The organism is uncultured Pseudoteredinibacter sp. (genome assembly GCF_947500695.1).
Taxonomy (GTDB): domain Bacteria; phylum Pseudomonadota; class Gammaproteobacteria; order Pseudomonadales; family Cellvibrionaceae; genus Pseudoteredinibacter.
Genome location: NZ_CANMSS010000001.1, coordinates 403,700 through 461,370 on the forward strand (window position 1 = coordinate 403,700; position 57,671 = coordinate 461,370).

The 57,671-nt window shown below is 46.0% G+C and carries 44 protein-coding genes (2 of these 44 running past the window's edge); 25 read left to right on the top strand and 19 right to left on the bottom strand.

Annotation, left to right across the window (positions count from 1 at the left end; translation table 11 throughout):
• Together Q1A08_RS01465 and Q1A08_RS01470 are read left to right on the top strand one after the other, a co-directional pair.
• Positions 1-13 carry the final stretch of a hypothetical protein gene (locus tag Q1A08_RS01465; protein ID WP_299768670.1) on the top strand. It extends 458 nt beyond the left edge of the window, so the window shows 13 of its 471 coding nt (coding positions 459-471); the start codon falls outside the window, past its left edge; its stop codon occupies positions 11-13.
• A gap of 99 nt (positions 14-112) precedes the next feature.
• On the top strand, positions 113-373 hold the full coding sequence (locus tag Q1A08_RS01470) for a hypothetical protein (RefSeq protein ID WP_299768673.1): 261 nt from the start codon (positions 113-115) through the stop codon (positions 371-373).
• Positions 374-502: 129 nt separating this feature from the next.
• Here the strand turns inward: Q1A08_RS01470 and Q1A08_RS01475 are convergent, their stop codons facing one another.
• The 3 genes from Q1A08_RS01475 to Q1A08_RS01485 all read right to left on the bottom strand — a co-directional run bounded on the left by Q1A08_RS01475 (position 503) and on the right by Q1A08_RS01485 (position 3,137).
• Complete coding sequence (locus tag Q1A08_RS01475; RefSeq protein WP_299768676.1) at positions 503-904, bottom strand: SulA-like leucine-rich domain-containing protein; 402 nt, start codon at positions 902-904, stop codon at positions 503-505.
• 50 nt (positions 905-954) lie between these two features.
• Positions 955-1,554, bottom strand: coding sequence for a transcriptional repressor LexA (gene lexA, locus Q1A08_RS01480; protein WP_299768678.1), 600 nt, complete (start codon positions 1,552-1,554; stop codon positions 955-957).
• 296 nt (positions 1,555-1,850) lie between these two features.
• On the bottom strand, positions 1,851-3,137 hold the full coding sequence (locus Q1A08_RS01485) for a TolC family outer membrane protein (RefSeq protein WP_299768681.1): 1,287 nt from the start codon (positions 3,135-3,137) through the stop codon (positions 1,851-1,853).
• Between the two features lie 251 nt (positions 3,138-3,388).
• Here Q1A08_RS01485 and Q1A08_RS01490 point away from each other — a divergent pair, with 251 nt between their 5' ends.
• On the top strand, positions 3,389-3,997 hold the full coding sequence (locus tag Q1A08_RS01490; protein ID WP_299768684.1) for a hypothetical protein: 609 nt from the start codon (positions 3,389-3,391) through the stop codon (positions 3,995-3,997).
• A 25-nt stretch (positions 3,998-4,022) separates the two neighbouring features.
• On the opposite strand, the gene Q1A08_RS01495 is transcribed toward Q1A08_RS01490, so the two are convergent.
• Positions 4,023-5,633 carry a LysM peptidoglycan-binding domain-containing protein gene (locus tag Q1A08_RS01495; protein ID WP_299768687.1) on the bottom strand — a complete coding sequence of 537 codons (1,611 nt, stop codon included), beginning with the start codon at positions 5,631-5,633 and terminating at the stop codon, positions 4,023-4,025.
• 247 nt (positions 5,634-5,880) lie between these two features.
• On the bottom strand, positions 5,881-6,654 hold the full coding sequence (gene gloB, locus Q1A08_RS01500; RefSeq protein WP_299768690.1) for a hydroxyacylglutathione hydrolase: 774 nt from the start codon (positions 6,652-6,654) through the stop codon (positions 5,881-5,883).
• A 193-nt stretch (positions 6,655-6,847) separates the two neighbouring features.
• Between gloB and Q1A08_RS01505 the strand changes: the two genes are divergently transcribed.
• From Q1A08_RS01505 to Q1A08_RS21470, 5 genes are all read left to right on the top strand, one after another.
• Positions 6,848-7,750, top strand: coding sequence for a methyltransferase domain-containing protein (locus Q1A08_RS01505; RefSeq protein ID WP_299768693.1), 903 nt, complete (start codon positions 6,848-6,850; stop codon positions 7,748-7,750).
• Positions 7,751-7,823: 73 nt separating this feature from the next.
• Positions 7,824-8,264 (top strand): ribonuclease HI, encoded by a 441-nt coding sequence (rnhA, locus tag Q1A08_RS01510; RefSeq protein WP_299768696.1) that lies wholly within the window; start codon positions 7,824-7,826, stop codon positions 8,262-8,264.
• 66 nt (positions 8,265-8,330) lie between these two features.
• Entirely contained in the window at positions 8,331-9,029 is a 699-nt protein-coding gene (gene dnaQ, locus Q1A08_RS01515; protein WP_299768699.1) for a DNA polymerase III subunit epsilon, read from the top strand.
• Between the two features lie 128 nt (positions 9,030-9,157).
• Positions 9,158-9,388: a hypothetical protein gene (locus tag Q1A08_RS01520; protein ID WP_299768702.1), complete on the top strand. Its 231-nt coding sequence runs from the start codon at positions 9,158-9,160 to the stop codon at positions 9,386-9,388.
• Entirely contained in the window at positions 9,389-9,559 is a 171-nt protein-coding gene (locus tag Q1A08_RS21470; protein WP_363323474.1) for a leucine-rich repeat protein, read from the top strand. It abuts the gene before it with no gap.
• 187 nt (positions 9,560-9,746) lie between these two features.
• Here Q1A08_RS21470 and Q1A08_RS01525 read toward each other — a convergent pair whose 3' ends face one another.
• Positions 9,747-10,862, bottom strand: a complete 1,116-nt coding sequence (locus Q1A08_RS01525; protein ID WP_299768705.1) for an endonuclease/exonuclease/phosphatase family protein — start codon at positions 10,860-10,862, stop codon at positions 9,747-9,749.
• Between the two features lie 70 nt (positions 10,863-10,932).
• On the opposite strand from Q1A08_RS01525, the gene Q1A08_RS01530 reads away from it, so the two are divergent.
• Together Q1A08_RS01530 and Q1A08_RS01535 are read left to right on the top strand one after the other, a co-directional pair.
• The gene (locus Q1A08_RS01530) at positions 10,933-11,073 is read left to right on the top strand and encodes a hypothetical protein (RefSeq protein WP_299768707.1); all 141 of its coding nucleotides are present in this window, start codon (positions 10,933-10,935) and stop codon (positions 11,071-11,073) included.
• A 143-nt stretch (positions 11,074-11,216) separates the two neighbouring features.
• On the top strand, positions 11,217-12,245 hold the full coding sequence (locus tag Q1A08_RS01535; RefSeq protein WP_299768709.1) for a nitronate monooxygenase: 1,029 nt from the start codon (positions 11,217-11,219) through the stop codon (positions 12,243-12,245).
• 103 nt (positions 12,246-12,348) lie between these two features.
• On the opposite strand, the gene Q1A08_RS01540 is transcribed toward Q1A08_RS01535, so the two are convergent.
• The 3 genes from Q1A08_RS01540 to Q1A08_RS01550 all read right to left on the bottom strand — a co-directional run bounded on the left by Q1A08_RS01540 (position 12,349) and on the right by Q1A08_RS01550 (position 13,930).
• Positions 12,349-12,696: a hypothetical protein gene (locus Q1A08_RS01540; RefSeq protein ID WP_299768710.1), complete on the bottom strand. Its 348-nt coding sequence runs from the start codon at positions 12,694-12,696 to the stop codon at positions 12,349-12,351.
• A 196-nt stretch (positions 12,697-12,892) separates the two neighbouring features.
• Positions 12,893-13,279 carry a DUF6768 family protein gene (locus Q1A08_RS01545; RefSeq protein ID WP_299768713.1) on the bottom strand — a complete coding sequence of 129 codons (387 nt, stop codon included), beginning with the start codon at positions 13,277-13,279 and terminating at the stop codon, positions 12,893-12,895.
• A 33-nt stretch (positions 13,280-13,312) separates the two neighbouring features.
• Positions 13,313-13,930 carry a sigma-70 family RNA polymerase sigma factor gene (locus Q1A08_RS01550; RefSeq protein ID WP_299768715.1) on the bottom strand — a complete coding sequence of 206 codons (618 nt, stop codon included), beginning with the start codon at positions 13,928-13,930 and terminating at the stop codon, positions 13,313-13,315.
• A gap of 366 nt (positions 13,931-14,296) precedes the next feature.
• Here Q1A08_RS01550 and Q1A08_RS01555 point away from each other — a divergent pair, with 366 nt between their 5' ends.
• From Q1A08_RS01555 to Q1A08_RS01575, 5 genes are all read left to right on the top strand, one after another.
• The gene (locus Q1A08_RS01555) at positions 14,297-15,892 is read left to right on the top strand and encodes an isocitrate lyase (RefSeq protein WP_299768717.1); all 1,596 of its coding nucleotides are present in this window, start codon (positions 14,297-14,299) and stop codon (positions 15,890-15,892) included.
• Positions 15,893-16,072: 180 nt separating this feature from the next.
• On the top strand, positions 16,073-16,636 hold the full coding sequence (locus Q1A08_RS01560) for a hypothetical protein (RefSeq protein ID WP_299768720.1): 564 nt from the start codon (positions 16,073-16,075) through the stop codon (positions 16,634-16,636).
• 264 nt (positions 16,637-16,900) lie between these two features.
• Positions 16,901-17,956: a GGDEF domain-containing protein gene (locus Q1A08_RS01565; RefSeq protein WP_299768723.1), complete on the top strand. Its 1,056-nt coding sequence runs from the start codon at positions 16,901-16,903 to the stop codon at positions 17,954-17,956.
• A gap of 97 nt (positions 17,957-18,053) precedes the next feature.
• Positions 18,054-18,992 (top strand): LysR family transcriptional regulator, encoded by a 939-nt coding sequence (locus Q1A08_RS01570; protein ID WP_299768725.1) that lies wholly within the window; start codon positions 18,054-18,056, stop codon positions 18,990-18,992.
• A gap of 26 nt (positions 18,993-19,018) precedes the next feature.
• Entirely contained in the window at positions 19,019-20,062 is a 1,044-nt protein-coding gene (locus tag Q1A08_RS01575) for a lipid A deacylase LpxR family protein (protein WP_299768728.1), read from the top strand.
• Positions 20,063-20,083: 21 nt separating this feature from the next.
• Here Q1A08_RS01575 and Q1A08_RS01580 read toward each other — a convergent pair whose 3' ends face one another.
• The 10 genes from Q1A08_RS01580 to gdhA all read right to left on the bottom strand — a co-directional run bounded on the left by Q1A08_RS01580 (position 20,084) and on the right by gdhA (position 30,677).
• Positions 20,084-20,977: a hypothetical protein gene (locus tag Q1A08_RS01580; RefSeq protein WP_299768731.1), complete on the bottom strand. Its 894-nt coding sequence runs from the start codon at positions 20,975-20,977 to the stop codon at positions 20,084-20,086.
• A gap of 3 nt (positions 20,978-20,980) precedes the next feature.
• Positions 20,981-21,943, bottom strand: a complete 963-nt coding sequence (locus Q1A08_RS01585) for a type II secretion system protein GspK (protein ID WP_299768734.1) — start codon at positions 21,941-21,943, stop codon at positions 20,981-20,983.
• 8 nt (positions 21,944-21,951) lie between these two features.
• Positions 21,952-22,560, bottom strand: a complete 609-nt coding sequence (locus Q1A08_RS01590) for a prepilin-type N-terminal cleavage/methylation domain-containing protein (protein WP_299768737.1) — start codon at positions 22,558-22,560, stop codon at positions 21,952-21,954.
• Positions 22,557-23,000, bottom strand: coding sequence for a prepilin-type N-terminal cleavage/methylation domain-containing protein (locus tag Q1A08_RS01595; protein WP_299768740.1), 444 nt, complete (start codon positions 22,998-23,000; stop codon positions 22,557-22,559). Before Q1A08_RS01595 ends, Q1A08_RS01590 begins: the two co-directional genes overlap by 4 nt.
• Positions 22,997-23,521: a prepilin-type N-terminal cleavage/methylation domain-containing protein gene (locus Q1A08_RS01600; protein WP_299768743.1), complete on the bottom strand. Its 525-nt coding sequence runs from the start codon at positions 23,519-23,521 to the stop codon at positions 22,997-22,999. Before Q1A08_RS01600 ends, Q1A08_RS01595 begins: the two co-directional genes overlap by 4 nt.
• 1 nt (position 23,522) lies before the next feature.
• Positions 23,523-24,719 (bottom strand): type II secretion system F family protein, encoded by a 1,197-nt coding sequence (locus tag Q1A08_RS01605; protein ID WP_299768745.1) that lies wholly within the window; start codon positions 24,717-24,719, stop codon positions 23,523-23,525.
• A 2-nt stretch (positions 24,720-24,721) separates the two neighbouring features.
• Complete coding sequence (locus tag Q1A08_RS01610; protein WP_299768748.1) at positions 24,722-26,185, bottom strand: ATPase, T2SS/T4P/T4SS family; 1,464 nt, start codon at positions 26,183-26,185, stop codon at positions 24,722-24,724.
• 11 nt (positions 26,186-26,196) lie between these two features.
• Positions 26,197-28,149 carry a type II secretion system secretin GspD gene (gene gspD / locus Q1A08_RS01615; protein ID WP_299768751.1) on the bottom strand — a complete coding sequence of 651 codons (1,953 nt, stop codon included), beginning with the start codon at positions 28,147-28,149 and terminating at the stop codon, positions 26,197-26,199.
• Positions 28,150-28,198: 49 nt separating this feature from the next.
• Positions 28,199-29,005 carry a type II secretion system protein N gene (locus tag Q1A08_RS01620; protein ID WP_299768754.1) on the bottom strand — a complete coding sequence of 269 codons (807 nt, stop codon included), beginning with the start codon at positions 29,003-29,005 and terminating at the stop codon, positions 28,199-28,201.
• 304 nt (positions 29,006-29,309) lie between these two features.
• Positions 29,310-30,677 carry an NADP-specific glutamate dehydrogenase gene (gdhA, locus tag Q1A08_RS01625; protein ID WP_299768757.1) on the bottom strand — a complete coding sequence of 456 codons (1,368 nt, stop codon included), beginning with the start codon at positions 30,675-30,677 and terminating at the stop codon, positions 29,310-29,312.
• A 431-nt stretch (positions 30,678-31,108) separates the two neighbouring features.
• Between gdhA and tagH the strand changes: the two genes are divergently transcribed.
• The 10 genes from tagH to Q1A08_RS01675 form a co-directional block, all read left to right on the top strand.
• On the top strand, positions 31,109-32,158 hold the full coding sequence (gene tagH, locus Q1A08_RS01630; protein ID WP_299768760.1) for a type VI secretion system-associated FHA domain protein TagH: 1,050 nt from the start codon (positions 31,109-31,111) through the stop codon (positions 32,156-32,158).
• 71 nt (positions 32,159-32,229) lie between these two features.
• On the top strand, positions 32,230-35,139 hold the full coding sequence (locus Q1A08_RS01635) for a bifunctional serine/threonine-protein kinase/formylglycine-generating enzyme family protein (RefSeq protein WP_299768763.1): 2,910 nt from the start codon (positions 32,230-32,232) through the stop codon (positions 35,137-35,139).
• Entirely contained in the window at positions 35,136-37,493 is a 2,358-nt protein-coding gene (locus tag Q1A08_RS01640; RefSeq protein WP_299768766.1) for a ShlB/FhaC/HecB family hemolysin secretion/activation protein, read from the top strand. The genes Q1A08_RS01635 and Q1A08_RS01640 overlap by 4 nt, the downstream gene beginning before the upstream one ends.
• 17 nt (positions 37,494-37,510) lie before the next feature.
• On the top strand, positions 37,511-46,930 hold the full coding sequence (locus Q1A08_RS01645) for a filamentous hemagglutinin N-terminal domain-containing protein (RefSeq protein ID WP_299768769.1): 9,420 nt from the start codon (positions 37,511-37,513) through the stop codon (positions 46,928-46,930).
• Positions 46,931-47,427: 497 nt separating this feature from the next.
• Entirely contained in the window at positions 47,428-50,052 is a 2,625-nt protein-coding gene (locus tag Q1A08_RS01650; RefSeq protein WP_299768771.1) for a cyclic nucleotide-binding domain-containing protein, read from the top strand.
• Positions 50,053-50,070: 18 nt separating this feature from the next.
• Entirely contained in the window at positions 50,071-50,961 is an 891-nt protein-coding gene (locus tag Q1A08_RS01655; RefSeq protein WP_299768774.1) for a hypothetical protein, read from the top strand.
• A 3-nt stretch (positions 50,962-50,964) separates the two neighbouring features.
• Positions 50,965-52,704: a cytochrome c3 family protein gene (locus Q1A08_RS01660; RefSeq protein WP_299768776.1), complete on the top strand. Its 1,740-nt coding sequence runs from the start codon at positions 50,965-50,967 to the stop codon at positions 52,702-52,704.
• The gene (locus Q1A08_RS01665) at positions 52,701-54,716 is read left to right on the top strand and encodes a heme-binding protein (RefSeq protein WP_299768779.1); all 2,016 of its coding nucleotides are present in this window, start codon (positions 52,701-52,703) and stop codon (positions 54,714-54,716) included. The genes Q1A08_RS01660 and Q1A08_RS01665 overlap by 4 nt, the downstream gene beginning before the upstream one ends.
• Positions 54,717-54,728: 12 nt before the next feature.
• Complete coding sequence (locus tag Q1A08_RS01670) at positions 54,729-56,678, top strand: hypothetical protein (protein ID WP_299768782.1); 1,950 nt, start codon at positions 54,729-54,731, stop codon at positions 56,676-56,678.
• A 64-nt stretch (positions 56,679-56,742) separates the two neighbouring features.
• Positions 56,743-57,671: the beginning of a hypothetical protein gene (locus Q1A08_RS01675; protein ID WP_299768785.1), read on the top strand. 2,851 nt of this gene lie beyond the right edge of the window; the window shows 929 of its 3,780 coding nt (coding positions 1-929); the start codon lies at positions 56,743-56,745; its stop codon lies beyond the right edge, outside the window.

Here is a 57,671-nt window from a genome sequence, read left to right on the forward strand (position 1 = left end):
CGAAGAGTATTAATGACAGCCACCTATTAGCTGTTATTCTTAGAAGAACGCTATTCGAATCCTACTGCGAAAGCTGTTAGAATTGCCGGCATATTCAATCTCTGGAGTATTAATGGACACCGTCTTATTTGAAATTGTCGAGTTAGCTAACGGCGATGTAGCCTTGCAAAGGGCTGAGGACAAAGGTGAGCCTTTGTTGACCATTCATTTTTCAGAAGAATCTAATTTTTATCTGCAAGACGCCAAAATTGAAGTTGCTAGGGCAATGGTGCAAGCTGGCTTGGAAGCGGCCAGTGAAATTGCCGAAGCCAAGAAGGCAGAAGATTCTAATGAAGAAATGGAGATGGACTCAGGGCCTGTGCAAATTCACTAAGGCTGCTTGGTGCGGGTTAGTATGTGCAATGTTCGACCTAAACCGCTAATTTAATTCAAAGTTTCCCTGCGATTCTTTTTGTCTTTACCTTTACAGCAACCTTATACAGCCTTTTTTAATATACCCTAATTAACGCATTCTTAGCATTAGTCCTTGGCAGGCTCCTGTTTTGGCAGCTTGCTTTAGTTGCTGATATTCTTGGCGGCTCAGTACACCTGGGCTGCTGATCACCATATGGCTATTGCCAGCCGCTAAGGCTTCCCACGTTGCCCATAGGGTGTCACTTTTATCTCTTAGTCTTATTATTCTCAGGCGGCTAATGTCGATGCCGTAATGAAGAAGCATCTCCTTGCTAATGTTTTCAGCGCCAACCCAGCTTAACCAGCGACCACTATCCTGTTGACTGAAGTGAGCGACCATAGGTAAAAGCCATTGCAGATAATTATCTTGCTCATGGGTCACCACCAGTTCGGTCAAACCGTGCTCAGATACGGCTTCCTGCTGGGTGCTTTGGATGGCTGCTTGGTTCATGGTCTTACTCCCTGGGTTGGCTAGTGTGCTGTATTTACGCTTCGGTACGATTAGCGTCGAATAACTCCAACGCTAAGGCCTTCAATGGCAAACTCTTGCTCGCGTAAATCGACTTCAATCGTAGAAAACTCTTCGTTTTCAGGGTGTAGGTAAATCAAGGGTTGATTAGTAATCTTTTCGTAGCGCTTAACGGTTACTTCGTCGTCAATACGGGCAACTACGATCTGACCATTATGCACTCGCTCGGTCTTGTGAACGGCAATTAGGTCGCCGTCTAAAATGCCAATATTGCGCATACTTTCACCTTGTACCTTGAGTAGGAAGTCAGCGGTAGGGTGAAAAAAGGAACTTGGAATATCGCAGTAATCTTCAATATTCTCTGCAGCCAAGATGGGATTACCTGCAGCAACACGGCCAACTAGAGGAATACCTTGCTGCTCGATAGGTAATCGAATACCTCGTGAGGCGCCTGCAATCATTTCAATAACACCTTTTCGAGCTAGGGCTTTGAGGTGCTCTTCTGCAGCGTTGGCAGAGCGAAAGCCGAGCTCTTTAGCTATCTCGGCGCGTGTTGGCGGGTAACCGGTATCATCAATGTAAGACTTGATGAGATCGAGAACTTGTTGTTGGCGTGCTGTAAGTTTGATCATGGCTTTCGCTCTTGGTCTGTTTATTTATACAGTACATGTGATTTTATACAGTGTTTTTTAAAAAGCAAGCACTAAAACTCATTCACGACAAAATCATGGTTTGGTAACGATAGTTTGGAGTGGGCCTAAATGGCGGTGTTTGGCCGTCGACACGAACCGAGGGTGTCTATGACTCGAAAGTGCCGTGGAAGCTTATCAGGGCTTTGAATGAGAGGGTTCTTGAGCTGTTATGGTAAACACAAAAAAGCCGGCAAATGCCGGCTTTAGTAGCTTGAGTCCAATATGCTGGCGATGAACTAGATTGCTAGTTTTTGAAGCAGTAGACCCATAGAGTTATAGATGCGGTATTCGGTCAGCTTCTGGTTGTAGCTCGCACGAATCAAGTTGCGCTTAGCATCAACAACTTCATTTTCTGTGTTTAGCAGATCAAGTAGGGTACGACGACCGATATTGAACTGGTTAATATAAGCTTGTTTGGTTGCCTGGGCAGCATCAACGTGGGCTTGCAAATACTGCAGCTGGGAAGAAACAGACTCAAACGCTGTCCATGAAAGGCGTAAGCCTTCAACCACTTGGCGGCTGGTGTTATTGCGTACATCTTTAGATTCTTCTAACAGGTAGTGAGTCTGTTTACGGCGTGCCTTGTCTGCGCCACCGCGGTACAGGTTGTATCGCATGCGTAACGCAATAACTTGACGCTCGTCTTCGCCGACTACGCCGCCTGTGTCTTCATTCCAGCTGGCATCAGCTTCTAAGCGTACATCTGGCCAAAATGGGGCTTTAGCGGCTTCAGCTTGGGCTATAGTCGCATCGATGTCGGCGTTGGCGGTTTTTAGGGTGGGGTGGCTTTGCAGGGCAAGCTCCACCGCGTCTTCCAGGTTGGCAGGTAGGTCGATATTGTTGCTAGGCATTGAAAGTGCCTCAACCTCTGGCATAACACCGGTCACGCGGTAGTAGTTGGTCACAGCATCCATCAAGTTTGCTTGGGCGACAACAACGTTGCTTTCGGCAAGTGCTAAACGAGCGGCAATTTGGTCCAAGTCAGCGCGGCTACCTACGCCAGATTGATTGCGTAGAGTCATCTGATCGTAGATACTTTTGTGCTCTTGCAAAGAGGCTTCAGCCAATTTGAGAAGGTCTGCTTGAGTTAATAGGGATAAGTAAACTTCAGCAGTGCGCAAAGCGATATTTTCAGAGGTGCTTTCTACCTCGTGTCTTGCGCTCTGGGTGCGAGCTTCTTGGCGTTTAACTTCTGAGCGGGTCGCAAAGCCATCAAATACCAGTTGGCGAGCCGAGATGGAGGTTTCTGTGCGGTCTAGGCTGACGTCTTGTTGGCCGGTAGTAGGAGACTTAGTGTCTTCTTTACCGAACCCGGCGGCGACATCAACAGTGGGCAGGTAACCAGCCTTGGCACCCTTGATTTCCTGTTCCCTGGCGAGTACTTCGTGCTTAGCGGCACTCACTTCCGGATGAGAGTTAATAGCAGTTCTAATGGCTTCCTGTATTGTCTGTGCTTGAGCGGTAGTGCCCACTGACGTTACAAGCCCCAAGCCAATCACCCCAATAAGATGCTTAACTTTCATGATCCGTTACCCTTTTCCTTTGGTATTGTTAATTATGTCACAAGTATTCTAACACTATATCTGTGAATTATGTCACACCTTTAAATGAAAACAGTCAAATAGTATGAAGATTTCAAGCTAGTGCTAAAAAACGTCAAAAATCTTACAGATCAATCCTTTACCGACGCTTAATACAATGGATTTACTGTATAAATTCTTGGTGAATACTGGCTATAATCCTTTCATGCGCTGTTAAAAAGGATAGGAAAGCGATGAACCACTTGCCAGCAGAGCCGAAACCATTAGACGAAATGCCTTTGGATCAACAGCATTTTAAAATGCTTTGTTTGGCCATCGAAAAAGCACATGCTTTGCATATGGGTAAATCTGGTCGTCTGTTAATGAATTTTGAGTTGCGTGAAGGCAGTGACGTAGGTCATTTACCGCGCATACGTCCGTTGGGCAATCTTACCTTTATTATCGATGAGGCTTATCTGAAGGCCAGTAACTACCACCTCTATTACGACCCGGATAAGTCACAAGACCTGCCTTTACTGGCTGAGCGTGATGAAGAAAGCAATCGCTTTATCGCTACGGCTAAGAATCTGCTGGGCTTACAAGATCAAATGCATGGCTCCATTGCTGTGCCAGTTGCACGCCTATCGGCTTTACGCGGCCTTCACTACGTTAAAGACTGTGTTTGTCTGCAGATGTATGAAATCGACTTTGATAAGTTGTTTGAAGCGGATGCTGAGCTGGCAGGGCGTCTGCGTCAGTCCTTACTCGAGAAGTATCGGCGCTTTTACGACTTTGATGCTATTGCCGAGCGATCTTCACAATATGAAGAAGCGGCTCGGCGTTTTCTAGACGGGCAAGACTAAGAGCTGTCTAGACTGGGCTGGTAAATTAACCGCGTCGAGGGTCGACCAAGAGTGTAAGTGCTTGTCCAGGCTGTAAATAGTCTTTTGGGTTTAAACCATTGCTTCTTACAATCGACTTTATACTGGTGCCAAATTTCTTAGCGATTCTGGCAATTGAGTCACCTTTTCTAACCTTGTAAGAGATTCGCTGCTTACCCTGAGCATAGTTAGCTTGCTTTGGATAAATCAGCAGCTTTTGGCCAAGCTTTAAAGTGCCGTTAACGCTGAGCTTGTTCCAGCGAGCGATATCCTCATAATTGACACCGAATTTACGACTAATACTCCACAGGCTATCGCCGCTACGCACTTTATAACGCTGCACTCGGCCTTTACCTTGGTTGCGAGCGACACGCTCATTCAGGCTAAAGCTATAGTGTTTGCCTGGTTTAGAGGCGGTAGGTATAAACAGTGCTTGCCCTAAGCGAATAGTGTTGCTGCTTAATCGATTGATGCGCTTGAGCTCGCCTAGAGTTAGATTGTTCTGGCGGGCTATCTTGCCTAGCGTATCGCCAGATTTAACTTGATATCGCTTCCAGCCCACGCGCTCAGATTCATCCAAACTTTCCAAGCCGCTGGAGAAGGCATCAGCTTGCGCAATGGGGATTAGGATATGCTGAGGGCCATCAGGCGTTGTGGCCCAGCGGTTATAGGCTGGATTAAGTAGATAAAACTCATCCATGGGAAGCTCGGCCAGTTCGGCGGCTTGAGCCAAGTCCAATTGATAATCAAGATCGAAGCGGCGATAGAAGGGCTCATCGGGTATATTGATCATTTGAATGCCGTACTTTTCAGGTTCGGCAACCAGTTTGGCTAAACCAAGCAATCTAGGGACATAAATTTGAGTTTCTTTAGGTAGACGTAAGGACCAAAAGTCGGTATTTTTACCTTGTCGGCGATTGCGTTTTATCGCTTTGTTAACAGTTCCGCCGCCAGCATTATAGGCCGCCAAGGCCAGCAGCCAATCACCGTCAAAGCGCTTGTGCAGCTTCTCTAGGTAATCCAGTGCGGCTTGGGTCGAAGCTTCAATATCACGTCGACCGTCATACCACCAGTTGTTATGTAAGCCAAAGTCTTTTGCGGTAGGCGGGGTAAACTGCCAAAGGCCGGATGCGCGGCCGTGCGAGTAGGCGAATGGATCATAGGCGCTTTCCACGATAGGGAGAAGTGCCAGCTCCATGGGTAAATCACGGGCTTTAAGCTCATTAACGATAAAGTAGAGGTATGGACGCGCCCGTTTACTGATTCGACTCATGTAATTGGGGTGCTTGCCGTACCAATCTTCCTGTTTGTTGATGCGTTTATGCTCGATAGCGGATAAACGGTAGCCATCGCGAATGTGCTGCCATAGATCGATATCAATGCTGGCTGGATCTGTGTTTGCGGCTATAAAAGCTTTGTCATTGTTGGCTTCAATAGCAGAGTTTTGCTTGGCTAGCTCTGAGCTATCAGCCTTCGGCAATTCAGCTCGCTTGGTATGTTTAGCGGCTTCCAATTGCGCATCGTGGCGAGAAATCTCGGTTTTATCTGACTGTTGGCCAAGTTGGGTACAGCCGCCCAAAGTCAGTATAAGACCGACAGGAATAAGCAATCGAAGCATAATTCGTTAACTACTAATGGTCGTTTTAGGGTGTTTTTATTGTAGAAATAGGCGCCGATTCTAGAGTGGCAGACCGTCTGGGTCAATCAGCCCAAGGTAAAATTATAGCGGCGTAGATGGGTAAACACTGTTAAACAGTACGCTTAAATATACGGTGCCAATTCGCGACTTTAGGATAGTTTAACAAGCCCCTAAGGGTATAGGGGCTGTTGTTCAGCGCTAGTTGCTAATATCGAATAGCTAGCGCCTAAAAATTGTCTTTCCATTTGCGTATTACGGCAAAGGTTTCTGCAGGGTTAGATACAATATTTTTAGCCCTTTGACTGGCTGATTTTTGAACTTCGCTCTCGCGGCAGCGAAGGAATGGATTGGTGGCTCGTTCTAAGCTCATGAGAGAGGGCACGGTTGCTTGCTGGGCTTCACGCAGCGCCTTGGCATCTTCCATACGCTCGGCCAAGGCACTATTTCCAGGTTCAACCGCAAGGGCGAAGTTTAAGTTGCCTAGAGTGTATTCATGGGCGCAATACACCAAGGTTTGGCCAGATAGGGAGGCCAGCTTTTCCAGTGACTGCTGCATTTGCTCGGGGTTACCTTCAAACATGCGGCCGCAGCCACCGGCAAATAAGGTGTCACCACAAAACAGCACTGGTGTGGCCATATCACTGCTGTGAAAGGCGATATGGTCCAAGGTGTGGCCCGGTACCTCTAGAATCTTGAAGTTTAAGCCAGGTAATACTTCAACACTGTCTCCATCGCGGCAAGCAACTTGGCTTAGCTCTTGGCTTTCAGGGCCAAAGACCACGCAATCTTGGTATTTTTCACAAAGCTCACTGATGCCACCGGTATGGTCAAAGTGATGATGGGTATTGATGATGGCGACCAGTTTTAAGCTATCGGTTTCAAGGCGATCTAATACCACCTTGGGGTCGCCTGGGTCGACGACAGCGGCGATCTCACCGTTATCGATTAACCAGATGTAATTGTCATCAAAAGCAGCGATTGGGCTAATAGTATAGTCCATGGATGGCAGGCTCCGTTGTTCTTTTTCAGTGCGGCGGTTGTTATCGAGTACTTCGCCGTTTTAGGTCAAAGTAGGGCCGCCTGCTAAAGCTATTTCTGTTATAGTTTATAAAATTACATAGCCGCACGCTTTAGCATCAGCAGAGCGGGTAGCCATGTCAAATCAGGTTTGTCTAACTGCAAAGGGCTTTATTGTGAGTCTTGTAGAACAATGTCGTCAATGGTTACATCAGCGCGCCAATGTGCCGCAATCGCCAAAAGCCTTTGCTGAAGATATCGGCCGCTGGTCCAATACACCATTGGGCCAGGCCATTTTATCGGAAGAGCACGCTTCTATAGATGAACTCTTGAGATATCGCTTTGGCTACCATTTATGTGCTTTCAGTCATATCCAGGGTTGCGAGCTCATGCAGGAAAGCCGTATCAATCATAAGATTCAGATGGTTCAGCTTGATGGTCTGAAAGAATCTCTTGATTGCCAATCATTGAGTGAAAAGGGGCTTTGTGAAGAGGCTTCGGCTTTGCCTTTTGATGGCAGCCGAATTCCGCTGGCGACCGATTCGGTGGATGTATTATTACTGCATCACTGTTTGGAGTTTTCTTCAAACCCTCATGAATTGCTGCGAGAAGCCCAGCGGGTGTTAATTGATCATGGCCATTTGATCATTACCAGCTTTAACCCTTTGAGTATGTACGGCTTATTTGCTAATCTCGCGCGTTTTTTCAAGCGCAATCAAGTTTGGCGTCGTCGTTTTTTAACGGCCGGCTCAAGTCGAGATTGGTTGCAATTGTTGGGTTTGCAACCTCTTGAGCTTATCCCGCACTTTTACCGACTCCCAATATCTAATAGCGCGCTGTTAGAGCGCAGTCGTGTGCTAGAAGGCCTGGGCAAGAAGCTGGGTGCTTTGAATTGGGGAGCGTCTTACACCTTGGTAGCGCGTAATGATGTCTTCGCCGCAAATGCCCTTAAGCCGCGTTGGCAAAAGCCAGCCAATGCTGAGCAGTTTGGTAGTGCCGCGATTGGCCGGCAGGCTAAGAAAGAAAAGCTCAAACTTGTTATTAACAAGGGCAAGCCTAGCGCACCCACTACCGAATAGTATGCATGCGTTATTGGGTAAAGGCGCAATCCGTTTACATTTGTTTTAGCACTAATAAGAACGAGAAGTATTTTTGAATCAAGAATTAAAAACCGTAGAAATATTTACTGATGGCGCCTGTAAAGGTAACCCCGGCCCAGGAGGGTGGGGAGCATTGCTGCGTTATGGTGATACTGAAAAGCCGCTATGCGGAGGCGAAAAAAACACCACCAATAATCGAATGGAATTAATGGCAGCAATTGAAGGCCTAAGGGCCTTAAAGCAAAGCTGTAAAGTTATCTTAACCACAGATTCCCAATACGTCCGACAAGGCATAACCCAATGGATGTTCAACTGGAAGAAAAATGGTTGGAAAACCTCTGCTAAAAAGCCTGTTAAAAATGCAGATTTATGGCAGGAGTTAGATGCCGAAAGCAAGCGCCATGAAATCGAATGGCGCTGGGTAAAAGGCCATAGCGGCCATAGAGAAAATGAAATTGCCGATGAGCTGGCCAATCAGGGGATTCCCAGGTAAATCTGAAACTTAGCTAAAAGCAAAGCAACTCAAGGCCAGAAATTGCGAAACTATTAGGGACCGTCAATGCGTCAAATTGTTCTCGATACCGAAACCACCGGTATCGACCCAAAGTCCGGACACCGAATTATTGAAATTGGTTGTGTCGAATTATTCAACCGAAAACTCACTGGCAACCATTATCACGAATACGTGAACCCTCAGCGTGTGGTAGAAGATGAAGCGATTGAAGTTCACGGTATTACCAATGAATTTTTGGCCGACAAGCCAGTCTTCTCACAAGTTGCCGACAGCTTTTTAGAATATATTCGTGGTGCAGAATTAATTATTCATAACGCGCCCTTTGATGTGGGCTTTATTGATCATGAATTCAACTTACTAGGGAAAGGGCATGGCAAGGTTTACGATCATTGCTCGGTGATCGATACCTTAGTAATGGCGCGCGATAAACACCCGGGCCAGCGCAACTCCCTAGACGCTTTATGTAAGCGTTACGATGTTGATAACTCTGGCCGCGTTTTGCACGGCGCATTGCTCGATTCCGAGATCCTGGCCGATGTTTATTTAATGATGACAGGTGGCCAAACCATGTTGTCACTCGGTGCAGAATCCGAAGAAAATTCAAGTGGTGCTCAGGCTGGTGCTATTCGCCGATTGGCCGCTGGGCGGGCGCCATTAAAAGTGGTTGCCGCCAATGCAGAAGAAATGCAGTTACATGAAGCTAAGTTGGATGCTTTGGGTGAGGATTGTCTTTGGCGTAGGTAGGATTTGGTTTTTCACGAGGTAAGTTCATTTCTATCTTCGCTAACTCTCTTGTTATGATAAATTTTTGATAGTTTAATAGCCGGTATCAGATCGTCTAACTCTCTATTTTTATAGGGATATTAAAAATTATGTCCACTAAGCACACAGTTTTGGCTGTCTGTTTGCGCACTTTAATGATTTTGCTTGTTCCTCAGGCTGCTTCCCAATCTTTTATTTTTGACCCTCCCAATGTTGTGATTGGTTGTGATGCTGAGCTTGGGTGCCCTAGCGGCAAAGAGATAGAAATTCCTAGCGATAATAATGGTGTTGCTGTAACCGAGGTCGGTGAGCGGGCATTTAGAAACTATCAATTGACATAAGTGAGTATACCCTCATCGATAAAAATTATAGGCAAAGAGTCATTTGTAGGAAACAATTTAACTGAGCTAAGCCTTCCTGAGGGGGTAGAGGTGATCCGATCTTTAGCGTTTAAGGAAGTCTCGCTTGCCTCAGTGAGCTTGCCAAATTCGCTTAGTAAAATCGAATCCTGAGTGTTTTATAAAAATGAATTAACCTCTGTACCTCATCAGGCTCACATCGGTGGCAGGTTTGAGCTGCCAGTGAATAGCAGTGCAACAGTTAAAAATACGCAACTTCGCCGAATGTAGAGCATAGAAAATTTGGCGCAAAGTGTGTTAAAAACCTTAGTAAAAGATCTCTGCAATTTGCATATGAAGTCTATTTGGGGCAATTCTTCAACGCTGGGTTTTCAATATCCACCCACACCAATCGGTGATCTGATGAGGCGTTTCTGTCGGCCACTAGGTAGGCTTCTTTACTATCTGGTTTTGGCCAAAAAACACCGCTGTCTATGAGTTTTAGGCCTTTCGAAGGTAATACATAATCAGCTCGCATTCCCCAAGCAGCTGTATGGCTTTTAGCATAAGGGCTTTCGGCTTTATTGAGGCTTCCGCCATCCGAGGAGGGGGCTGGGTAGTCATTAATAGCCGGGTGCTCTAAAAGCTGATTCATTGTGCCAGGGTAGGCATCGCCTTCGTTTGCACTGGCATTGAGATCGCCCAGAATTACAAAATCCCTAATTTTCGCTATACCACCTTTTTGCTGTGCGTCGTCATAGTGATAGCTGTTTTTATCGCCTGCGATATAGTCTTTCCAGAAGCGTATTTCGTCATGGTTTCGGCGTCCGTTGCGATCTTCTGGGCCGTCGAATACTGGTGGCGTCGGATGGCTGGCCAGGATACTAACTAACGTTCCATTAATATTTAACGGTACGTCCCAATGGGATTTAGAAGATAAGCGCATAATATTTACGTCTTCAGTGCTGTACCAACTCTTACCATTTTTATCTGTAGGTAGCAGATTATCTGGCATATCTTTCCAAAGAAACTTTTGGAAAGTACGAACTTGGCTTTCTTCAATGGGGTATTTTGATAATAAGGCCATACCGAATTGGCCTGGGTATCGGCCAAAGCCAAAGTGGCTAAGCCGACTATCTTTTGCGTTTAAGCCAGTTTCTACTCCAGTATTAACGCTGTTGATATAGATATAAGGGTAGTTAATAGCTTCTTGCCGGTTTTGGCTTTGCTGTAAATACTTTTTAACAAATAAGCCAATCCCATCTTCTTCGTTTTCAATGTAATCGAATTCGTTAAGTAGAATAACGTCGGGGCGTACGCGCTGAATAATTTCAGCAATATTACGTAGCTGTATTTGCTTCCCTTCTTTTAATACTTCAGTGAGCCGTGATGCTTGATAAATACTGTTACCTTCTACCGGGTAATTACTGGCTTCCATACTGACATTGAAGGTAGCTATTCGTAGTTGTTTTTGCATAACACTCTCAATTTGGCATGTCTCGACATCGGGTTTGGCGATTAGGGGGGTGGCTAACAATAAAAAGAGAATGAAAGCTATGCTCAGCGTTGGTGTGGTGTTCATTAAAAACTCTCATTTTAACTATATTCGATTTAAGGGCTTGATAGAGTGTGCTGAGCGCCTGACCGTGTTCAGCGGTGGCTTGCTGAATAATGTTTTTCTAGGTTAACAGCTCTAATACGATATCATACAGCTAATTAAGCTGCGTAGGGCATGGTTAAAGTTTATTGATGCACTTCAGTGCTATTTCTGAGCTTTGACGGAATAGCTGCCCCCACCGCCCAAAAAAACATAGCAATTGGAACTACATTTATGAATTTTTGCGAAGTGCTAGGGATCGACAAGCCTCTTATTCAAGCACCAATGGCAGGCGTGCAAGATTGGCGGTTGGCGGCAGAGGTTTCTAATGCTGGAGGGCTTGGGTCAATACCTTGTGGCATGTTAAGTGCGGAGCAGCTCGTGGAGCAACTGCACAGTTTTAAAAAACACAGTCCTCATAGCTACAATGTCAACTTCTTTTGTCATGATATGCCTAAGCTCGATGCGCTGCGTCTGAAGAGCTGGCAAGACAGTTTATTCGCTTATTACGAAGAGTTTACGGTGGAGGCCCCCAGTGGGGTTTCTGGTCTACGAGTGCCTTTTGATAATAGCTTTACTGATATATTGGAGGAATTTAAGCCTCCTGTTATTAGCTTTCATTTTGGTCTGCCGACGCCAGAATTACTCGATCGCGTTAAGTCTTGGGGTAGCAAGGTGCTGTCTTCAGCGACGACGGTGGAGGAGGGCTGTTGGTTGGCGGAAAATGGCGCAGATTTTGTTATCGCTCAAGGCTTGGAGGCCGGTGGCCACCGGGGGATGTTTTTAAGGACTGATTTAGAGCTGCAGCTGGGGACGGCAGATTTAGTGTCTCAGCTTCGGGAGAATATCTCTTCGCCTATTGTGGCGGCTGGTGGAATAAGCAATCACTCAGATATCGTCTCGATGATGGAGCTGGGTGCTTCAGCGGCTCAGTTGGGTACGGCTTATTTGTTGTGCAATGAGGCGAGTACCACTGCTGTACACCGTGCTGCAATAAAACAAGCTACAGCGAAAACAGCATTGACCAATGTGTTCTCTGGGCGTTTAGCAAGAGGAATCACTAATCGAGCTATGGCAGAGCTTAATTTTATCAGCACTCTAGCGCCGGAGTTTCCCTATGCTTCAATTGCACTGGCGCCATTGAGAGCCGCTGCTGAACAACGTGGGCAAGATGACTTTACCCCACTATGGGCCGGTAGTAATTATGCGGCTTGTACGGAAATCTCAGCAGGGGAGTTAACCCAGCAACTCTGGCCAAAATGATTAGCTATTAAGATACTGCTGAGCTGTAATAAGCCCGCCAAGCTCCTGTTTAGGGAGTTAACTTCGGGCTTATTAGCTTGTTGCGGCTCGCTATATAAACTGCTTATTGTCTTAAGCAGATATCTTCTGCCTTATACAACTTTTTGATGGCTCCGCTAAGAGTTTTTCTATCTTCAGAAAAACGGTACAGCTTGGGCACAGGGAATAATCTAATGCGGGCCCCGCCATGCTCTTCATAGCTCGCTAAGGCATTACCGACAGCTTCAGTATAGGCATCCAGCTCATCGCCATCTAGGGTATCAACGATAGTTTCCCCTAAGCAGCTACAAAACTTTTCGTCGCTACTAAATGAAGCCATACAGGCATCGTTGATTAGATTTTCATCGCTTGAGCTACAAGCGCTAAGCAAGCTAAAGCCTGCGATAAGAAACAGTGTTTTACTTCTGGGCACAGCAAAGCTCCTCTTAAACTGCTTTTTGAGTAAAAGAGTGTAGTACAGGCTGAGCAATAGCTATTTATTTTTTAAACTTATTATTGCAAATAAAATCATGGGATGACTCTGTTGTTCGTTTGAAAAGGTTAGCAGCTTCGCTAAGTGTTAAAGAATGAATCTCCTTCAAAGGCTTGGGCGCCGCTGCTTTATATTGTTATGAATTCAGCTTTTCTAAGAGCGTTTGAATACGCTGTTCTTGTCGAATCTCCATTCGCTTTATTTCGCGCAGAACGGCTTGCCGCCCACTTTCATTGAGCAGCCACAGTTTCAGAGGCGCCAAAACAATCATGGCCGCTAGACTGAGCACTCCCCAAAATATCATGCTTTGGGTCTCTTGGGCCTGAAAAAACTGGTAAGCACAAAAGCACAGAGCCCCGCCAATCAGGAAGGCAAAAAAGAAGCTGTATACAATCCAAAAGCTCATGCTGCTGTGATAGCTATCTTGTATACGGCCAAACAAGCCTTTATCGGCTTGCAATAACTGATCAAGCTGCTCGCTTTCTTGTTTAAGTTGTTCTTTGATTTGTTTATCAATATCCATAGCTGGATCCTTGTATCTATTCTGTTAAAAGGCTTAGTTGTTATTTGGCTTTACGTTTGTGGATGCTTTATTAAGTGCATCGCGCAGATGCTGCCGGCCTCGGCTTAGCTGTGACTTTATCGTGCCCTGACTGACGCCTAGTGTTAGGGCAATTTCTCTGGTACTGAATTCTTCTTGATAAAAGAGGTAGATGCATTGACGCTCTTGTTGGGGGAGATTCCTAATCGCGCTCCACAGGGGCAAGCTAGTTGATTCGGTAAGACTGCCTTCTTGCTCAAGGCTTGGCTCATAGGCTTCCTCGCTACATCTATAAATCTCATTTTCTTGTTCTAGCCTTTCTAATCTGCGCCGAAAGGCGTCTTTGTTTCGCGCCAGGTCTACAATGCGGTGCCTGAGGCTGCTAAATAGCCAAGCTCTAAATGCCGCAGGATCTTTTAGCTGGGTTAGTTTTCGGCAGCAGTTAAGCCAGCACTCTTGGCAAGCATCTCGCGCCAGCTCGGCGTCGCTGCTTTGGAGTAGGGCGTAGCGCTCTAGAGCTTTGGCGAAACAGTAATACAGCTTTTGCAGTGACTCGCTGTCGCCTGTTTGGGCTTGCAGCACCAGAAGCTCTATCTCGGCTGAGCTATATTGTGTATTCGGATTTGTCGTCACTTATTGATCCAGCGTAAGCCTTGATTAGGCGGTTTTTGCGATATTTGCTTTGTAGACGCGTTCTATTGCTTATTGGTTGGCAGTAAATGTGTTTTTTACGAGCTATCACAATAGATCTCTGCATAGGCCTAGCGCTGCGTCACTAGCTTTGGACTTAAGGGCATCGTTATAGATAAGATCGAAGTGCCTCCATACATTTGGTGAATATCAAATATTGGTAGTATCGATTTCAATTATGTAAGTCCCCGCAATAGACTAAGCCCATAGTCGAGATGAGGGTTATACCGTCTTCGGTAGCACACTCATCGGCCCGCTTGGGCGCTATAGCAAATTTATAGCAATCTTACTCTGATATGAGGAACGATCATGTCCGCTTACCAAAATGACATTCAGGCAGCCGGCGCTACCATCGACAAGATGGGCGATTCTTGGAGTGCCATCAACCCAGAATCTGTTGCTCGCATGCGCGCTCAGAACAAATTCAAAACTGGCTTGGACATCGCTAAGTATACCGCTGGTATCATGCGTCGTGACATGGCTGAGTTCGATAAAGACAAGACCAAGTACACTCAGTCTTTGGGCTGCTGGCACGGTTTTGTAGGTCAGCAGAAGCTGATCTCTATCAAGAAGCACTTCGGTTCAACTGAGCGTCGCTACTTGTACCTATCAGGTTGGATGGTTGCGGCTCTACGCTCTGACTTCGGTCCTCTTCCTGACCAGTCTATGCATGAGAAGACTGCTGTAGCTGGCCTTGTAGAAGAGCTATACACCTTCTTGCGTCAAGCTGATGCTCGTGAGCTAGGTGGTTTGTTCCGCGCTTTGGACGCCGCTCGTGAAGCGGGTGATACGGCTAAAGCTGCAGAGATCCAAGATCAAATCGACAACCACGAAACTCACGTTGTGCCAATCGTTGCTGATATCGATGCTGGCTTTGGTAATGCTGAAGCGACTTACTTGATGGCTAAGCAAATGATCGAAGCGGGCGCTTGCTGCTTGCAGATCGAAAACCAGGTTGCTGATGAGAAGCAGTGTGGTCACCAGGACGGTAAAGTAACCGTACCTCACGCTGATTTCCACAATAAGCTACGTGCGCTACGTTACGCATTCATGGAGCTAGGTGTTGATGACGGCCTAATCGTTGCTCGTACTGACTCTGAAGGTGCTGGTCTAACTAAAGAAATCGCTGTGGTTAAAGAGCAAGGCGATCAAGGTGATGTATACAACTCTTACCTAGACGTTGAAGAAATCGACGTAGCTGACATGGCTGAAGGCGATGTTGTATTCAACCGTGGCGGCAAGTTGGTACGTCCTAAGCGTCTACCTTCTGGTTTGTATCAGTTCCGTCAGGGTACTGGCCATGAGCGTTGCGTATTTGACTGTATCGAAGCGATTAATGCCGGTGCTGACCTGTTGTGGATCGAGACTGCGGTTCCAACTGTGCACGAAATTAAGGGCATGATGGACGAAGTACGTAAAGTGCACCCTGATGCGAAGTTGGTTTACAACAACTCTCCTTCGTTCAACTGGACTTTGAACTTCCGTCAGCAAACTTACGATGCATGGGCGGCTGAAGGTAAAGACGTTTCGGCTTACGATCGCGACAACCTAATGTCTGCTGATTACGATGGTTCTGAGTTGTCCGCTGCGGCTGATGCTCGTGTTAAGACTTTCCAGGCGGATACAGCTCGTGAAGCGAACGTATTCCACCACTTGATTACTCTTCCGACTTACCACACTACCGCCTTGTCAGTAGACAACTTGGCGAAAGAGTACTTCGGTGAGCAGGGCATGTTGGGTTATGTTGAAGGCGTTCAGCGTAAAGAGATCCGTCAAGGCATCGCTTGCGTTAAGCACCAGAACATGGCTGGTTCTGACTTGGGCGACGACCACAAAGAGTACTATGCTGGTGAGAACGCTCTGAAAGCTGGTGGTGCGAAAAACACCTCCAACCAGTTCGGCTAAATCGAGCTAGTTGCTAGGGGCTTAGCAATAGGCTCCACAGCGAAAAAGCGGCCCCTGTTATAGGTGCCGCTTTTTTTATGCCTCGAGTCGGGGCCGGACTCAATCGGGTCTGACCCCTGATAAGTAAAATAGGTTAAACTCCCAGCGTTTTAAGCCATAGATGATTAAGTGATTGTGAGCATGACAGATATTCCAGCCCAATTTAAAGATTCTCCCGAGTTATTGAGCGAGGCGGGCTTCGCTAATAGCAACATTTGGTATCACGGTACCTCTTCGGCGCTACTGGGCTCTATTCAGGCCTATGGCCTCAAGCGTTCCGGCGATAAAGCCATGAAACAAGCAGCAAAGCAGACCATGGCGACTATTGGCAATAGCTATACTGAAACCATTGAACCGGTGTTTTTAACCCAGAGTAAAGAGCTGGCCTATTATTGGGCCGCTCAAGCTGTACGTGATCGTGGTGTCAGGGTGGAGGGTGATGAGCAGCCTGCCATTCTTGAGTTGCAGCTACCTGAAGAGCTAAACAAGCTGGTGAAACCCGATGTCGGCGCTATGAGTTTACTACTGATCCAGGAGGGGGAAGCATATCTGGCGCATGTGGCGGGTATTTATCAGGCTAAAGGCTTGCCGGTTCCGGATATAGACCTTCGCAGCGCTGATCGAATGGAGTATCTCAATAAACTCGGCATGGCTTATATTGATAAAGATATCAGCTTAGAGCACATTCAATTTTTAAGCGCTTAGTTCGATTGAAAGCAAGGAAGCTTTAATCACGTCTGCATAGAGCGCGTTTGAAAAACGACCGTTTGGCGCTTAAAGCAAGGTGCATAGCATCGCTTGGAGTATACTGGTGGAGCTGTTGTACAAATGATCGCCACCTTATGTGATCACCACAATAAATAATGTAGCTGTGCAAGGATGCCACAAGCGAACTATGCGATATCTATTGATTTATACTACGAACGCTTTTTATGTGTCTCTTACTCCTCGATGTGAGGGGCTGGCATAGTGCTGTTTCAAGATAATTCCCCACATCGCCGCTCCGTGATGCGTGCCCTTAGCCTTTTTACGGCTTGGGGTGGTTTAATATTTTGTGTCTTAAATATAATGCGAGGGTTGCATGGCTTGGCCGCTATTGAATTTCTAGCGGCTATGGCGGCTGTCTTCTCTTATTATCGAATGGCCACAACACAGCGGTTACTGGCTTGGAGTGTGGGATTTATCCTGTGTTTCTACACCATAATGATGATTGCTTTGCTGGTGCCCAATACCAGTCCGACAATTTTTGTTTGGGTGTTTTTACTGCCTTTAATTTCTTATCTTACCTTGGGTAGTCACCTAGGCCTCAGGTTTACCGCGGTTTACGTCTTTTTCGCAGCTGTGGCATTTTATATTCGTGTAGAGATGGAGATAGGTATCCTAACCTTAAGCAGTGCGTTTAATGTGGTACTGTGCGGCTCACTTATTTGGGTGTTTTCTCATCTTTATGAGGTGAATAGAGAGCGCTCACAGCAGGCGCTTATGAAGATGGCTTCACAGGACTCATTGACGGGCTTGAATAATCGACTACGTCTTACTGAGATATTTCAGCGTGAGGTTCAGGTTGCTAAACGTAATGATATAGCGCTGAGCCTGTTGTTGATCGATGTTGACCACTTTAAAGAGGTCAATGATCGTTACGGGCATATACTCGGAGACCGAGTTTTACAAGGTTTGGCTGATTTAATTCGAAGCCATAGTCGCCAAACGGATTATGGATTTAGAGTTGGCGGGGAAGAGTTTTGCTTAATTCTCTCTGGAGCTGACCTTAATTCTGCATCTAATGTGGCCGAAACACTGCGCCAGTCTATTGACTCAGAGAGCTTTGAGCAGGACGGAGAAAGTGTTTATGTAACCGTTAGCATTGGGGTGGCAGAGTACGGCAATGACGGCAGGGATCTTGATAGTCTTTATCGCGTTGCAGATAAGCGCCTCTATGGAGCAAAAACCTCAGGGCGCAACCGGGTGGTGAAAGAAGGCTTTAATCATGCGGTAGATATCCGCTCCGTATCTGCTTCAATCTAGTCCAGCTCTGTTATCTGTGCTATCTGTATTTAAAATGCAGATGGACAAAGCTATATCTTTGATGAATAATAGCGACCACTGAAATAAAGTGTCGCCTATGAATATCTCCCGTATCGATCTCAATCTTCTTGTCTATCTCGACGTGCTTCTTAGAGAGCGCAATGTTACTAAAGCGGCTAGCCATTTGGGTATTAGTCAGCCAGCCATGAGTAATGGTTTAAAGCGCCTAAGAGAATTGTTTAATGACCCATTACTGGTAAGAACCAGCGAAGGGATGACCCCCACTGAGAGAGCAACAGAATTGGAGCCCCAGGTAAGGGCGGTACTGGCTGATATCGAAAAGGCAGTGCAACCTCGGGAAGACTTCGATGCTAAGGGCAGTGAGCGAGTATTTCGCATCATGGCCAGCGATTATGCAGAATCGACTTTATTCCCGAAGCTATTAAAGCGCTTACGTAATGATGCGCCAGGTGTAACGCTGGATATTATGACGCCCAGTGACGTGAGTTTTCTCGATGTAGAGCAAGGCAAGGTTGATATGGTGATCAACCGTTTTGACTCTATGCCACAGTCCTTTCACCAGTTGACGGTTTGGCGTGATAGCTTTTCTTGCCTAATGAGTAAGAAGAATCCCGCTAGGCACGATTTTGATCTCGAAAAATATCTGCAATCCAAGCATGTTTGGGTCAGTAAAACCGGCATGGGCGTGGGCGTAGGCGTTAACCCGAGTGACGTACAGCGCCTGGGTTGGGTTGATGAAGCTTTGGCAAAAGCCGGCCATAAGCGTGAGATTACCGTTTTTACCCGCCACTATCAGGCCGCAATGCTGCTAGCGGAACAAAAAGATCTGGTGGTGACCATTCCTACCCGGGCGGCTCAGCTGCAAAGCAAAAATAGTCGCGTGGTGATTAAAGATCCGCCATTTGAGATACCTCCGCTCGAGCTGAAAATGGCCTGGAGTCCCTTATTGCAAAATAATCCGGCGCATCAATGGCTTCGTCGCTTAATAGCTGAAGTCGCAAAAACGATTGACTAAGGCCTAAGGCCGTTCAAAGGAAAGAAATGAACAAGATATACGGAGCCTTGTGCGTACTGGCTGCGAGCGTTAACCCTATGGCTGCTTTAGCAGAAGATCGCTGGACGGCCAATTTATACTTTGAAAACGATCTGTTTACCGGCACGGATTTGAATTACACCAATGGTGTGCGAATGTCTTTTATCTCGCCGGATGTCGACAGCTTCTTGACCAGTCGTGAAGAAGCTTACCCTTGGGTGAATACACTCAATGAGTGGCTTAAGTTCATTCACCCAAGTCCTCCTAAAAAGGGTGAGCAGCATGCGCAGCGCAATATGATTTTGAGTGCCGGCCAGCTTATGTTTACCCCTACAGATCGTAACCGTCTAACAGTTGACCCAGATGATCGCCCCTATGCGGGTTGGTTATACGGCGGCATTGGTTATCAAGCTCGAGTTGGTGATCGTCTGCATTCTGTTGAGTTAAATTTAGGGGTGGTAGGGCCTCTGGCCAAGGCGAAAGAAGCTCAAGACTTTATTCATGCGGAGCGTGATATCGATTTATTTTTAGGCTGGGATAATCAGCTTGAAAACGAGCCGGGCTTTCAGTTGGTTTTTGAGCGCAAACGCCGATTCCAAATTACCGATGAGCCTATTCTTGGCTTTATCGATATGGACTTTATTAACCACTGGGGGGGTAGCATTGGCAATGTGAGCTCCTATCTAAATGCGGGCGGTGAATTCCGTATGGGCTATCGTTTACCCAATGATTTCGGTGTGTCCACTTTGCGCCCTGGGGGTGATAACAGTGCGCCTGGCCTGGGTAATCCACTCGATCGCGATTGGCATATTTATGGTTTTGTGGCGACGGATGTTCGACTAGTCGCTAACAATATCTTTTTGGATGGTAACACCTTTCGCGATAGTCACTCGGTTGATAAAGAATACCTAGTGGGTGATGCAGCTATTGGAGCAGCGATAATCTATGAGCGTTGGAAGCTGTCTTACTCCCATGTTTTTCGCAGCAAAGAATTTAAGCAACAGAATGAAGGGCAGGCTTATGGCTCGATCTCATTGAGTTATAGTTTTTAAGATTTTCACTATAAGGTAAAGTCAAAACAACTGGCTTCCCCAGAACAAGGCACAGATAACGCTTAAGCTAATGCCTGCCAGCATTAGCGGCTTGGCGGGGCGTTGTAAGCGATAGCTGTTTGCCAGTGCCGGAAAATGGCTATTGAGCAGGTTGCTATTGGGTTTTGGCTTGACGTCGAATGAGTGCTGAAAGCAAAGCAGTTGTTCTAAATCAGCAGCCTCGCAGGGGCTGCAGAGCTCAATATCAATGGCGTTTTTACTCATTTCTTGCCGCTCCAACTCTGAAAAATTCTTACTGAACTCTTCCAGGCAGCCATAGATTTTGAGCTTGTCGGTCTGAGCTTTTGAAAGGCGACTCCACCAGGCCTGAGCCCAGCTCTGATGCACGCTGTAGGCTTGTCGCTGGAATGCGGATTTTGCCAAGCCTTGTTGATTAATGATCAGGCGAGAACCGAGGCATAAGGCTGTGGCAAAGTCTGCTTCTTGCGGCAAAAGTTGGTAATCAAAATAAACATCTACCAACGCCAGGCCGTCGAGGCTTTGATAGAGTTTGTCGAAGAACTCACGGTCGATGGCTTCAATACTGTGGGTGTTTCTATTCGAATGGCAATGGCTTAAGAGCTCCTCGGTTTTTACGCTGCTAAACTCCTGAAGGGCAAACTCGGCTGCAGCGCGAGCATTTCGTTTAGAGCAGCTGAGGTCGGCGCTCAAGCAAATGCTGTGTTCGCTAGCAATAATAACGTGACAGGGAAGGCTAGAGAACTCACTCGGTAGTAGGGCCTGTAAAGGCTGGCTGCTGTGTCTATTAATGCTGGAGTGGGCCATATTTAGGCAGCCGCTCGAGCTTACCTGACCGTCCTCATAGACCAGCCATTCCACCGAGGGTTTTATGTATATATATAAATGCGCAGCCATGCATTACATCCTATAACTAAATAGCTTTTTAAGCACCTGGTTTTGTTGTTGTATAAACCACCACTGCGCCTGCTTGTGGTGGCTACGTGCCACGGTAATGCGAAGCCAGTAAAACTCATCGCGTAGTTGCAGTTGTAGTTTCACCTGGCTTGGAAGTTCGATGGATTGCAGTTCGCCCATATTCCAAAACTGGTGGTTACTACTTAAAGGTTTTTTGCTAATTCTATCAATAAGTCGAGCGCTTCTCTCACGGTCCAGCTGATTGAGCAGCAGCGCGCGTAGTAATGGTATATCTTCTTTGCTGAAATTATTAGTGTTCCAGCGGCTATCATTATGTGGTCGAAAACAAATAAAGTCGTTTAGGCGCAGCCAATCTTCGTTTTTCCATCCTACGGCTAGTAGCCGCTCGGCTAAGCTATCTTTGCTCGCGATAGGGTCTAGGCTAGAGCTTCTTAAAATTTCACTGGAATATTCATGGATGAGCGCGATGTCATTGTTAGGGTTGGGCGCTTGGATATTTTCCAGTAAGAATTTGAGTTGTAGAAGTGCAGGGCTTGTTTGGAGATGTTGCAAATCAAAGTCGATGATACTGTTTAGGTTAATACAGGGCGTTGCTGGTGAAAGTTTTGCTTTAACGGTGCTTTCATTTATGGCTAAGCTATAGTTTTCAAACCAAGGCTGCCTAGGGTGACTGCTGTTATGGCTGCTAATACTTTGGGCATAGTAGTCAAACGCGTACTGTTCAATTGCCCCAAGATCAGTACTGATAGCTTGCTGTTGTTTCTGCATTGTAAGCCGACGCTGTAGGTGGTAACTATTTTCGGCGCTGTTGACCACCAGTATGCTGATAACAGCGAGCAATAAAAGGACCAGTAGCAAAGCTGCGCCAGACTGTCGCCCTCTATCGCCTTTGCCACTATTTAAGGGCTTGTTAGCGATGGGATTGATGCTTTTAACTTTACTCATATTCGTGCTCACTGGCGGAGTAAAGTCTGTTGATAGGCGGCTTGTTCTGGGTATTGCCAGTCGATAGCAATTGCCTTAATGGTGTTTTCTGTTTGAATGGTATCCGTTGTTTGAGCAGTGCCCTCTGCTTGAATAGTGTTTTCTGATAAGGAATTAACAGCTGTGCCGGGTGAGTCGCTGTGCCAGGACCCAGCTCTAAAAAAAGAGAAGCTGGCCAGCTCTCTATCTTCAGAGAGCTGAAATTCTCCCCAGTTACCTAAAGAGTCGAGTTGATCTCGAAAAAGCCCGTGCTCATTAGCGCGATAGCGCAAGTATCGAACACGATTTTCTTTGCTCTCTGACAGGGTGTGCTTTAGCTCTAGAACAAAACAATTTTCTGGGCTTCTACAATCTTGGCTTGGCCAAACAATATTTTTGCTATTTAGTAGATCACGGCTTATAAGCTGTTCGAGCGAAAAACGTTCCTGCAATAGCCGGCTCTTCTCCGTTATTTTGTCGTTCAGTAGGGATGCGCGCTGCAAAGCTTGGCTCGCAGCTACCGAAATTAGGGAAAAAATCGCTAAGCTAATCAAAGTTTCTATCAGGCTAATGCCTTTTTGAGGGTGCATCAGTTTCATGGCTTGTCGCTACCGTATTTGTGGTGGCGGTAGCCAATTTGTTGATAGGCATTGTCAGCCAGCTGAGTATCAGCGGAAAATTTTTGGTGAACCGTTTGAGTTGCTAAAAGTGTATTGTCTAAATAGATTTCAAGTGTCAGGGAGTTCCAGTTTAGAAGTTGGCCGGTTTTAGGGGAATAGTTGACGGTCCATGTTTTCCCTGCATATTGATACTTGGCCTGCTCAGGCCCTATGGGCCAACGTCTATATTGCAGTTGTAGCTCAGAAGCAAGGTTATTACTCAAATGCCCGGCAAGGTGTTTGTGTTCAATTTTATACTGCCTTTCAAGTTGAAACTGTAAACTACCTAAAGCCAATACTACCGTGCTGGCGAAAATAGCCAGGGCGACCAGGACTTCAATCATCGATAAACCATGCTGCTTGTACCGGTGAGTCTTCATGGCAGTTCTTCTATTTGGCCGTGGCTATGTATCAGAAGGCCGGGGTTGTTGTTCTCTACCTCTGGTATAGAAGCAGCCCTTTCTCTAAGCTGGTAGCTATCTAAGGCTAGCCCGCCAGTAAAAAACATTTGAAACTTTGCGCCGTTACCGTGCGAGCTTGGCTCGCTAGAGCAGGGCTTGCAATCATCTAGGGGGCTAAGATATAGGCAGATGTCCTTATTGATTTTTAGTTGGCTATCAGTGTCTACCCATCGCCCGTTGGTATTCGATCGTTCTGGGGAGGTAGCGACCACAGCATACTGATATTTTTGCACGCGAAGATGCGCACCAGAGCAGCTTATACGCAGTTGGTCTTGTAAATAAAAAGACTGTTGGATGCTGTGCTCAATAAAACGGCTGATACTTTGCCAGTCATTGCCGTGCTGTTTGTTGCCAAAATTTAGAATAACCAGACTGCTGGCTAGCGCTAGAATGGCGAGGGTAATTAATACTTCCAGCAGGCTTAGTCCTTGGTTTCGCATTTCAGCCTACTAGTGTGTTCATTTGCATGAGTGGTAATAAAATAGCTAAAACAATTAGAAATACTATACCGCCGACAATGGTAATTAAGGCTGGCTCTAATACAGCTAGAGCAATTTCGATGCTATTGTTAAGATCCTGTTTTTCTTCCCTGGCCGCTTTCTCTAACATTTGAGCTAATCGTCCGCTCTGCTCGCCATTACTGATTAGTAAAAGACTGTTAGGGCTCAACAGTTGACTACTTTGTAAAAACTCACTTAGACGTTGTCCGGATTTTAGCTGTTGTTCGGCGGCTGATAGCGCTTCTTTGTAATCAGGACTTTTAATAAGTCTCGCAGACGACGTAGCTGCATCTGCAATGGGGATTCCGGCTTTATACAGTACGGCAATCGTAGATAGGTAGCGGCTGGCGTCATTTTGACGAAGCAGCTCCCGAGTTATGGGTAACTGGGCTGCGATTGATAAACGCCATTGTTGCTGTTTTAAGAAAACTCTTTTTAATCCAAACACAGCTATAAAGGCTAATATTAAGGCTGGGCCATAATCTTGACTCAGCTCGCTAAGTTTTATCATTATTTGAGTCAACATTGGCAAATCGGCTTTGCCTTCGAGCTGTTGAACCAGTTTTGGGACTACGGTACTTAACAATAAACCCACGATAGCTACAGCAACAATGCAAAGAATGATGGGGTAAAGGCTAGCCATGCGTATTTTATGGCTTTGTGAGATTTGCTCTTCTAAATGATTGCCTAGGGCCTCTAAAATTTGAGTCATTTTGCCGGACCTTTCTCCAGCTTTTATTTGAGCGATATAAAGCTCACCAAAACCTGCTTTGCTATCGTGCAATGCGGCGCTCAAGCTTTGCCCCTCTGTTAGTGACTGATTAATGCTGTGGCAGCTATCTTCAAGGCTGTTGATGTCATTGTGACTAATGATTCCCTGGATAGCCTGTTTAACAGGTATATTGGCCTCATAGAAGCTGTGCAGTTGGCGAGTAAACAGTAATAGTTCTTTGGGTTTTAATTTACGCTTTATACTAAGCAAGCTAAAGCTGCGCTTTGCCCCTTGCTCTTGCAGGCTTACTAGAGTCAGTGCTCTAGCTCTTAATTCTTGTGTGGCGATATCCTTATTTTCAGCGCTTATCGCTCCGTTGCTGAGTTTTCCTTTGCTGTCTATGGCTCGATAAATGTAATGGCGCATGTTTAGTAATCTTGATTTACATTATAAACACGTAGGATTTCGTCGTAGCTGCTTTCTCCCTCAAGCAGCTTGTCGATACAGTGGCTGTGTAAGGTCCGACCTTGTACCTTTTTAAAGTTAACATCTAATTTTGAATCGTGTTTTTCAGGGCTCAATTTTTGCAGCTGTTGTTGGGCATTCTTATCTATGGCTATCATTTCAAATACGGCAATACGCCCACTGTAGCCACTTTGCTCACATTCAGTACAGCCGCTGGCTTTATAAATAGTTTGGCCGACCAGGCTAGGGTGGCCAAGATGTTGGGCTTGTTGGGGCGATATTTCACTGGCAATGCGGCACTGCATGCAGAGCTTTCGCAGCAGACGCTGAGCTATGATAGCTTTTAGTGCGCTGGCGAGGAGGAAGGACTCTTGTCCTAAATCCAATAGCCGTGTGATCGCTTCGTCGGCATTATTGGTATGTAAGGTGCTTAAAACTAGGTGGCCTGTCAAGCTGGCTTGGGTGGCAATGCTGGCCGTTTCACTATCTCTAATTTCGCCGACCATTAGCACGTCTGGGTCTTGCCTTAAAATGGCACGTAGTGCCTTAGCAAAACCCATGTCAATTGCTGAGTTAACGGGTACTTGTCCGATTCCCGCTAACTCATACTCAATGGGGTCTTCGACAGTCAGAATGTTTTTTTCGCTGCTATGAATATCTTGGAGGGCGGCATATAGACTGCTGGTTTTGCCAGCCCCAGTGGGGCCGCAAACGAGAACTAAGCCATGGTTTTGCCGAATAGCCTTTTTAAACTCTTGTAACAAGGGATCCGGCAATCCAAGTTGATCAATTGCAATTTGCTGTTGGCTCTTGTCCAGTATCCTAAGGACTAAGCGCTCTCCATGATTTGCCGGTATGGTAGAGATTCGAAGATCTATGGGCTTGCCGGCAAGATTAACTGTCATGCGCCCATCTTGAGGTAAGCGTTGTTCAGCAATGTCGAGTTCGGCTAATACTTTGATTCTTGAGCAAAGGCGTGGGGCAATTTCCCCTTGCAAGTTTTGGATTTCTTGTAGAACCCCGTCAATTCTAAAACGAATGGCAAGTTGACCTTTGAATGGCTCGATATGAATGTCGGAAGCTTGTCGGCGAATAGCTTGACTAAGTATACGGTTAAACAGCTTAATAATGGGGGCATCGTCACCTTCGGCCAGTAACTCAATATCCTTGGCTTGCCATAGGGAGTCTTCACTCAAAGGTTCTTCGTCAAAAGTCTCGCTCTGAGATTGATAGAAGTGCTGCAGCTTTTCTTGAAACTCTCCCACCTCAAGTTGCTGAACTTCAATGCCAGCAGGTAAGCGTCTTTGTACCTCAAGTAGGCTGTCTAGACTGGTGTTTTCAGTTACAAAAATAAGGCTTATTTGTGAATCGCTATGACTCACAAATATTGAGTTTTGATTGGCAAATTCAAAATTCAGCTTTTCCATCAAAAATTTGCCTATTCTTCAAATACCGGTAAGACTGGAATGATGTCGTTATCTAAAAGGGGGATTCCAGTTTCCTGTTTAAGCAGCTGTTCAGCACGAATATAACGGTATTTTTTCTGACTAATAGCGTTCAAAAGTTGCTGGTCACGGATAATGGTAGGGCGTAAAAATACCATGAGATTGCGCTTACTCTTTTCGCTATTGTCGCTGCGAAACACCCGTCCCAGCAGTGGGATATCGCCCAGTAGGGGGACCTTTGAATTGACGAGCTGAATGCGCTCATCCATTAAGCCACCAAGTACGATGGTTTCGCCATCTTCGGCGAGTACGGTGGTGTTTAAAGTACGTTTATTAGTGATCAAGTCTGAGGCTTGTAGTCCGGTTAATGAAGAAACTTCTTGTTGTATTTTGAGCTGAATCGCGTTGCCTTCATTGATTTGAGGCTTAACTTCTAATTTGATGCCGACTTCTTTGCGGTCAATGGTTTGGAAGGGGTTGCTGTTATTACTGCCGGTTGTTGAGCCGGTAATAAATGGGACTTCTTGACCGACTAGAATAGAGGCTTCTTCGTTGTCTGTGACTAATAGGCTGGGTGTGGAGAGGATGTTAGAGTCGGTATTTTCTGCGAGAGCATTAATTAGTACAGCAAAGCTCAATCCGTTATCGCGTATCCTGCCCCCAGCTAGATTAAGGCCGTTGGCCCCAGAAAGTGCATTGTTTAAGGCGCTATCATTGTCAGTGAGTAGGGCGCCAGCAAGTGCGGCAGCGTTTAAACTACCCACGGTGCTGCTTAAACCACCACCAATTTGCCCGTCTTTGCCTACTAGCCACTGTACTCCAAGCTCTTTAGCCAAGGTGTCCGAGAGCTCGACGATAATTGCTTCGATGAGTACCTGTGCGCGGCGGATATCCAGCTGTGCGATTAGCGCTTTGGCATCGCTGACGGCTTGCTGTGTACCCGTTAGTATCAAGGCATTGATATCCTCATCGACTTCAACGTTTAGTGCTTTATCAGGGTTAGCTTGTTGTTTTCCAGCGATGCCCTGTTTGGGTTGTTCAATACCTTGTAGGATTTTTTGTAGCTTCAAGGCATTGGCATACTGAAGGTAAACAACTTGATGTCGCTGCTGCTGGTCATCACCTTTGTCCAGCTCTCGTAAAATGCTTCTTAGTTTAAAGCGTTCGCGACTAGGGCCGCGTAACAAGACACTATTGCTGTTTTGATCATAAGCTATGGCAACTTTATTGGTTTTTTCGTCGCCATTGGCTTTAAGTAGGGCACTGAGCAGTTGTGCCATGCTCGCCGCGGAGCTGTTTTTTAAAGGTACAGCTTCAAGATCTTGCTGGCCTTGTTGGTCGACGTTTTGGGCGATTTTTAATAGGCGGCTAATATTGGCCGAGCGGTCTGTAATAATCAGCGTATTGCTGGGCTCATAAGCATTGATAACCCCGATACGGCCGTCGACAAGTGGGCGTAAAGTGTTCAATAAGCTTTTGGCGGCAACGTTTTCTAGATGGATGACTCTTGTGATGATGGCATCACTGGCTTCGGTATCTTCGCCGGTGGAAACCAGGCCGCCCTCAAGCTTAGCTTGTGGGGCAAGTACAACTTTTAAGATATTTTCGCCTTGTAATACGGCCATATAGCCGTGAGCTTGCAGCTGACTTAGAAAGATTTCATAAACTTCGTCAGCGCTTAATGACTTGCGACTATTAATATTGACTCTGCCTTTAACGCGCGGGTCGATAATAATAGTTCGCCCAGTAATTTTTCCAACGGAAGTTATAAATTCACGCATTTCAACATCATTCATGGTGAATTCAAATTTTTCGGCTTCATTGGCTAGAGCTAAGGGTGTAGCTAAAACAAACAATAAGCAGGCTCGAAACGCCAACTTATTCGTTGTTGCAAGTAGCGCTCTATTAACGATTTTTATTAATGAGATCTTACCGTTTTTTATCATTGTTATATCCATAAAGGTAAAGAGTCTTAATCCTAAAATTAATGCCTGTTTAAAAAACCAATGTCAGCTGGCGTTCTGTACCGTCTCGGCTGAGTTGTAATTCAATTTTTCCGCTGCTTAGTAGCCTTGGTACGGAGCTCAAACCAATGTCAGCAATGGGGGTATTATTGATGTGGGTTAGCTGATCACCTGTTTCTAATCCAGCTTGATTGAATAGTGTAGCGGATTTACTTGGTGAAAGAGATAAGCTGCTGAGCTTGCCGTTTTCATAGTTAGCTTGAGCCTGAATGTGATCGGCAAGCGAATTTGGCTGCTGCAGTACAATCGTTTTTAGTTGTGGCAGCTTGATGACAGTTGCTGTTGTTTCTTCACTTATTTCTTTTCCATTAAGCCCTAATCGCTTTTCGCCCCAGGGGCCAGTGAGGGTAATGTTATCTGCGGCGATGGCTTTAATGGTGACGTTTTTTTGCTCTGGTAAATGCTCACCCACTGACATAAGTAATTGTTCGTCGTGCCAACGTATGATGGCGAAAGACTGTTTAGCACTACTGCGAACCAAACCAACGAGTTGCACCTGGTCGAGCTCTTGCCAACTTTGTGCTTGGGTATCAAGAATCGAGCTGGCTCGTTTGGAAGCTTTTGTGGCTGTTTTTTTAGAGACCGGCTTAATGGCGATATCGATCTCTGATTGCGGGTTTGTTGCCCGTTGCTGAGGCGGAGCTAGATAACGCTGCAGGCTAAGTAATACGATAACGCAAACTGCTAGCAAAAATAGCCATTCTAAGATCGCTACGCGGTTTCTGCCGAGAGGTAAGCGGCTGTATATTGGATATAGTGCTGCGCGAAATAAAGACATGCCGCCGTTGCCGAAGTACTGATTTCTAGGTTTTTATTTTGAGTTCTGCTTGCGCGGCTTTGCTCATCGCTTTGAGCCACGCATTCATTGCTACTCTTATCGTAGAGTAAGAGATCTTAGGTTAACACAAAATTACCTAGGATTACTTATCCATAGCATGGCTAGTTTTAGCAATAGAATTTAAAGAGGGTTGGGGCGGTCAGAGCATTTTCAGGAAGGTTAAAAAACAGACAGGCGCCCCGCGGGGCGCTTTGAGTCAGGCGTGCAGAGGCACGCCCATGGCTTGTAAGTCGAAGTGAGTAGGCTAGATAACACCGTAGGCAATCATGGCGTTAGCGACCTTGTTAAAACCTGCAATATTGGCGCCTCGGACATAATCGATGTAATCGTCACCAGGCTGTTGGCCGTATTCCATGCAGTTGTCGTGAATGGTCTGCATAATATTGCGTAGTTGGCGATTTAGATTGGTTTCATCCCAAGAGATACGCGCAGAGTTCTGGCTCATTTCCAAGCCGGATACCGCAACACCACCGGCATTTGCTGCCTTGCTCGGTGCATACATGATGCGAGCTTTTTGAAATACTTCTACGCCGCCAGCAGTGGTGGGCATATTGGCGCCTTCTGATACAGCCATACAGCCATTTTTAACCAGCGCCAAAGCATCTTCCTCGTGCAGCTCATTTTGAGTAGCACAAGGGAAGGCCAAGTCGCAGGGTACCTTCCATGGGCGCTCGCCAGCATGAAAGCTCGCGCCTGGGTACTCTTCAACATACTCTGAAATTCGACCGCGCTTAACATTTTTCAGATGCAGGACGAAGTCCAGCTTATCTTCATCGATACCCTCTGGATCATGAATAAAGCCAGAAGAATCTGATAGTGTTAGTACCTTGGCGCCAAGTTCGATAAGCTTTTTGCTGGCATAGCTTGCAACATTACCCGAGCCAGATACCACGGCTGTCTTGCCAGCTAGGCTTTGATTGCGCACCTTCAGCATGTCTTCCAGCATATATACAGCGCCGAAGCCGGTAGCCTCTGTTCTGACAAGGCTGCCGCCATATTCAAGGCCTTTACCGGTAAGAATGCCGGTGAACTCGTTGGTAAGACGTTTGTGTTGGCCAAACATATAACCAATTTCTCGACCTCCAACACCGATATCGCCGGCGGGCACGTCGGTATCGGCACCGATATGTCTGAACAGCTGAGTCATAAAGGCTTGGCAAAAGCGCATTACTTCACGATCGGATTTGCCCTTAGGGTTAAAGTCAGAACCACCTTTACCGCCACCCATAGGTAAACCCGTTAGGCTGTTTTTAAAGGTTTGCTCAAAAGCTAGAAACTTTAAAGTGGAGAGGGTGACATCGTGGTGAAACCGTAAGCCGCCTTTGTAGGGGCCGATGGCATTATTGCACTGTACTCGATAGCCACGGTTAACGCGGACATTACCCTCGTCATCTTCCCAGCACACTCGAAAGCTGACAATTCTATCGGGTTCTGTCATGCGCTCTAAGACTCGGGCCTCTTTGTAGATCGGCTTGTCTTGAATATAAGGGATGATCGTTTCGGCGACTTCATGTACGGCTTGGTGAAAATCAGATTCGCCTGGGTTACGACGAACTAGGCCTTGCATAAATTCATCTATTTCACTTTGAACGGCACTAGAGTGTTGTGTCATGTGTGGCTCCTTAATGAGTAGCTTGCTTATACTCTTTATTGTTAGCTAATTAGAGCAGTGCATTGGCAATACTGTTTATATAGGTGTATCTGTTAATTAAGTCTAGCAGCCAAAGCATTACTGACATTGCCAGAGTTGGGCGCACAGTTAAAGCTAGTGGTGTGTTTAGGCGCCAGCTTTGGTAAGAGGGCGCTTAAATCTATATGGCCTGTTGCCCCTTGTTGTGGCTTGGCGTTTAAACCCTCAACTGTTTAAACATGGCTGCTATATGCTATGTTTACGGCGGCAGTGTGCCATACTTAAGGTAAGGCAAAGATAAGAAGTTACTTTAAGTTGCAAACGTAAGGACATAATTGTTAAGGTTGACAGTAGATAACTAGTAGAATCGGGTTCATTGGAAGGCAACCCTCTCATAGATAACGAGGCCAGTGATGGAGTTAACGTTAACGGTTCAAAAAGCCCCCCACGGCGCCGAACATATGCTGGGTAAGTCGTTTCGGTTCTGGGCGCTTGGTTGTCGACTAGGGCGTGCGGCCAATAACGATATTGTGCTAGTAGACCCTCAGCGCTATGTGTCTTCCAATCATGCTGTCATTACCTTTGAAGGTGGCCAATTTACCATTATCGACCAGTCGGCTAATGGGCTTTTTATCGATGGCTCTCCAACATCTCTAGGCGTCGGTCGTCGCCATGTAATCTCTCAAGGCGAAATGTTAGGGGCAGGTGAGTATCTGCTAAAGGTCAATCTAAGTGCGCAGCCAAGCCAGTCCCCACAATCAAATGTGGTGAGTATTGCTGCTGAGAATTCATCCATTCCACAAATGGCGTCTCAATCGCCGGCTTCTTCGGCTATTCCCCCTCAGGTAAGGGATTGTAATTCTACTTCAGACCCTGTCCAATTAGCATTGCAACTGGGCTTGCAAGGAATGAGCGAAGAGCAGCTAAACGGTATTTCCTCTGAGATTTGTGATGTGGTTAAACGCTGCGTTGAAGGCGTTATGGTCATATTGGGTAATCGGAGAAATATGAAAAGCCAGCTGCATATGGATATGACCCAAATACAGCCAGCAAACAATAACGCATTAAAGTTCTCTGTTTCGGCTGATGAGGCTTTGGAGACCATGTTCGCCAAGTCGGGCGAAGGCTATATGGCTCCAGCTAACAGTATTAAAGAAGCTTTCCAGGATATCGCGGACCACCAGGTAGCGATGATGGCGGCGATGATGCAAGCATCTCAGCAAATGATGATGCGTTTTCATCCCGACCAGTTGGAAAGTGAATTTGCTCAAATGAGCCAAGCCAAGGGCCTGTTTTCATCGAAGCAGAAACCTTGGGATATGTATAAAGATTATTATAAACAGATGGTTGGCGCACAGCGTAGCTCTGTAAATGATCAGTTTATTGAAGACTTTGCCGCAGCCTATGAACAGCAGTTGCAATTAATCAATATGGATCGCAAACAAGGTAATACTGTGAATTAGCGCTTTTTCCAGGCTAGCCAGCATCATTCAAGTCGCATACGGAGTGCGACTGGTCTAGCCGGGATGAAGTCGTGAGTAAAGATAAGCAACCTATAGCTGGCACAAGTTCTTCTGGTGACACAAAAGGGGACGCTAGCAGAACCGAGCAACCCAGTCAGGATAAAACTGTCATTCAGGGCGTTGAGAGCTCGGTGCCCAACAATCCACTGATATCTGAAGATCTAGATAAGACGCAAATTCAATATTCCCCCCAAGCTGACAGTAGTGACAAAACTGTTTTGCTGGGAAGTGCTGAGTTAGACGATCCCAAAGCCACTGAAAAAACCCAGTTTATTCAAGCGCCAGGAACCGGTGACGATCGTACCATTATGCTTGGCGGCTCTGTCAATGCGACCCAATTCATTCAAGATAGTAAGGCAGCACAAGGCGAAAACGTCACGGTTCCCAGTGCTATGTCTCCTGATCTTATTATCACTGGACAGCTGGACGAGCAGGGCCGAACGGTCATAAAAGATCGTTTTGTATTGGAGTCGCTACTGGGTGCTGGCGGCATGGGCGCCGTCTATAAAGCCAAGGATCTACGTAAGGTCGAAGCGAAAGATCGAGACCCATGGGTAGCAGTAAAAGTCCTCAATGAAAATTTTAAAAATCATCCTTCTGCGTTTATTTCTCTACAGCGTGAAGCGCGCAAATCGCAAACACTAGCTCACCCGAATATTGTTCAGGTATTCGATTTCGATCGAGATCACGATATGGTCTTTATGACCATGGAGCTCTTGTCGGGCGCTTCGTTAGAGGATGTTATTAAAGAAAAGCCTGAGGGCTTGCCGCTTACACAGGTCTTGAATTTAACCCGTCAAATGGGTGATGCGCTTGCCCATGCCCACCGCCATCGCATTACTCATGCCGATTTTAAACCAGGCAATGTATTTCTTTGTGATGGCGATGTGGCCAAGGTTATTGACTTTGGCATTGCCCGTGCAGTTTCGAGCGTAGAAACCGATCAAAAAGACGATAAAACTGTATTCGACCCAAACAGCCTCGGTGCATTGACCCCCGCTTATGCCAGTTTGGAAATGCTGCTAGGGGAAGAGCCGCTACCAAGTTGTGATGTGTATGCCCTCGGATGCATCGTCTACGAGCTGTTAAGCGGTAAGCATCCCTTTGAAAAGCAACCTGCAGATCAAGTCGCTATTCAGCGTTTAAAGCTTAAACGCTTGCCACAGTTGAATCGTCGCCAATGGAAAGCACTGCGCCGAAGCTTGGCCTTAAAACGAGCCAATCGTTTCGCCACCGTTGATGACTTTTTAAATGAATTTGTACCTATTGTTAACCCATGGCGCAGGCCGGTAGCGATGGGCTCGGTGGCTGTCCTGTTACTATTGGGTTTGGTTGGCTATCGAGCTTACCAATCCAATGAGAAAGAAAAACAGCTTGAGATTGAAAAGCAGGCGCTAGCGCAGCAGCAAGCCATACAGCAACAGGAAATGGATTTACAAAGGCAGGTCCAGTCTGTGTCTGACGACCTTTCAAGCCAGTATTCAAAGCTAAATGATAAGTCCGGTGAGTTACAGTCACTGCTGGACCAAAGAAGTTTAAGTTTTGATACTGGCGCGCTTTGGCAGCGTCAGACTGCGGTAATAATGAATGAATTGCTGCAGGTTTATAAAGATGAATCTTGGCGAGAAGATTTGCAAGGTCATACTCTTGCCGATCGAGCTGACTTCAAAAAGGTACTCGAAGAGCATAGTTTAAAAACTCAGCAGGCGAAGCAGACCTTGGCCAATTGGGCGAGTAATTATAACTTCACTTTAAGTGATGCCTATCTTGCTGGTGCTTCAGATGCTTCAGATGATCGGAAATTTGATGAGGCTCGTCGATTGCTTACCCGTGCACAAACCCTAAACTCCTCTTCAGCACAGCTACAAAAAGTTGAACAGCAAATTGATCGGCAATATAAGGCTCATCAGGCAGAGTTGGCCGCTCAAGCTGAAGCACGAGAAAGGGCAAGGCTAGCAGCTGAGAGGCGTCGTTTATTGGCAGCTTTTGAGGCGGATAAAAGCCAGTTGCTAAGCGAAGCTGAGCAGTGTCAGGCTGGTTTATTGCGTGAAGGCCGCGGAGGCAGTTTTAACTTAGATTTACGAGCTTTAGCCGCTGGTTTTGATAGTTTAAGAACTAAGTACCCGGTATACCAAGACGATATTGCAAGTGCTCAGCAGACCAGTGTAGCTCAGCTGATTGACTGTATTCAGGTTTATGGCTACGGCAATACTCAAGATGCAAAGATAAAGGCAGCTCTCGCCACGCAGCTATTTCCATTTGCCGCTGATCGTTTTTCTAGTATGGAAATATATCCTTGGAACAGTTGTAAATCGTCTTTTGCTGGTAGAGGGCAGCGCTATAGTTGCCGTGATCGTTTTTTAAATGAAGACGATCAGCGTGGACCGGAACTGGTGGTAATCCCGAAAGTTGAGGGGCAGAAGCCTTATGCAATTTCAAAATATGAAATTAGCATTGAAGACTTCAACAATTTTTGTGTGCAAAGTGGAAGCTGTGAAGCTAAGCAGGGTTCCGCAAATATGCCGGTGACGGGTTACTCTGTGGAGCTTTATCGAGCTTACGCCCAATGGCTAAGTGAGCGTACAGGTTTCGAATATCAAATTCCCAATTACCAACAGTGGTATCGAGCAGCCTCAGCGCGACAATCTACACTGGATACTGGTCGCAATTGTACTTTGAAATCGAGAGGTATTCAGAAAGGTGACAGCTTATTGCCGATCGATATGGGGGCGGGTAATCGTTGGGGCTTGGTGAATCATATCGGTAATGCACGAGAGGTCGTAAATCACCCGGATGGTGTCAGGGCCGCAGGGGCTGATCATAAAACTGCGATGGAACAGTGCACACTAGACAGCTTGGATATCATTTCAAGTGCTGGTGACCAGTTGTCAGGTTTTCGGGTAGTGAAGTTGTTACCATGAAGTTCATTAAGACATTATGCCGGTTTCTAGTCCTTGTTCTTCCGAGTATTGTTGTTCTGAGCAACGTAGTCCCGAGCATCGCATTGGCACAGCAGGAAAATCTTAGTCTCCAGCTTTTTGATCAGAACTTTGAATTGGAACTGTTGGAAACTGAGCTGAAACCCTCGTCCGAAACGGCAGATCAACAATTCGATACGGCTTTGCTAACACATTTTGATAAAGCATGGTGGTTACAACAATTGCCGGCCTTACAGGTCGAATTACGCAAGCGTGAAAAGCTATTCGCTGACGCAGATCGAATTCAGCCAGAGGCTTTAGATTCACTGGCCCAATACCTTCGCTTACTGATGCCTGAACTTGATATTGGTGCGCCGGTGAGTATTGATAGAGTTCGCTTGTCAGATGTTCAGCAGCAAGCCTTGTTCAATATGGTCTACGATTGGCGGGGTAAGCAAGATCTTCGAAGTGCAGAAGATTATCTGCAACAAGAAGGCATAAATCTTGCCGAAATTGTCGAGAGCACTTTGTTGCGGGTTTTTGATGCCAATTTTAGTTGCTTATTTCAGTTGGCCAACACTGAAAATCGCATAAAAGTCTCTTTGAAGCCTCACTGGTCCGACTGTATTGATGAAAGCAATCCGCAGTTATTGTGGGTGAACGAATTACGCTTAAGCGAGGCCGGCACTTCGCAGGACCTTCCTATTGATCGAGAAGAGGTGCTCAGTTTCTTGAATCAGCAGAAGGAAAAGCAAACCAGACTAAGCCATGATGCTGGCCATGGCTTCAGTCTGTTTGATCTCAATATTCTAGCCTCTAAATTGAATCAAGCCTTTCTCGACTCTTCAGCGGGTCAACGTTATGACAATTATCACGATGCATTAATTACTGCAGAGCTCGAAATTTTACGCCAGCAGCACGCTATGAGCTTTTCGAATTTGCAGAAAATATCAGAGACCTTACAAGATTATATTCGGGCGCAAGGCTTTATCTTAGCCAAGGCCTATATTCCCCAGCAGGACTTTAGGGCCGCCGACGGTATATTGGAATTAGCAGTCGCAAGTGGGTACCTAGGTGATGTTTACTTTCGCAATCTCGATGAAACGAAGTATCGCCGAGAGACTCTATTATCCGCCTTTAACGCCTATTTAGATAAACCTGTTAACAGCGATATTTCAACAGCGTATTTTCGCTTGAATGATATTCCGGGTTTGAGCGTACAAGCAGGCTTCTTTGAGCCAGGTGAGGTGAACGGACAAACCCGCTTAAACCTTGGTTTGGAAGAGGAGAAGTGGCAGCTACAGCTTCGTAGCGACAATTATGGCTCTGAGGCAACTGGCGAATATCGAGTGTTGGCCGGTTTGGATTGGTATAACACCCTTGGCTATGGCGACTCTTTAAATATCGGTGTTTTACAGGCTTCTTCGCCCAGCAATACCAGCTATGGCTTTGCAAGGTACAAGTTCCCCTTTTTAGGGCTAAAAGCAAATATTGCTCTGTCCCATGAGCAGACTCAATACGAAGCTCTGGGGGGTGTTGGCGCCAATAAGGCTCTGTCTCAGGGTGACTTGGCAACCAGCAGTTTAGGTATGGAATATCGCTGGCTACGCTCAAAAGACTTTAACTTTAGCCTAAGCGCTTCGGCAGTGAAAAAGTCATCTGACACCACGGTAACTTTACAGCTTGGCGATAAGTCCGTGGTTGATGGCTTGGAAACGGAAGTTGACGGCTATCAACTTGATTTAAAGGTGGACTACTTGTTGAGTTCACTTAGAGCGCTGACTGATTGGCGCTTTAGTTATTTTTCTGGTCAGCAAGAAGATGTTAAAGATACGGTATTAAGTCGAAGCTATGAAAAGTTCACTTTAAATGGTGACACTTTGTTTCTTTTGCCAGTAGAGATTTCTGGTCAATCTTTACGATTGAATGCAAAAATTCAGGCCGTTTATTCAGATGATTTGTTGCCAACTTTTGAGCGTCAGGCTATTGGTGGCCCCTATGGAGTTAAGACATTCGCTACTGCCGACTTTACCGCTGACAAGACGGTGTATGGCAATCTACAGTTATTGGCTAATGTTAGCTCTTGGCTGGGTGAAGCTCTCTCTGATGATCATGATATTTCTGTAGCCTTTTTTATTGAGGCGGCTGAAGGCCGACTCAATGCATTGCAAGGACAGTCTGACAGTAGGGCCAGCTTCCAGGCGGCGGGATTGTCTTTGTATTATCAGTGGCAAGAAAATTTAAATCTAGAATTGAATTATTCATTTGCCGGCAGCAAAGATGTCAGTGTGGATTTTGCTGAGCTCGTTCCAGAGCCTGAAGATACAGTTTATTTTAGCTTGAGCTATCGGATTTAGTTTGCAAGGTATTGATTATGACAAATTTCAATTTCAGTAGAGCTAAAGCAAGCAGTAAAAATTGCAGAAAGCCCCTAGCCGTGGCTGTAGGATTAGCTCAATTAACTGTGATAGCAGGTTTTGGAATAGAGGCACACGCGGCGCCGGAAGGTGGGCGGGTGGTTCAGGGTATTGGTAATATTGAGCAAAACGCCAATATTACCAACGTTAACCAGGTTAGCGACTTATTAACCGTAGAATGGAGTAGTTTTGATCTCGATAGCCAGGAAGTCGTAAATTTTCTTCAGCCCAATAATCAAGCTTGGGTACTCAATCATATTTTACAAAATGGCCCTAGCCAAATTAATGGCCAGATCAATGCCAACGGTAACGTCTTGCTTATCAACCCACGGGGAATGATATTTGGTGAAAATGCGCTGATTAATGCTGGCAGCTTCACTGCCAGTAGCCTATGGCTAGATAAAGAAGATTTTCTAAACGGTAATTTTTATTTCAAAGATGTCGATGCCAGCCAGGGGCGTATTATCAATCATGGCTTAATTTCCGCGGCGACTGGTGGCTTTGTAAATCTTCTTGGGGAATCTATCTCTAACGAAGGTATATTGAGCGCTAATATGGGTTATGTTTCGCTGGCGGCGGGCAGTGAGCTCTACCTGACTTTCGATGATCAAAATTTTCTTGGCGTTAAAGTTACTCAAGAGGTAGTCAATAACGATGCGGGCCTTAAGGCAGCTATTGATAATAAGGGAAAGATAGAAGGTGAGTCTGCTAGGGTCATCATGCAGGCTGAATCAGCGAAGGATTTATTTGATCTAGCCGTCAACCATGAGGGCATTATTGAGGCGACGGGTTTTGATGGCGGCGAGGTAAGTATTGCTGCCAATGGCGCCATTAAAATGAATGGCAATATAGATAGCTCTGGGGACAATAACTCAGGCAGTGTTGATATTGCCGGTAAGTCTGTTGAGCTCTTAGGAGATATTGTTTCTCGTGGAGACGTCGGCGGCAGAGTATGGGTACAGGCAGAGGATATCCAGCTAGCCGCTTCGGCGACTGTCGATGTAAGCGGTCAGTTTGGTGGTGGGCAGGCCTTAATCGGTGGTGGCTATCTCGGTCGCTTAAAGGGCTTCCAAAACGCTCAAAGTCTATATGTTGCTGACGGTGCAAAAATTTATGCAGATGCAGTGCACGCTGGAAATGGCGGAGAAGTTATTCTTTGGTCTGACAACAGTACTGATTTCCAGGGTTTAATATCGGCCCAGGGCGGTACTCAAGCTGGTGATGGCGGCTTAGTAGAAACCTCATCGCTTAATCAGCTAAGCGTTAGCGGAAAGGTTAGTACGCATGCTCGCACTGGTCAAACAGGCACATGGCTATTAGACCCTGGTGAGTTGGAAATCGTTGCAGGTATGGCAGCTGGCCCTAATCAAATCTCAGTATCAACGATTGATCTAGTCAATAATAATGTTGTGATTACTACATCAGATTATGACGCGGGCATGGCTGGTTCTGGAAATCTGACCTTATCTGCTGATATTAGCTCAGTCAGTGGTAATAGTCTTACCTTGCAGGCCGAGACAGATATTATTCTTAATAACAACATCAATATTACCGGTGACGTTAACTTAGATGCCCAAAATCAGGTTTTTATAAACAGTAATATTACCGCAGCCAATATCAATTTAGATATGTTGAGCTATAACGTCGATCCTACAGCGCTGCTCAGCACCGCGGGTTCTCTATCGTTTAACTATAAGGCGGGTAACTATGCTCTTGATTTAAACAATCTGGGCTTGGATTTTAATAATATCAGCGCTTCGGCTATTAATTTTAATCTAGGGGCTGGCGGAAGTAACTCGCTGAACGCGTCGACAACAGGAAGTGATTTTTTCATTACCGGCGCCAATGCGCTAAATGTTGATGTGTTGGCTCAAGCCATCAATTTTACCGGCGTAAATAGTGTAGCGGGTAACAATAATAACGATTCAGTTGATGCCGCCAATTCGGGAGTGCAGTTAGGTTTAAGTAGTTACACAGTTAATGATATCGAAATTAGCGATATTAACAGTGTCAGCAATACCGATAGCATAACAGGTACAAGTAGTGCTGAATCCTTTACGGCCACTGCTGAAAATCAAATCACGGTATCTGTTGGTGGCAGTAATGTGGTATTTGATGGTGTTACTAGCTTATATGGTGGTAGCGGCACTGGGGATAGTCTTGATGTTTCTAATCAGGGGGCAGTATTAAGCGCTTCTGGTTTTGATAGCCGCAGTATTTCAGTAAGCGATGTTGAGCTCGTCAATAATACGACGACATTAACAGGAACTAGCAATGATGATTCATTGACTGTCACCGCGTCAAAGCAACTTCTCGCTGGAAGTATAACTTTTAATAATGTTGACAGTTACGACGCCGCTGCTGGTGCCAGCGATACGCTTGACCTCGGCGGTTTCGGTGCTGTACTAGATGGTCAAAACTATACGGTTAACGGTATATCCGTTACGCAAAACGAAATCAGCGATAACGTAGCGCTGCTAACAGGTGGTGGAACGACTGATACCTTTGTTGTTCAAGGTAGTAGCGCTAGCGTAACAGCCAATGGCAGCACTAGAACCTATAATGGCGTCACAACGGTAGTGACACAAGCTGATGATATTGTGAATCTAAATGACCAGGGCGCACTTATTAGCGCGACTGGTTTTAGTAGCCAGGGTATTAGCTTTGATCATGCGAGTGCTTTAAATACAGGGGCTTTAACTGGCGGGGTAGCAAGCGATACCTTTGTCGTTCAGGGGGCCGAGAGCGTAACGGTTGACGCTGGTGCGAGAACTTTTAATGGTGTCTCCGCTGTTGTCACGCAAGCCGACGATGTTGTGAACCTAAATGATCAAGATGCACTTATCACGGCAAGTGGCTTTAGCAGTCAGGGCATCAACTTTGATCATGCAGCTGCCCTAAATACGGGTGTGTTAACAGGTACCGCCGCAGATGAGTCATTTAGTGCAAGCGCGGAGAATGAAGTAAGTGTTGTTATTGACGGTAGTAATAGAGTCTTTGGAGGCGTTGATAGCTTAGACGGCGCGGGTGGTACAGCTGACAGTTTAGACTTGTCTGCTCATGGGGCAACACTTACAGCGACAGGCTTCAACAGTCGCGGTATCGGTGTAAGTAATATTGAGAGTGCCACTAACACCGTTAACTTAACGGGGTCTGCCGCTGATGACAGTGTTGCTATAACTGGGACTAAAGAAGTTAGTGGTCCTTCGATAAGTTTTAGTGGTGTCGATAATTATAATGCTGCTGGCGGAAGCGCAGATGTTGTAGATGCAAATAATGCCGGTGTGCAGCTCGATGGTAGTAACTACATTATTAATGGTGTACTGCTGAGTAACAATGAAACTGCAAATAATGTTGCGCAATTGACCGGTGGTAGCAGCCAAGACAACTTTCGGGTCGAAGGCTTGAACAGCATTAGTGTCGCGTCTGGCTCAAGGCTTTTTAATGATGTTGATTCACTAATAAGTCAGGCTGACGATGTGCTTGATTTAAATGGTCAGGACGCAACTTTATCGTCGACAGGTTTTAGCAGTCTGGATATCGACTTTAGTCATGGTAGTGCGAGTAATACAGGAGAATTAACTGGCACTTCTGGTAATGATCAATTTGATGCATCGGCTACTAATCAAGTAACGGTCAATATAAATGGTTCGGACACAGTATTCAGTGGGGTCAATGAGGTTATAGGTGGCGGCGGTGATGATCAGGCCGATTTAAACAATAGTAATGCTGATTTAGTTGCTACGGGTTTTGACAGTCGTTCAATCACCTTTAGTGGCATTGGCGAAGTGATTGAGACGGATGAACTAACAGCAACCGCAGCTCCAGAACATTTTGTGATCGATGGGGCAGGCGGAATCACAGTAAATGGTATTCGCTTTAATGGCGTCACTGTTTTAGATGGTGGTGAAGCCGGCGATGATAGCGATCAAGATCGCATAAGTGGAGCTGTCTCCAGTTTTCTTTTAGCCGGTGATGAGTCCGTCCAAGTCAATCATTTACAAGCAAGTAGCTTTACTGCCAATAATATCGAGCTGCTGAGTGGCAGCAACGCAACACTGCATGGTGCAAGTGGAGACGTAGATACCTTCTTGGTAAGCGGTTTAAATACTGTAGCTGCGCGGGACATGGTGTTTGAGGGAGTGGCGAGTGTCTTCAGTAACACCGAAGATACAGTCGATTTGAATAATTTGAATGCTACTTTAAATGCTACGGGATTTGTTAGTCAAAATATCGCATTTGATCATAGCTCTGCCATAAATACAGGAACCTTGATAGGCACCACGAACTCAGAAACCTTTACAGCGAGCGTAGCTAATCAAATCAGCGTACAAGTAAACGGCAGCAACCGAAGCTTTGACGGTGTTAATGTACTTGCTGGTGGAAGTGCTACAGGCGACAGCCTGGATGTGCAGAGTCAGGGTGTCAATTTAACTGCGGCAGGTTTTACCAGTCGTGGTATATCAGTCAGCGATGTTGCGCTTGTGAATAATAGCAACACTGTCAGTGGTACGAGCGCCGACGATGCAGTCACTATTTCAGCCAATAAGCAATTAAGCTATAACGGTATAAGCTTCAATCAGGTTGATAGCTATGATGCAGGTGCTGGCTCTGGTGATAATCTCGATGCGTCAGCAGCTGGGGTCAGCGTAGCTGGCACAGACTATACCGTTAATGGTGTGGTCGTGAGTAATAATGAGATCACCAATAACGTTGCAGTTTTAACGGGAAATGCTGCCGCTGCGGATAATTTTATTGTGCAAGGTAGTGGCTCGCTAACGGCAAACTCTTCAGAGCGAACTTATAACGGTGTAACTGAAGTCGTATCCCAGGCTGATGATACTGTTGATCTTAATGATCAAAATGCCACCTTAACGGCTACAGGTTTTAGCAGCCAAAATATTGCCTTCGACCATGCTGCAGCAGCCAATACTGGCACGCTCACCGGTACTAACAATTCAGAAACCTTTACCGCGAGCGCCAATAATCAAATTAGTGTGCAAGTAAATGGCAGTAACATTAGCTTTAATGGAGTCGATACGCTAGCTGGTGGAAGTGCTACAGGCGACAGCCTGGATGTGCAGAGCCAGGGTGTCAATTTGACTGCGACAGGTTTTACCAGTCGTGGTATATCAGTCAGCGATGTTGCGCTTGTGAATAATAGCAGCACTGTCAGTGGTACGAGCGCTGATGATGCAGTCACGATTTCGGCCAATAAGCAATTAAGCTATATCGGTATAAGCTTCAATCAGGTTGATAGCTATGATGCAGGTGCTGGCTCTGGTGATAATCTCGATGCGTCAGCAGCCGGGGTCAGCGTAGCTGGCACAGACTATACCGTTAATGGTGTGGTGGTGAGTAATAATGAGATCACCAATAACGTTGCTGTTTTAACAGGAAATGCTGCCGCTGCGGATAATTTTATTGTGCAAGGTAGTGGCTCGCTAACGGCAAACTCTTCAGAGCGAACTTATAATGGTGTAACTGAAGTCGTATCCCAGGCTGATGATACTGTTGATCTTAATGATCAAAATGCCACCTTAACGGCTACAGGTTTTAGCAGCCAAAATATTGCCTTCGACCATGCTGCAGCAGCCAATACAGGTACGCTCACCGGTACTAACAATTCAGAAGCCTTTACCGCGAGCGCCAATAATCAAATTAGTGTGCAAGTAAATGGCAGTAACATTAGCTTTAATGGAGTCGATACGCTAGCTGGTGGAAGTGCTACAGGCGACAGCCTGGATGTGCAGAGTCAGGGTGTCAATTTAACTGCGACAGGTTTTACCAGTCGTGGTATATCAGTCAGCGATGTTGCGCTTGTGAATAATAGCAACACTGTCAGTGGTACGAGCGCTGATGATGCAGTCACGATTTCGGCCAATAAGCAATTAAGCTATAACGGTATAAGCTTCAATCAGGTTGATAGCTATGATGCGGGTGCTGGCTCTGGTGATAATCTCGATGCGTCAGCAGCCGGGGTCAGCGTAGCTGGCACAGACTATACCGTTAATGGTGTGGTGGTGAGTAATAATGAGATCACCAATAACGTTGCTGTTTTAACAGGAAATGCTGCCGCTGCGGATAATTTTATTGTGCAAGGTAGTGGCTCGCTAACGGCAAACTCTTCAGAGCGAACTTATAACGGTGTAACTGAAGTCGTATCCCAGGCTGATGATACTGTTGATCTTAATGATCAAAATGCAACGGTCACCGCTGGCGGTTTCAATAGTCAAGGCATCGATTTTTCTCACGAGCTTGTTTCAAATACCGGTACGCTAGCTGGGACGCCTGGTGACGATTCCTTTAATAGTAATTCTGCTAATGAGATTGAAATCGACATAAATGGTGCCGTCGTTACCTTTAGTGGTGTTGATCAGCTTGATGGGGCTGTTGGTAATGATGAGTTAGATATTAATAATAGCGGTGCTGAACTAACGGCAAGCGGGGTACTTGCCCAATCGATAAATGTAACCAATGTGGCAAACTATCGAAATGTTGGTGCAATGCTAGGATCTTCAGGCGATGACAGCTTTGATTTTATTGCTGCGGGCGCCGCAGATACCAGCTGGAATTCTAATACGGCGCTTTTTTGGGGCGTCACAGGAATAGACGCGGCTGCGGGTACTGACTCCGTAATTGGTACCGATATGGTGGACCAATTTGCTCTAGTTGCCAGTGCCGGAAGCCCAAGTGGTTTCGCGGATAATCAAGTGACTTACCAGGCTCCGACTACGTCCGGAATTTTAATTGAAAACATTGAGGCCGTAGATGGCGGTGGCCAAGATGATATTTTGGCGGTTTTCAACACTGGTTTAGAAATTAACAGTGGCGCCAATATAGTTCAAGGAATAGATTTTCAGAACTTTGAAGTATTTGCTGAAACTGGAGCGCTTACATTACTTGGTAACAATGCCAGTACTTCTTTTCTTATTGAAGCGGATGGGCAGGTTCGAGACCTGAGTACTGGTGTCTTGTTTATTGGCGTGGATGCCTTGATCGGTGACGTTGGACTGCAAAATCAAGTCGATTTGGATGGCGCTGGTGCCACTTTACAGGCCGGTGGGTTTAACTCTCGCAACATTGATATTAGTAGAATTACTCAAGTTTCAAACACTGGGCAAATATTTGGAGCTAATGAAAGCTATCAAGTGCAAGGCAATCAATCGGTTCTTGTTAATAGTATTAACTTCGCGGGCGTTAGTGAAGTAAGCGGCGGTAGCTCGGTCGTGTTGAACAATGCAGCGGCGATTTTGAATGGCGCTCGTTTAGTCAGTAGCGGCATCAGCTTTGTCAATATTAATAGTTTCTCTCAACTCAGTGACTTGAGTGGCGTGCAGTCTTTTACGGTTCTCAATGACAATGAAATTCAAACGGCGGGCTTTCGCTTTAGCGGCCTTTCCAGCCTTGAGGCTACAAGCGGAGATATAGGCTCTAGAGGAGCGCAGCTGACATCGGCTGGTGAGATTCTAGCAGCAGGCATCTCTATTCGAGGGCTAAATTCCGTTAGTAATACAGGTCAGTTGGTCGGCACTGCGCAAGCTGAGCGTTACGAACTTCTCCCAAGTAATCAGCTTACCATTGCCGGAATTCAGTTCAGTGCTGTGACGGGCTTAGATGGTGCTGGTGGCTTGGATACGATTGACCTGAATGGTCTGGGTGCTGATTTACAGAGTGACGGTTTTACCGTAGGTGATTTTCGTATTAGTAATATTGAAGAAATTGCCAATACTGGTACGGTGCGTGGCAGTACACAGGATGAGAGTTTTCAAATTGAGTCCAATGGTTCGATCTCAGTATCGGGCTTTAACTTTTCAGATGTGAACTTAGTTGATGCTGGGGGAGGGCGTGATAGCCTTGATGTCGCTGGTCGCGGATTGAATATGTTGTCCCTAGATAGCTTCAGTGTAGAAGGTATTACTTTTAGCGGCGTTGAATTCTTTTCCAACACGGGTGCACTGGTGTTGAGCGATGCAGATGATATTTTAAGTCGTGACGAGGAAGATAAATTCTCTTTGCTCAACTATGAATTTGCTGCTGTTAGCTCAGTAGATGCTGGAGCTGGTAGTAATAGTCTGCAGTTAGCTGGCTTAGGGCTAAAAATAGAAGGCGGTTCCGTTGCTTCGGCCTCGGTAGATTTAGCCAATATACAGAGTTTTACTCAGGTGGGTGAACTCGAGCTATCTGGTTTCGATGCCAATATTGAGCTTTTAGCTGAGCAATCTTTCCGAGTTAATGATTTTCAGCTTCAGGGTGTACAAATACTGCAAGCGGGGGCGGGTAGTGATCGTCTGGATGCAGCTGGCTTTGACAGCCTATTACTAGAAAACAATAACCTTTTGATAGCGGATACGGAAATTCGCTCAGTTGAGTTAATCGATAACACTAACCAATTGACCGGTAACAATTCAGATAATAGTTTCAGCCTGATCGATATAGGTATTGTTGAAAGTGGTTCTTATCGATTTGCCGGTGTCGAGCGCATTGATGGAGGCGGTGGACAAGACAGTTTGAGTTTTGCCGCTCTAGAGACTGTTGCAATTGATTTTGAAACATCATCAATCGGTTCGATTGACTATGATGGCGTGGAAGCTTTGCAACGCTTTGAGTCTATAGAGCAAATCAACTTACCTAATGTGCAATCTTTGCTCTTAAGCGGCGATGCCCAGTTACAGGTAGGGGATCTTAACTTAGATGGTGATCTCAATCTGGCTGGGCAAGTACAGCTAGATGTGGTTGGTGATGCCGGATTTACTGGTGGCCTCGCTATATCAGATGATAGCCAACTGAATGTGTCAGGTTCTCTACAGACTCTAGGTACTTTCAATAGTTCGGGAGCGGCAAGCGCAAATATTGGCTCCAATGTAATCCTTGGTAATGGCTTGCAAGCCACTGATTCCAGTGTAATTACTGTAGCGGGAGATCTTTCCAGTCAGGGTGATGTCGATATTATTGATGATGCTCGCCTGGTTTTAAATGGAGGTTTGTCTACGGATACAAATCTAAATTTGGATGGTTCCGGACAGTTGCAAGTTGAAGGCTCTGTAGATGTAGGAGGCGATTTAAACGCCTTGGGCCAGAGTAATATTAATTCCAATAGTGATATTAATATTGTGGGGCAGGTTACGACTTCGCAGACGGCAACTATTAATGCAGACTCTATCAATGTGAATGTACCTGAGGAAAAAGTCGTTACTGTACAACCAGAGATCAATATCAGTTTGGCTGTGTTCTCTGAAATTAAGGTATTTATTAATAGTAATTCCTCTGTGCGCAATAGCGCTGAAACATCGGCTTTGTACAGTGATGATGACTTGGTTGATGCTCTAATAGAGAGCGCCCAGGAAGAGGAAATGGATGGTGCTGGTGAGGAATAGGTCATGAAGCGAAAATTAACTGCTTTAAGCGCCAAGCCAAGGCCTGTGAATCACTAAAAGCTGGTATCACGCTGCTTTGCAGTACGTAATAGAATAGCACTTATAAATATAAGTGAATATTGTTGTTAAAAGCACTTTGTTGCCTGCTTGCAATATGATTAACTACTAAAGTGGAATAAAATAGAAGAAAAACAAGCCATGAAAAGCAACAATAAAGCGCAGCGAAACAACTACGACTACGTACTAGAAAGCGCAACAAATAAATAAAAGAATACTAAGTAAAAAAATTTACCGTGATCACTGAAGTACGGTACTACAGTGAAAGAGCACCAAGAACAGCAGAGTTATAAAAGAGTATAAGTACAGATTGGTATTATTGGTCAAAATGTAAATTTGACTGGTACACAGCTGCGCCTGTTTACTCGATTGACTTATGGTGTATTTGGCCGAATGAGAATAATAGCCATTACGTATTAGGCTGATAAGGAAAGGCTTCCATGTCTGATATTTACGAGATAGCCGTCATAGGGTCTGGGCCCGCGGGCCTAAGTGCTGCGGCACGCGCTGCCGAATATGATCAGCAAGCCCGTAAAAATGACCCCAATCATAAACCTACTCATATATTGCTTGAAGGCTTTAAGCATGCCGCAAAAACGATTTATCGTTATCAGAAAGGCAAGCATGTTATGGATGAGCCAGGTTTTCTAGACCTGCGTAGTCCTGTCGAATTTAGTTCAGGTAAACGAGAAGAAATCTTAAGTACCTGGGATGAAGGCATTCAAGAAAAAGAAATTAATATTCGCTATCAATCTGAAGTTAGCAGCATTACCGGTTCTGCTGGTGATTTCACGGTAGGCTTTACGAGTGGCGAAAACATCAAAGCCAAGAATATTATTTTGGCCATCGGCATGCAGGGTAACCCAAGAAAATTGGGGGTTTCAGGCGATGACTCAGACTTTGTTCAATATCAGTTAGATGATCCGGATGAGTATAAAGATGAAACGATCGTTGTGGTCGGGGCCGGTGATGCAGCGATTGAAAATGCCTTGGGCCTAGCTAAACAGAATAAAGTTTTTATTATTAATCGCCGCGAAGAATTCAGCCGAGCTAAAGAGGGTAACTTGAACTCTGTTTTGGCTGCGATTAACGATAAAAATCTTGATTTTGACTGCTATTACCGTTCTTCTGTTGCAGGCCTAGTGCTACCAGAAGCGGTTGGTGAGGCTGGTGTACTTACCTTGGATACACCCGAAGGCGAGGTGGATATTAACTGCCATCGCATCATCGCTCGTTTGGGTGCGATTCCTCCTAGAAAATTCATTGAATCATGCGGAATTGAGTTTCCCAGTGATAAGCCTGATGCGATTCCAGAACTGACGGCGCAGTATGAATCGAATGTGAAAGGCATTTATGTCATTGGTGCCTTGGGTGGTTATCCGCTCATTAAGCAGGCGATGAATCAAGGTTATGATGTTGTCGAGTATATTCGTGGTAATGAAGTTAAACCTGCAGATCACCCAATTCTCGATTTACAGCTAAAAATGCTGCCTTATGTCAGTGATGTCGAAGAAATTCTAAGTCTTTACCAACAGCGTATTCCTATGTTTCGCCGAATGAATACTTTGGCATTTAGGGAGCTCGTCATTGAAAGTGATATTTTGGTATCACAAGCAGATGAGGGCATTCTTTCGCAATTAAAACTACAAGCCGATCAGGTCAAGGACGCCCGCTTTTCAGAATTGAAGGACAAAAAGCAGCAGCGAATAGCCAAGTTAGAGCAGAAGGGCAAAAAAGTCAGTAAGGCCGAAAAGGAAGCGGATCCTACTGCCCCCAAAATTACCAAGCTTATTAAGGCGGGCGACTACATTTACCGTCACGGTGATTACAGTAATACCTTTCTAACCGTAGTGGAAGGTGAGGTGGTTTTAGAATCTGCTGACGGCCAAAATCAACAAACTATCAAACCGGGCCAATTTTTCGGCGAGATGAGCTTGCTTTCTGGGCGGCCAAGGGTGGGTAATGCGATCGCTGGTGAAGATACTATTCTGATCGAAACTCCACGACGCACCATGGTTAAGTTGATGAATTCCAATGAAGAAATTCTTGGTGGTATTGACTGGGTGTTTGTGGTGCGCTTCTTACAGCAATATTTCGCCCCGAAAGCCGATGTTGGTGAGCTTCGCGATATTGCACAGAATACCAAAACCAAAACCTTTAATGCGGGCGAACATCTTTATAAAGAAGGTGATGACGGCGACTGCCTCTACTTGATCCGCAGCGGTACCATCAGTCTAGAGCGTGCTCGCAATGATCAGGCCGTGGTGGTCGGTCAAGCGCAGTCTGGCCAAATGATTGGCCAGATGGCATTAATGGGGGATAAAACTCGTCGTGAGTCAGCAAGGGCAACGGTGCGTGTTGAAGCCCTAATGATTAAGCAAAAAGAGTTCCTTGCTTTATTAAAACAAGACCCTGAGCGCGTTAATGATATCCAAGCGGCGACCAGTGAAAAGTTAAAGGTTTCTAATCAAATGGAATCCCTGCCTGAAGGCGGGTCCCTGATTTCTTTCTTAATGGGCGAGGGCCTAGGTGAATCTACCAGTGCTTTAATCATTGATGAAAAGCTCTGCGTGGGTTGTGATAACTGCGAAAAAGCTTGCGCGGAAACACACGGTGGTATCAGCCGTTTAGATCGTAAATCCGGTCAGCGCTACGGTCACATCAATGTCGCAATATCCTGTCGCCACTGTGAAATGCCGCATTGTATGAAAGATTGTCCTGCAAATGCTATTCACCGTGCGGTGACGGGTGAAGTGTTTATCGATAGTAGTTGTATAGGTTGCGGTAACTGCGAAACCAACTGCCCATATGATGTGATTAAACTGGCTTATGATGCACCGAAAAAGCCAGGTCTATTTCAATGGATGATGTTTGGTAGGGGAAACGGTCCAGGTCAAGATCCGGCATATCAGCCAAGCGACGAAGCGCTCGATAAAGGCAAAAAAGCAGTTAAATGCGATGCATGTGTCGGGCAGAAAGGTGGACCTGCTTGTGTAAGATCCTGCCCTGTGGGCGCGGTAGAGCGCTTGAATCCAGAACAATTTGTTGAGCTGATTGCCCCTTAAACGGCTAAAAAGAAAATTATGTATAACAATATATTAGAGTTTAAAGGCGGGCGCTACTTCTGGGTTTCCCTGGTGTTGTTACTCGTCTCCTTCGCCGTCTATTTCAGTCAAGAGGCTTGGCGTCCACCGAATGGTGGTACTTGGCAAGGTTATGTGCTGGGCACGATAGGGGCTTTGCTAATCGTTTGGCTCGCTTATTTGGGAGTACGTAAAAGACGTTATGCGTCCACTCTAGGAACGGTACAAGGTTGGACTTCTGCTCATGTGTATTTGGGCTCTAGCCTGCTGATTATAGGAACTCTGCACTGTGCTTTCCAGTTTGGCCTCAATGTGCATACGCTCGCCTATGTGCTGATGTGTGTTGTTATCTTTAGTGGATTTTACGGGCTTTATGCTTATATGCGTTACCCAGACAAGCTGTCCCGTAATCGCAGTAATCAGAGTTTAGACCAACGTTTTTCCGAGCTCGATGAGTTGGATCAGCAGGGTAAGGATATTGCCTCACGTTGTAATACCGACATTCAGACATTAATCAACAGTGCGATTGCGCGCACCAGTTTAGGTGGTGGTTTATGGAGCCAATTGAAGGGTCAGGATAATTCAAAAGTAGAGCTTAGCGCTTCGGAAGACAACCAAAGCCGCACCAAGGTTGTTGATAATAGAAACCAGCAGGCGGCCATTGACTATATTGCCATGCGCATTCCAAATGTGAGCAAGAAGCAAGAGGCTCAGGATCTGCAGGATATTCTTTATATATTTGGTCGTCGCCGAGAATTATTAAACCGTATTCGTCGAGAAATTAGCCTGCAAGCACGATTAAAAGTTTGGCTGCTGTTTCATATTCCAACCACTATTGTTTTGATTGTGGCTTTAATCATCCACATTGTGACTGTCTTTTTATACTGGTAAGCCATGCTCTATTTAATACGACAAACAAGAAAAACAGGCACTAAGGTTATTGATCAAAACGATAGCCAATTGGATGCTGCTGCAATAAGTATCGGTTCTGGTGAAGGTCAGCTGGTTCAGCTTGCTGGGGAGGATGTCTCGGCAAATCACCTAGTGGTAACCGCTGTTGATAACCAAAGTGCGAAATTTGAATGCGCTAAAGGCTGTGTAGTCGAGCTGGACGGTCAGCCGCAAAGTAAAGGTGCAATAGGCCTTGGCCAACAATTAACGATTGGCAGACACAAGCTTATATTGCAGGCTCCTCCTGCCGGTTTTTCCTGTGCCTTAGAGTTTGAAATTGATGCGGATGTTAAGCACTCAACTAAGCAGCGATTCAAGACCGATTTGCAGGGTGTGGGCTATAATCGAAGCTTAGCTTATATTGCATCAGCACTGGTCTTATTGTTTGCTTTGGCATTGCCAATATGGTCCATGTTGAATAGTGAGGCTCGTGATACGCTATCAAAAGTTGGGATTCCAACCGATAAGCATTGGTCTAGCGGTCCGCTAATTCCAGCCCATCGAATTCCAGCGATTGGTGATGACTGCACAAGTTGCCACGCAAAACCTTTCGAAGTTGTACAAGATAAAGCTTGTCTTTCATGTCATAGCAATACCGAGCAGCATGTTCATAATAAGCATCCAGCTATTCCTGCCTTTGAAGAGTACCGCTGCGGCAGCTGCCATAGAGAACATAACGAGCCAGCAACTATTATTATTAAAGATCAGTCGCTCTGCGTAGATTGCCATGGTGATATTGCTAAGTTAGGTAATATTACTCAAGAGGAGTCAGTGGCTAATGTTTCTGGTTTTAATGAAAAAACTCACCCAGAGTTCCGCTTAGGCTTGCTTGGTTTCGATGGTTTTAAGTGGCAGCTATCTAGGGTTCCTTACAGTAAAGAGCTGCAAGAAAACTCACAACTAAAATTTCCTCACGATTTACATTTAGATATCGATAAGGTTCAAAGCCAAGACAGTGGTGAGGCTTTGGAGTGTAAATCTTGTCATGTGCTTAGTGCGGATAATGAGCATTTTGAGCCTATAACCATGGAAGGAATGTGCCGTGATTGCCACGGTTTGGGATTTGATGATACTGAACCAAGTCGACAGCTTCCGCACGGATCACCTTTGTTGGTTAAGCAAACTCTGGAAGAATACTATATTCGCATGTTTGCCGATCCAGATTCTGGCGTGGAAGGTATTGATCATGTGCGTCGTGTTCCAGGCAAGAGTCGCGACCTTGATCGCTGTAAAAAAGGTGCTTTGGTTTGCGGTAAAGAACGTGCTGCCTTAGAGCTGGAAAACCAGTTCACCAAGACAGGTTGCATTACTTGCCACGAAGTGGAAAAAACGGAAGCTCGCCAGTTGGCCGGCAAGAAAAAAGCCGATAATTTTTGGACGGTTAAACCGGTCAAACTTAATAATGATTGGTTCTCGCAGGGTCGATTTAACCACTCTACCCATTTGTTATTACGCGATGCACCTGTCGATGAGATTTGCCAAGACTGCCACAAGGCCGGTGAATCATCTGAAAGTCACGATATTTTAATTCCTGGACGCGATAACTGTTTACAGTGCCATGATGACCAGGCCGAGCATGCCGCACCTTTGGATTGCGTAGCTTGCCATAATTACCATATACCCGGAAATCAGGCGATTTGGTTGAAAGAACTGCCTGCTGTTTTGGAGCAAAAAACACCATGAGATTAAGCCGTAAGGGATTCAGCCTTAAACCCTGCCTATTGTTGGCCACTAGCATCAGTTTGTTAAGCTGCGGTGGAGGGGGAGGTGGCTCTGGTACCGCGCCCAATGAAGGCACCCCAACTCCGCCTCCGCCACCACCGCCAGTGGTGTGTGAGGGCAATTGTACTAACGCCGATTCTTTCTTGCGTACAGCTGATGTCGAGAAGGTGGTGCAACAAGCGGTTGCAGAAGCAAAAGCGCTTGGCGTTGCGGCAACCATAGCGGTAGTTGATCGTGTCGGCAATGTACTTGCGGTCTACCGTACAGCAGATATTGATACCAGTAAGTCACTGCTGATCTCTAGTAATAAGCAAGGCTTAAGCGATATTGATGGTGGTTTGGAAAATATTCAACTCCCTTTAGCTGTTGGTGGAGACGCACTCGCTGCTATTTCTAAGGCGATTACGGGGGCTTATTTATCGACCGAGGGCAACGCATTTAGTAGCCGTGTCGCCAGTCAAATTGTGCAGGAACACTTTAACCCTGGTGAGAGAGTGCAACCGGCAGGCCCGCTTTTTGGTGTTCAGTTCAGTCAGTTAGCCTGTTCTGATTTTACCTTGGATAACTCTGTAGCAGGTATCGGTCCGAAACAAGCGCCGCTGGGTTTATCAGCCGATCCAGGCGGCTTTCCTCTATATAAAGATAATGTTCCCGTCGGTGGTGTCGGTGTGATATCAGACGACTTTATCTACACCCTAGATAAAGTTGTTGTCGATTCTGATATGGATCAAGACGAGCTAATCGCGCTTGCGGCCACAGTTGGCTTTGAAGCTCCCGCTGATCGACGAGCTGATCGTATAACAGTTGATGGTAAGGTCTTACGATACACTGATGTTGAATACAGCCAGCTAACGGCTGCTCCGGGTGCAGCGTCAACATTAAATGATAGTGATGGGCAGTATATTCCTGTACCAGACTATATTGATGGCAATGTACGTGCAGGCCAAGCTTTTGGTCAGGCTAGTTCAGGCATCAGAGCTGATACTACGACTTATCCAAATCGCGAAGCCTATGTATTTGTAGATGCGGCGGGTCAAGATCGTTTTCCCCCAACAGATGGTACAGAATTAACCGCCGATGAAGTGCAAGCGATCATTGATGAAGCTCTTGGTGTTGCCAACCAATCACGTGCCCAAATTCGACGACCTTTAAGTACTAAAGCACGAGTAACTATTTCCGTTGTCGATCTGAATGGTGATGTTTTGGGCATGGCTCGTACCTTGGATGCTCCGGTTTTTGGTGCAGATGTGTCCTTGCAAAAGGCGCGTACGGCGGCATTCTTTTCAAATCCGGCGGCGGCAGATTTCTTGCAAAACTTGCCGCTAACGCAATATTTAAACTCTGACTTAAGCCCTAAGCGCAACATTGATATTGCAAATTATGTGCAAGCTCTAAGGGATTTTGTTGAAGACAGCTCGGCCTTAAGTAATGGCATTGCCTTTTCTGATCGAGCTGGCGGAAATTTGTCGCGTCCTTTTTATCCAGATGGTGTTGATAATGCTCCACATGGACCATTAAGTAAGCCAGCAGGAGAGTGGAGTCCATTTTCTACGGGCTTGCAGCTCGACCTCACCATGAATGGCATTGTCAGCCACCTATTACATGTTGCAGGCCTGCAAACGGATGACGTCGGCAACAATTGCGTTGGCGTCCCATTCGGAGGGACAGCAAGCTCTGCTGCCAATAACATCGCCAATGGCATTCAGATTTTCCCAGGTAGTGTACCCATTTATAAGGGCAATACCTTGGTCGGTGGCATTGGTATTTCAGGGGACGGTGTTGATCAGGACGATATGATTGCCTTCTTGGGTGTTCATCGTGCCGCCGAAAAAATGAATGGAAGCTTCAATAATGCGCCGGCTGAAATTCGCGCTGATACCTTAACGCCACAGGGAACACGATTGCGTTATATAAGTTGCCCGCAATCACCCTTTATTGACAGCGACGAACAAAATGTTTGCTCAGGAAAGTAGGGGATTAACATCATGGCACGGATAGATAAGCCTTTTTTCGCTTTGAAACTGAAGCCAATATTGAATCACGGTTTAATAAAGGCCTCTGCTTTAGCTGTTGTAGTATCGACCGCGCAACTACCACTGGCAGCCAATACTCTCGCACAAGCACAAACCCGCCAGGAATGTGAGGCAGCGCAAGCAGCGAATAAAGCTAAGCGCCGCAGACGCCCAGGTGGCCGCGTTGACTGTAGCCAGCTTCCCGATGCTAATGAACAGATTGTTGAAACGGTTATCGATGGTAAGCCCCAGCGACGAACGCCAGGGCCAGTTAATGACGCCCGTTTAAAAGAAGAGCAAACCTTTACGGTATTGCGAGAAGACGTTGAGGAATCCCCAGTACCTCGCCCGAAGGTGAGTGATTTTGAAGACAGTATAGTGTTTCCTGATCGCTGGCGTATCGTTGAGGCTATAGGCTATACCGATAATTGGTGGGATCCGTACAACCGAAATACCTTAAAAGGAGATGTTCCTCTTCATGATGATTGGTTTTTTAACCTCGGCGTGATTTCCGACACCATTTACGAAGGCCGAAAAGTCGTTACGCCAGTCGGGCTTATCACCACATCTGACCCAGGTGATTTGGATCTATATGGTAACACCGAGCAGCATTCGGTGATCCAGCAAGTCGCTATGGAATTTGTCTATTACAAAGGTGATACGGTATTTAGACCGCCGGATTATGAATTCCGCTTTATCCCGGTGTTTAATTACAACCACACCGTTGTTAACGAGCTAGCCGGGATTAATGTAGACCCTCAGCGTGGGGTGCGTCGAGACGATAACTTTGTTGGTATTCAAGGTGCATTTATCGATGTGCACTTGAGGAATGTGTCTGATAATTACGATTTCGATAGTATCCGGGTTGGTATTCAGCCATTTAATAACGATTTTCGTGGCTTTTTGTTTCAGGATAATCAGTTAGGTGTGCGCCTATTTGGTATTCGTAATAACAACAAGATCCAATACAACCTGGCGTGGTTTCGTCGTTTAGAAAAAGATACCAACAGTGGCTTAAATGATATTGGAGAAGCGCCCCGTGAAGACGATGTCTTTATTGCCAATGTCATTTGGCAGGATTTGATCGCGCTTGGACATTTTTCTCAGTTTTCTATCGTTCATAATCGTAACCGAGAAGATGAATTCTTTTACGATGTTAATGATCTGATTCAGCGACCTGCTTCTTTGGGCTTTGAACGTTTTAGAAACTACGATGTAACCTATTTAGGATTCAGTTCGGACGGTCACTTTGGCCGTATCAACGTAACCCACTCACTTTACGCCGCCTTGGGTGAACAGAATAGGGGCCCCTTTGTTAACCAGCGCACTGATATTCGATCCTTCTTCGCTGCTGCAGAGGTAGGCGCTGATTATGACTGGATACGCTTGCGTGGCTCGGCTCTGTGGGCTTCGGGTGATGATAATCCCTTTGATAACGAAGAAAATGGTTTTGATGCGATTTTCGAAAACCCACAGTTTGCCGGCGCTGATACCAGCTATTGGTTAAGGCAGGGGGTACCACTAGCTGCTGGCGGTAAGGTAACGTTATCGACGCGTAATGGCCTATTGAATAATCTACGCGCATCAAAAGAACACGGCCAATCTAATTTCACCAACCCAGGGGTGAGGTTATTAGGTGTCGGTGCAGATTTTGACGTTCTTCCAGAGCTCAGAGCATCCGTTAACGTTAACCAGCTTTGGTTTGATCAAACTGAGGTCTTGGAAGTTGCAAGGCAGCAGGCGGATATTGATGAGTCGATTGGTACGGATGTGTCCTTATCATTGATTTATCGACCGTTTATGAGTCAGAACGTTGTTGTTCGTTTGTCTTACGCGGCCTTGCTGCCGGGCAAGGGCTTTGAACAGCTATTTGGTGATGAGACCCAACATTCGTTGTTATTTAATTTGGTGTTGACCTACTAAATTTGTGATGTTTGCCAGAAAAAGATTTGAAGCTGCTGTAGCAAGCGGCTCGCAAGGAAAAGTAATGAAGCCAATGGGAACGGAAAAAGCCATGTGTGCACAAGAAGAAAGAACGCTAGCCAAGGCCGTTACAAAGCCCATCATAAAAGGGCTGCTGTTACTGAGTGCTTTATTGGCGCCAAGTTTTGTTTTCGCTGTTGGCGGGCCTAAGCCGGTCGAGCGAGATTATGTGACGGCCGCAAATGCTCCCGCTTCTCAAAGCCCGGAACTCGTCTCTAAGAAAAACGAGGGTTGTGTTAGTTGCCACACTGAATCCGATAGTAAAAATATGCACAATAACCCGGCCATCCAACTGGCCTGTGTAGATTGCCATGGTGGTGATTCCAGTATCGTTCGAAGCTCTGAATCACCAGGTGATGAAGGCTACGCTCGTTTACGAGATCAAGCCCACGTATTGCCTCGTTATCCGGAATTGTGGAATTTCCCTAGCTCCGCAAACCCAGAGCGGACATATACCTTACTCAATAAAGAAGCGCCTGAATTTATACGTTTTATTAACCCAGGCGATTTGCGCATTGCTCGTGAGGCCTGTGGTGCTTGCCATTTGAATGTGATTCAGGCTTCTGAAAGAAGTTTGCACGCCACGGGTGCTATGCTGTGGGGTGGGGCTTCTTACAATAACGGCATCTTGCCATTTAAGCAGTATTTACTGGGCGAATCCTATAACCGCGAGGGCGAAGCCACGGCTTTGAAAAACCCCACAGAAGTTACTCCGGAAATGGCGGCCAAAGGTATTGTTGCGGCGCTTTATCCTTTGCCCAATTGGGAAACGGTTAAGCCCGGTGATATCTTCCGCGTATTTGAGCGCGGTGGTCGAAATATCACTAACTTATTTCCAGAAACTGGTATCCCCAACAGTTTGGGATTGATTCAACGTTTAGAAGAACCAGGACGCCCGGATTTTAGGCAGTCTAATCGAGGCCCGGGTACCGG

Excerpts from the sequence above, each read along its gene's own strand:
- Q1A08_RS01490 (WP_299768684.1), top strand. The coding sequence starts at position 3,389 with ATGAACCACTTGCCAGCAGAGCCGAAACCATTAGACGAAATGCCTTTG.
- Q1A08_RS01470 (WP_299768673.1), top strand. The coding sequence starts at position 113 with ATGGACACCGTCTTATTTGAAATTGTCGAGTTAGCTAACGGCGATGTA.
- Q1A08_RS01580 (WP_299768731.1), bottom strand. The coding sequence starts at position 20,977 with ATGGCTGCGCATTTATATATATACATAAAACCCTCGGTGGAATGGCTG.
- Q1A08_RS01650 (WP_299768771.1), top strand. The coding sequence starts at position 47,428 with ATGTCTGATATTTACGAGATAGCCGTCATAGGGTCTGGGCCCGCGGGC.
- gloB (WP_299768690.1), bottom strand. The coding sequence starts at position 6,654 with ATGGACTATACTATTAGCCCAATCGCTGCTTTTGATGACAATTACATC.
- Q1A08_RS01600 (WP_299768743.1), bottom strand. The coding sequence starts at position 23,521 with ATGCGAAACCAAGGACTAAGCCTGCTGGAAGTATTAATTACCCTCGCC.
- lexA (WP_299768678.1), bottom strand. The coding sequence starts at position 1,554 with ATGATCAAACTTACAGCACGCCAACAACAAGTTCTCGATCTCATCAAG.
- Q1A08_RS01575 (WP_299768728.1), top strand. The coding sequence starts at position 19,019 with ATGAACAAGATATACGGAGCCTTGTGCGTACTGGCTGCGAGCGTTAAC.
- Q1A08_RS01620 (WP_299768754.1), bottom strand. The coding sequence starts at position 29,005 with ATGTCTTTATTTCGCGCAGCACTATATCCAATATACAGCCGCTTACCT.
- Q1A08_RS01525 (WP_299768705.1), bottom strand. The coding sequence starts at position 10,862 with ATGCAAAAACAACTACGAATAGCTACCTTCAATGTCAGTATGGAAGCC.
- Q1A08_RS01560 (WP_299768720.1), top strand. The coding sequence starts at position 16,073 with ATGACAGATATTCCAGCCCAATTTAAAGATTCTCCCGAGTTATTGAGC.
- Q1A08_RS01595 (WP_299768740.1), bottom strand. The coding sequence starts at position 23,000 with ATGAAGACTCACCGGTACAAGCAGCATGGTTTATCGATGATTGAAGTC.
- Q1A08_RS01545 (WP_299768713.1), bottom strand. The coding sequence starts at position 13,279 with ATGGATATTGATAAACAAATCAAAGAACAACTTAAACAAGAAAGCGAG.
- Q1A08_RS01605 (WP_299768745.1), bottom strand. The coding sequence starts at position 24,719 with ATGCGCCATTACATTTATCGAGCCATAGACAGCAAAGGAAAACTCAGC.
- Q1A08_RS01665 (WP_299768779.1), top strand. The coding sequence starts at position 52,701 with ATGAGATTAAGCCGTAAGGGATTCAGCCTTAAACCCTGCCTATTGTTG.
- Q1A08_RS01655 (WP_299768774.1), top strand. The coding sequence starts at position 50,071 with ATGTATAACAATATATTAGAGTTTAAAGGCGGGCGCTACTTCTGGGTT.
- Q1A08_RS01670 (WP_299768782.1), top strand. The coding sequence starts at position 54,729 with ATGGCACGGATAGATAAGCCTTTTTTCGCTTTGAAACTGAAGCCAATA.
- Q1A08_RS01555 (WP_299768717.1), top strand. The coding sequence starts at position 14,297 with ATGTCCGCTTACCAAAATGACATTCAGGCAGCCGGCGCTACCATCGAC.
- gdhA (WP_299768757.1), bottom strand. The coding sequence starts at position 30,677 with ATGACACAACACTCTAGTGCCGTTCAAAGTGAAATAGATGAATTTATG.
- gspD (WP_299768751.1), bottom strand. The coding sequence starts at position 28,149 with ATGATAAAAAACGGTAAGATCTCATTAATAAAAATCGTTAATAGAGCG.
- Q1A08_RS01495 (WP_299768687.1), bottom strand. The coding sequence starts at position 5,633 with ATGCTTCGATTGCTTATTCCTGTCGGTCTTATACTGACTTTGGGCGGC.
- Q1A08_RS01530 (WP_299768707.1), top strand. The coding sequence starts at position 10,933 with ATGAAAGCTATGCTCAGCGTTGGTGTGGTGTTCATTAAAAACTCTCAT.
- Q1A08_RS01610 (WP_299768748.1), bottom strand. The coding sequence starts at position 26,185 with ATGGAAAAGCTGAATTTTGAATTTGCCAATCAAAACTCAATATTTGTG.
- dnaQ (WP_299768699.1), top strand. The coding sequence starts at position 8,331 with ATGCGTCAAATTGTTCTCGATACCGAAACCACCGGTATCGACCCAAAG.
- Q1A08_RS01535 (WP_299768709.1), top strand. The coding sequence starts at position 11,217 with ATGAATTTTTGCGAAGTGCTAGGGATCGACAAGCCTCTTATTCAAGCA.
- Q1A08_RS01645 (WP_299768769.1), top strand. The coding sequence starts at position 37,511 with ATGACAAATTTCAATTTCAGTAGAGCTAAAGCAAGCAGTAAAAATTGC.
- Q1A08_RS01585 (WP_299768734.1), bottom strand. The coding sequence starts at position 21,943 with ATGAGTAAAGTTAAAAGCATCAATCCCATCGCTAACAAGCCCTTAAAT.
- Q1A08_RS01520 (WP_299768702.1), top strand. The coding sequence starts at position 9,158 with ATGTCCACTAAGCACACAGTTTTGGCTGTCTGTTTGCGCACTTTAATG.
- Q1A08_RS01640 (WP_299768766.1), top strand. The coding sequence starts at position 35,136 with ATGAAGTTCATTAAGACATTATGCCGGTTTCTAGTCCTTGTTCTTCCG.
- Q1A08_RS01485 (WP_299768681.1), bottom strand. The coding sequence starts at position 3,137 with ATGAAAGTTAAGCATCTTATTGGGGTGATTGGCTTGGGGCTTGTAACG.
- Q1A08_RS01570 (WP_299768725.1), top strand. The coding sequence starts at position 18,054 with ATGAATATCTCCCGTATCGATCTCAATCTTCTTGTCTATCTCGACGTG.
- Q1A08_RS01475 (WP_299768676.1), bottom strand. The coding sequence starts at position 904 with ATGAACCAAGCAGCCATCCAAAGCACCCAGCAGGAAGCCGTATCTGAG.
- Q1A08_RS01590 (WP_299768737.1), bottom strand. The coding sequence starts at position 22,560 with ATGAAACTGATGCACCCTCAAAAAGGCATTAGCCTGATAGAAACTTTG.
- Q1A08_RS01660 (WP_299768776.1), top strand. The coding sequence starts at position 50,965 with ATGCTCTATTTAATACGACAAACAAGAAAAACAGGCACTAAGGTTATT.
- tagH (WP_299768760.1), top strand. The coding sequence starts at position 31,109 with ATGGAGTTAACGTTAACGGTTCAAAAAGCCCCCCACGGCGCCGAACAT.